This is a genomic window from Staphylococcus sp. EG-SA-10 (genome assembly GCF_017151945.1).
GTDB lineage: Bacteria > Bacillota > Bacilli > Staphylococcales > Staphylococcaceae > Staphylococcus > Staphylococcus aureus.
Genome location: NZ_JACVZJ010000008.1, coordinates 1 through 57671 on the forward strand (window position 1 = coordinate 1; position 57671 = coordinate 57671).

Here is a 57671-nt window from a genome sequence, read left to right on the forward strand (position 1 = left end):
TACAAAGGAGAAAAAAAGAAGACAACCAAGCCCAATAATGGACTGGCCGCCTAATAATAAAAACTCTAAAAGTTGTAATTTAAAATAGTTCTTTAAATTATATACCCACCACATTTGGTGGAGAACCCATATATTGACTCGGCCTTTATATGAAGCGTTTTTATTACAAACATTCCTCTATTGTATCTTGTCATTTGAACATCATTTAATTGATGTCACATATGACTTTATTTCTATATCTATTTATCATACTTCAAACGTTATGTACACGAGTCATTAAATCGTGCCCATATGATTACAACTTATTCTTCACTTTCAGTAGATTCTTGACCTTCAGTTTCTACTGTATAAGTGCTGATCGCATGTTTGTAAATCAAGTGTTGTTTGCCTTGAGAATTTAAGCTTACGACATACTTGTCGTATTCTTCAATAACACCTTTCATTTGGAAACCGTTTAGAAAGAATACAGTTACTTCAGTTTGGTTTGCTTTAAAATTCTCTAGTGCTTTGTCTTGGATGTTTTCGTTTGCAATCATCTGTCGGACTCCTTTTACTTAATCTGGGTTGTAATCTCATCTAACATCATTTGAAGTGACATATTTTCTTTATCTAACCAATGAACACTCATTTTATTCTTGAACCATGTCATTTGTCGTTTTGCATATTGGCGTGAATGTTGCTTTAAATCATTGACAGCATCTTCATAAATCATTTGTCCGTTAATCACAGGTATTAATTCTTTATATCCAATAGCTTGCATACTTTGGCAAGATTCATAGCCTTGTTCAACAAGTTGTTGCACTTCTCTAAATAATCCGTGATCCAACATAATATCAACACGTTTATTTATTCTTGAATATAATGTTTTACGCGACATTTCAATCCCTATTAATAATGTATCATAATTTTCAGTAAATTGTTGCACTTTCTTACGATTACTTAAAAGTTTTTTTGTTTTAAAATAGTATTCGATAGCGCGCAACACTCTCTGTCGATTGTTTGGATGAATATTTTTGGCAGAAGCCTCGTCAAATTGAGCTAAATATTCGTGTAGTTGCTGATTATCTAAATGTTCTAATGCAGATAACTTTTGTTTAACTACGGATAATTGTGCAGGTGTAACTGTTTCATCTTCTAATTCATAATTATATATTAATGATTGAATATATAAGCCTGTTCCACCTGCTATGATTGGAACTTTACCTCTATTCGTTATATCAGTAATTAAATCTTCTGCTAATCGCTTGAATTCATATGCTGAAAATGTATCATCAGGATTCAAGATATCAATTAAATGATGTGGAATACCATCCATTTCTTCAGGTGTTACTTTTGCAGTTCCAATATTCATATGTTTGTAGACTTGCATAGAGTCACCGCTTATGATTTCACCATTGATACGCTTCGCGAGTTCGATGCTAAGCTCTGTTTTACCTGAAGCAGTTGGCCCCACAATTACTACAATAAAAGGCTTATTTTTATTCATATTTAATTCCACTTTCTTTATTTTTTATAAAATTGATTCAACCATTTAAACAAGTCTTCCCAAATTTTGTCATGTTCTTTTTCAAATAACACTTCATGACGTTTATGATGATAAAGATTAACTTTAACATTTTTAATGCCGGCTTTTCTATATATATTCGCCAATTTTAAAATCCCTTTACCATAATCACCTAAAGGATCGTCATATCCTGAAACTAATAATATAGGCATGGCATGATTTAACATTTTTATATTTTTTAATTGTGATGTATGTAGCATATAATAGGCTGTTTGATATAATAATTGATTTGACACATTAAATCCACTATATGGATCTTTAATAAAGTTGTCTACTTCAGTTGGATTACTAGAAATCCAATCACTTTGTGTACGTAATGGACGTATTTTTTTATTAAAACTATTTGATACTAACTGGTTAACCCATTCAACCCGTTTCTCAGCACCATAAATTTTTGTAATAAGTTGTAACACCTTAACGGTTGGTAATCCTTTCCATAATGGATACATACCAGTACCACTTAAAATTAGACCATCAACATATTGCGGATATGTTTCTACAAACAATCTAGCTATAACGGATCCCATTGAATGTCCGATTATAATGTATGGTTTATCAACATTGCCTCTCACTGTTTGCGCTACTTCAAAGGCATCACCGATAACTCGTTTCATATCATCGTAATGCCCTCTTGTTGATTCATCAATATTAATACCATGTCCTCGATGATTATGACGTATCACATCGAAGCCATGCTTTGAAAGTGCATGTGCTAATTTATCGTAACGTTCCATATGTTCAGCCATACCATGAAATATATGAATAATTCCTTTTGAATCTACATTTGTAAAATTCACTTTAACTTCAATATTCGTGTTATCTTGTACAGTTAATTTAAATTGTTTTTCAGTCATCATCTCACACCTTTAATAACAACGTTTTTATATTCGCTTTTATTATTATCATACATTTAGTGATGCATAGTTTCAATTGACTAATGTATCTCATATAAAAAAACTGATGCCCCTAAAACAGGACACCAGTTTATGATTGTACAAATTAATTATTCTTTAACTGCTGGTTGATTATTTCCATGTTGCGCTTCTTTAATTGCTTGCTCAACTTCTTCAGTATAAGCCTCAATTTGAGCTGGTGAGTAGTCTAACATATCAGCCATAATATCGATGATACTATCTTTATAATCTAATACATCTTTAATATTGAAGTACATTTTACCAGAACGACGAACTAAGAAATCGTTAGGTTTGTATACCATTTCTTGTTGAATACTATAAACAAGTTCTACATAAATTTCTAATGGTAACTTGCTATCATGGTATTGAGATGTTTGCGCAATGTTGAACAATTCATCAACATTTGAACCATATTTAGATGCTAAACGTCTTGCAACATCTTCATCAATGCCGAATCCTTTAGCTACATCTACTTTTTGCTCTACAAACGCATCAAAGTTCTTACTACCACCTACATCGCCACCTGAAATTGCCAGACCTTTTGTATTACATGGACTAAATGTTAAACCGTAGTCTTTTTTCAAGCGTTTAGATACTAAATCAACAATGTCTTGAGCCATGTGACGATAGCCTGTTAATTTACCACCTGCAATAGTTAATAAACCTGATTTACCTTCCCAAATTTCATCCTTACGAGAGATTTCAGAAGGGTCTTTGCCTTCTTCGTAAATTAATGGTCTAATTCCTGCCCATGTTGATTCAATATCTTCATCTGTAACATTAACACTAGGGAACATGTAATTAATAGCATCGATTAAATAGTCTCTGTCTTCTTGTGTAGTTAATGGTGAAGATTTGATATTGTCATAGAATGTATCTGTAGTACCTACATACGCTTTTCCTTCACGCGGGATTGCAAAAATCATTCTTCCATCTTTTTCAGTATCAAAGTATACTGCTTGACCTAATGGGAATTTTGATTGATCAATAACAACATGTACACCTTTAGTTAAACGTAATTTTTTATTATTGCGTGCATAATCACCACTTCTAACATCATCAACCCATGGACCTGCTGCATTAACCACTTTTTTAGCCTTAATTGTATAATTTTCATTAGTTAATTTATCTATAACTTTAACACCATTTACTTGTTGATTTTTATCATAAGTGAAGTGTTCTGACTTAGTATAGTTGATAATTTCTGCGCCTTTTTCAGCAGCACGCTTCATAACTTCAATAGTTAAACGCGCATCGTCAGTACGATATTCAACATAGTAACCGCCGCCTTTTAGACCTTCTTTTTTAACTAATGGTTCTTTAGCTAAAGTTTCTTTTTTAGATAACATTTTTTTACGTTCAGACTTTTTAACACCTGCTAAACGATCATACATTCCTAAACCAATTGATGTTGAGAATTTACCAAATGTTCCACCTTTATGCATTGGTAAAAGCATCCACTCTGGAGTCGTAACATGAGGCCCATTTTCATAAACAATCGCACGTTCTTTACCAGTTTCGGCAACTACTCCAATTTGGAATTGTTTTAAGTAACGTAAACCACCATGGACTAATTTTGTAGATCTTGAGCTTGTTCCTTGTGCAAAGTCTTGCATTTCAACTAATGCAACTTTCATTCCTCTTTCACTCGCGTCTAGTGCAATACCTGCACCTGTAATACCGCCACCAATAATTACTAAATCATATTCATCATTTCTTAAATTCTTTTTAATATGTTCTCTCTTAAAAGTAGACAATGCCATTCCAAAACGCCTCCTAAAAAATGTAAAAACGAGAGACTTGTCCCACATAAACAATCCTTCAATTGTACATGTTCGAACAAATCTCTCGTTTCTCGATTCAAATATTAACTTAAATTGATTGTATCACAATGTTTATACAAAAGTCTAATCTACAAGTTTATTCTGTTTTAAAAACTTGTGTTGCTTCAACAGCTTTTTTCCAACCTCTATATAATTTTTCTCTTTCGCCTTCATCCATTTTCGGATCGAATTTTTCTTCTAATTTCCAGTTTTTAGCGATATCATCTTTACTCTCCCAGAATCCAACTGCTAAACCTGCTAAATATGCAGCACCTAAAGCTGTAGTTTCTTGAATTTCAGGTCTTTCAACAGAAGTATTAACAATGTCTGCTTGGAACTGCATAATAAAGTTATTCTTAACTGCACCACCATCGACACGTAAACTTTGGACATCGATACCAGAGTCTTTTGACATTGCTTCCATAACGTCACGAGTTTGGTAACATAATGATTCTAATGTTGCACGGATAAAGTGCTCTTTTTCAGTTCCGCGTGTTAAACCGAAAATCGCACCACGTGCTTCAGAATCCCAATATGGTGTTCCTAAACCTACAAAAGCTGGAACAACATAAACACCCTCAGTAGAGTCAACTCGTGTCGCATAACTTTCTGATTGTGGTGCTGAATTAATCATTCTTAATCCATCACGTAACCATTGGATTGCTGAACCCGAAACAAAGATTGAACCTTCAAGCGCATAATTTACTTTTCCGTCAATACCATAAGCAATTGTTGTTAATAAACCACTTTCAGATTTAACCGCTTTGTCACCTGTATTCATTAACATGAAACCACCAGTTCCATATGTGTTTTTCACGTCACCACGTTCGAAGCAAGCTTGTCCAAATAATGCTGCTTGTTGATCACCAGCTACACCAGCAATTGGTACTTCTTGACCATAGAAGTGGTAATCAATTGTCTTACCATATACTTCACTTGAAGGTTTAACTTCTGGCAACATATTTTTAGGTACTGTAAGTAGTTCTAATAACTCATCGTCCCATTCTAAATCATGGATATTAAACATTAATGTACGACTCGCATTTGAATAATCAGTAATATGCGCAGCTTTTCCTGATAATTTCCATACTAACCAAGTATCAATCGTTCCAAATAATAAATCGCCATTTTCTGCTTTTTCTCGTGCACCTTCAACATTGTCTAGAATCCATTTAACTTTTGTACCTGCAAAATACGGATCTAAAAGTAATCCTGTCTTATCTCTAAATGTTTGTTCATATCCTTGTTGTTTTAATTCTGAACAAATTGATTGTGTTTGACGTGATTGCCAAACAATTGCGTGATAAATTGGGCGGCCAGTATGTTTGTCCCAAACAACCGTTGTTTCACGTTGGTTTGTAATACCGATACCTGCAATTTGATCAGCTCTAACATCATTTTCATTAATTACTTCCGTCATTACAGCTAAAACAGATGTCCAAATTTCATTTGCATCATGTTCAACCCAACCTGATTGTGGAAAATATTGCTTAAACTCACGTTGTGCTACCCCTGCAATTTCCCCTTTTTGATTGAATAAAATCGCTCTTGAGCTTGTTGTTCCTTGGTCTATAGATAAAATATATTTTTCCATTAGTAGTATCTCCTTTATTAAAAAATAATCGCTAACCCATTGTACAAAATCTGTTAAATTTTGGCGAAAAAATAGCATAATCCATGAATCAAACATGTTAAATTATGCTATTTACGTTTCTTTTTATTTTAGTAAATTGATTCGATATCACCTTTTTTTGATGATTTATTTAAAATGTAACCTAAAATCAAAGTAATAATAACTACAACAATTGCAATTGCACAACCAATATTAAATGTATGTTTATAAAATACAGCGTATACTACCGCGCCTAATAAACCACCGGCAATTGGTCCTAAGATAGGAACGATTGCATATGACCAATTTGAACCACCTTTACCAGCTATTGGTAAAATCGCATGTGCAATTCTCGGACCTAAATCACGTGCTGGGTTGATTGCATAACCAGTAGCACCGCCTAAACTTAATCCGATTGCAACAATTAATGCTCCGACAATTAAAGGATTTAAACCATCGGCAATTTTGTTTACACCGATAAATAAAATACCTAAAGTTAATGCCATTGTTCCGATAATCTCACTTAAAAAGTTGGCAAAGTAATTCTTAATAGCCGGTGCTGTAGAGAAAACACCTAATTTCGCGCCAGCTTCTTCTGTCGCTTTCCAATGTGGCAAGTACATTAACCATACAATTGTTGCTCCGACAATTGCACCTAACATTTGAGCAACAATATAACCAGGAACTAATGACCAATCAAAACTTCCGTCTAATGCAAGAGCTAAAGACACCGCTGGGTTTAAATGTGCACCTGAGAATTGACCGACAGCATACACACCCATTGTAACCGCTAATCCCCATCCAGCTGTGATGACAATCCAATCAGCACCATTCGCAGCACTTCTCTTTAAATTGACATTGGCACAAACGCCACCACCAAAAAGGATTAAGATTGCAGTTCCTAGGAATTCTGCTAAATATACATTCATATTAAATGTCCTCCCAAAAAGACAAAGAGATTCCTACACTAGCAGTTTGGCTCGTAGAAATCTCCCGTCTCTATTCTATGTATTAACTTTTATTATATTTGTTATAATACTATCGACATGAAAGCGTTGTCAATGGTTTTTGTAAAAATTTTGTCAAATTTAATTTTTCAAGTCTTTATAAAAGTAGTTTAATTTGAAAACTAGAAATATCAATCCGTACTAAATAGTCTATGTCGTTCAGTTGCTTAAATGACATTCTTCAGCCATATTTTTTATGACTAGTTGCATTTTTTACAAATAAACACCTCTATAACTTTAATGATTTTAATCGTTTTAGAGGTGCTAATTATTTTATTTAATTATTCTTTGTATGATACCTTAAATTCCTTATTACATATCCCATATGAAAACGGCTTTTTTAATATGTTATATGACTAAATCTAGTGAAAAATCTAATTTTTGCAGCCTTATGATTCACCAGAGTTTATCATAACTAGTTGTTACATATTTCGCTCCATTTTTAACAGCTTCATTAACTTCATCTATTGTATTAATTAGGCCACCTGCAATGACTTGTGTATTTGTTTCTTTCTGAATATGATGAATCGCTTTACTCGCAACACCTGGAAGTACTTCAACAAAATCAGGTTCAACTTTTTTTATCAAATCTATACTGCGTTTCAATGCTTGACTATCAATAATAAACACTCTAAAAATCGTTAAAGTATTTAATGATTTCGCTTTTTTTATTACTTTAGATTTAGTCGATACAATACCTTTTGGCTTGTATTGCTGAATAATAAATTCACTTGCAAATTCATCGTGGCTTAAACCTTTTATCAAATCTATATGAATAAAACACTCTATATGATTTTGCTTCAGCAATTCCATAATACTTTTAATATGTCCTATATGCATATCTAGAAGCACACACATTTTATAATCTGTTTTAATCAGTTTCTCTAAATCTTTAATGTTTCTTATGGCAGGCAATATGTTGTTATTCACTTGATTCATCCTCTCTACATCACACGCTTAAATAATTTTTCTAATTCGTATTTTGAAAAATTAATGATAATTGGACGACCATGTGGACATGTAAATGGATCTTCCGCTTCTCTTAATTGATCAATTAAATCAGACATTTCATGTTTTTGTAAATAATGATTCGCTTTAATAGATTTTTTACATGACATCATGATTGCTACATCTTCACGTAATTTTTTGATATCTACTTTTTTCTCTTCCAAAATTAGCTCAATCATATCTTTAATAATTTCTTCTACTTCATCTTTAGGGAACCAAACTGGATAGCTACTTACAATATAATCATGACCACCAAAATGTTCTAGCATGATACCTACTTGTTGAAGCTCATTTTTATATTGATCAATGACTAATTGTTCATCTTTTGAAAAATGAAATGTTAACGGGATTAATAAATCTTGTACTTCATTGGTAACTTCACCTATTTTATCTCGAAAATATTCATATTTTATTCTTTCTTGAGCTGCATGCTGGTCAATCATGTACATGCCAAATTCATTTTGAGCAATAATATACGTTCCATGTACTTGGCCAACAATTTCCATATATGGAATTCTTCGTTTAGGGTCTTTACTTTTTGTTCCTTTAATATCGTTTACATCATAATAATCATCGGATGCTTTATTCTCATAATTTTGCACAGATGTATCGTCATTTGAATCAAATGTTTGATCCATTTCTTGTAAAATTTCTTGTTGTTTTTTGAAGTAGTCTTCATCTTTTTCACGTGTATTATTATAACCGGAAGATTCATCATCAGCTATTAAACTTTCAGACGTTTTCGTTACGAATGGATTATATGAATCTTCTTTTATAACTATCTCATCGTTTTGATTTTCTGCCATAAATGGCTTACTGTTACTTTCTTCAGATGAAAACGTCTTCTCTTGGTTATTCTCTGTGTTTTGTCTTTGTTCAAATTCGATTTTTTGTTGTTCGAATGAATGTAACACTTTATTTTTTTTCGGCACATAATCCAAGTTATTTTTAGGAATTAATATACGGTCTTTAAATGCTTCTTGTATTTTGCTCACTATCAATTGATATAGTTGCTCTTCTTTTGATAAACGCACTTCTAGTTTTGTTGGATGAACATTTACGTCTACTAAGATTGGATCCATTTCAATATTAATATAACAAATCGGGAACCTACCTATTGTTAAGAGTGTATGATAGCCTTCTAAAATCGCTTTATTTAACATAAAGTTTTTAATGTATCGTCCATTAATAAAAATAGAAATATAGTGCTTATTACTTCTAGAATGTTCAGGTTTTGCAACAAAACCTTCAATGTGATAATCACTTGTATCTCCAGATATATGTACTAAATCTCGTGCAACTTTCATCCCATAAATCTCTGCCATCACTTCATTAGTTCGTCCTGAACCATTTGTACTTAACATTGTTTTGCCATCTGAAATGAGTGCTATTCGAATGTCCGGATGGCTCATTGCCATTCTGTTGACAATATCTGTTATTTTACCTAGTTCAGTGTATAAACTTTTAATATATTTTAAACGTGCTGGTGTATTATAAAATAATGATTCTACAAGTATATCTGTTCCTTTTTTCGCTTTTGCAGGCTTATGATTTAATATTTCACCATTTTCTACATATATTTCATTTCCATTAGCATTATCCGTGCAAGTCTTCAATGTTACTTTAGCAACTGATGAAATACTGGCTAGTGCTTCACCACGGAATCCTAATGTCCTAATATGAAATAAATCTTCATCTTGATCTAATTTACTAGTCGCATGTCTATGAAATACTAATCCTAAGTCTTCCGCTTCAATTCCGCTTCCATTATCGACTACGCGAATAGATTGGACGCCAGATTCCTCTACTTCAATGCTTATTTCTGTAGCGCCTGCATCTATAGCATTTTCCAACAGTTCTTTCACAACAGAACTCGGTCTTTCAACTACTTCACCTGCTGCGATTTTATTTGCTAATGAGGTTTGGAGTTCTTTAATTTTCCCCATTCTGCAACACCTCTATTTTAATTGATTTTGTAATTCACTTAACTTCACCAATGCCTCAATTGGTGTCATATTAGATAAATTCAAATTTTTAATTTGTAGTTCAATCTCGCTTTCTTGATCATTTTCAAACAAATCAAATGATGCTTGTTCAAAGTCTTTTTGAGATAAAGTATCAGTTGTTTCTTCAACACTTAAGTTTGAATTTTCTTGATTAATTTCAGGTTCATTTTCGACCATTTTTAAATTTGATATCGATGATTTTTTATCAGCAGACGCTTCAAACTCGCTTAGGATCACTTGTGCTCTGCTAATAACTTTTTCAGGTAAATCAGCTAATTTCGCAACTTGAATACCATAACTATCGTCAACTGCACCATCTTTGACTTTATGCAAGAATATAAGTTCACCTTTATATTCATTAGCAGCGACGTGAACATTTTTTAGACTTGGTAATGCTTGATCTAATGTTGTCAATTCATGATAATGTGTTGAAAATAACGTTTTAGCATGTGATGTTTCAGCTACATACTCTATCATTGCCTGCGCTAAAGCTAAACCGTCATACGTTGAAGTACCACGTCCAATTTCATCGAAAATAATCAAACTATCCTCTGTTGCATAAGTTAATGCCTTTTGTGCTTCTAGCATTTCTACCATAAACGTACTCTTACCTGAAACCAAATCATCTGCCGCACCTATTCTAGTGAATATTTGATCAAATATAGGTAACACAGCCTCTTTACAAGGGACATAAGCTCCCATTTGGGCCATTATACTAATTATGGCAACTTGTCTCATATACGTCGATTTACCAGACATATTCGGACCTGTAATTAAATATATAAATGTTTCATTATCTAATCGACAATTATTAGGCACATAGTCATTATAATCCATTACTCTTTCCACTACTGGATGCCTAGATTCCACTAATTCTAATGTTTTATTTTCACTAAATGAAGGCCTAGTATAATTATATTTTTGAGCAATTTCTGCAAAGCTCTGTAAACAATCTAACTCTGAAATAATTTTAGCTTGTTGTTGTAAACGTTCAGTATATTTTTTAACTTCTTCACGTAGCTGAACAAATAATTGATATTCTAATTCAATAGCTTTGTCTTCCGCACCTAAAATGATATCTTCTTTTTCTTTAAGTTCATCAGTTATAAATCGTTCCGCATTCGATAACGTTTGCTTCCTCATATAACCAAATTCACTTGGTTCAAAATTTTGCAAGTTGGCACGTGTTATTTCTATAAAATAACCAAACACTTTATTAAAGCTTATTTTCAATGATTTTATTCCTGTACGTTGTCTTTCTTTGGCTTGTAGTTCTGCTAACCATGTTTTTCCGTTTTTTGAAGCTTCAAGATATTCATCTAATTGCATATTAAAACCAACTTTGAATAGTCCACCATCTTTAACTGAAATTGGTGGTTCTTCTACTAAACTCTGTTCTAATATATCAAGTAAATCATCAAGTGGTTCTAGTTGATTAACTTGTACAAGAGTATCCTGATTCATAGAATTTAGTAATGCTTTAATGTTCGGTATTTCAGAAATGGAATGTTTAAGTTGAATTAAATCTCTCGCATTAACATTTCCGTAACTAACACGCCCAACAAGACGTTCAATATCATACACTTGATTAAGATATGTTCTTAAGGTGTCTCTTTCTATGAAATGAGCACTAAATTCATCAACGATATCTAATCGTGCTTCAATTTGTTCTTTACTTATTAGTGGTCTATCTATCCATTGTTTTAATCGACGTGCTCCCATTGGTGTTTTCGTTTCGTCCATCAGCCAAAGTAGCGTTCCTTTTTTGGATTTTAATCGAATGCTTTCCGTTAACTCAAGGTTTCTCTTAGCATAAAAATCCATTTTCATATAATCTATAGCTGCATATTGAACAACATCCTCGATATGCGATAAATCACGTTTTTGTGTATGATGAATATAATCTAGCAATAATTGTGTCGCTTGATACATTAATTTATGTTCAGTTTGATTCACACTATAGATTTCAGGTGATAACGTTTCCCTGACTGTTATTGTTTCTGTCACCATATTAATTTGTCTTTTTAAATGATCGGAAATATTGTCATTGATAACAACTTCGTTAGGGTTTATCGTCGTAATTTCATTTAATAAAGTCGCTTCATCATTAAAATGTGTAACCTTTAATTCACCAGTAGAAACATCACAGTAACTAAGCGCAATTTCAGGTTGATTCATAACAAAACTTAAAATATAGTTATTTTGTTTATCATCTACACCACCTTGCTCCATCACAGTTCCTGGAGTCACAATTCTTACTACCTCACGTCTAACCATACCTTTCGTTTGTTTCGGATCTTCCATCTGTTCACAAATAGCTACTTTATATCCATTATTAACAAGTGTATCTATATAACTATCTGCAGAATGATACGGAACACCACACATCGGAATTGGATTTTCTTTTTTAGCATCTCTTTTAGTTAAAGTAATTTCAAGTACACGTGATGCCTCCTTGGCATCTTCATAAAACATTTCATAGAAATCACCTAGTCTAAAAAATAATAAGCAATCTTGGTATTCTGATTTTATTTTTAAATATTGCTGCATCATTGGTGTAACATTAGACATATTATTTCTTCACAACCCTTGTCTCTTTTTAAAATTTGTCTTTACAATATATTCGTTTGTAAGCTTTCTAATTATTAATTATTTAACTTATACATTTTAACATACTTACTTTTACAAACCTATTCATACCATATAATAACGAAGCATCTTAAATGTATAAGAAAACGCCTCAAACCTAATAAAATGTGTTAATAGCATGTTTAGAATTATATTAAAATTCTAACATTCAAGACATTTAATTAAGTAAGGGCGTTCAATATTAAAATGAACAATGACTCTGTTTGAAATCATATATCATAAAATTATTTTATAAACCTTTGAAGAATACCACGTTTTTTTAGAGTAATTAATAAGAAATAACTTATAATAGATCCGATAGCACTTGAGACTATGAACGTAATCATTAACGGTTTAATGAAGAAGTCTTGAAGCCCAAGGAAATATGCTAATGGTATACAAATTAAACTTCCGATGACACCAGTTCCAAGTACTTCACCGACCGCGGCCATGAATATATGTTTACGATATATGTAAAACATACTAGCCAATAAAACTCCAATCATACTACCCGGAAATGCAAAAGCTGTACCAGTTCCAAAAAGAACTCTTAAAATTGATGATATAAGCGCTTGAGCTAATCCATACCAAGGACCTACTATGACCGCACTTAATACATTTACAAAATGCTGTACTGGTGCTGCCTTAACTGGTCCTAGAGGAATGATGATAATACTGCTTAATACAACATTTATTGCAATTAAAAGTGCAGTTATAGCCAGTTTTCTTGATTTCATATGATTGTTCTCCTTTTTGTTTGTAATTAATCACTATGTTTGGCTTTATTATGGTCATTTAAACGTGTTTCCATTGTTGATACAAACATTTTCAATAATTGATTCGCTTCATATTGTGAAGTTTGAAACTGTTCAACTATGGGCAATGTATTTATTTCTGCTTCTATACTTTGAATGGTATGTTCCGACTGTTCTAGCGCATTTTGTTTCCCGTAATTTTGAAAGTTTACTGCTTGTTTTTGATGCTTTTTTAACATATCCATTTTAGTCTTTATCGTTTGGTTCTGATGAATCTGTGCTTCAATTTGTTGATATGTTTTGATAGTATCCAAATTTTTAATTTTATTTGCAATATTATCCGCTTGTTTCAACACGTCATCTTTATTATACATTTATTGAATCACCATTTCCGGCTCTACTTCCTTTACAAAACTGCCATTTAATGAATACTGTTTAGCTTCATCTATTCGTACTTCCACTAGTTTACCAATCATTTCTTTAGGCGCTTTGAAATTAACTAACTTATTTTTATCAGTGTAGCCAGCAAGAACCTGATCATCTTTTTTACTACTACCTTCACAAAGTACTGTTACAGTTTGTCCTTCGTACTTACTCATAGCTATTTGTGAATAATGACCAACTTTTTTATTCAAACGTTGCAATCGTTCCTTTTTGACATCTAAAGGTACATTATCTTTCATTTTAGCAGCAGGCGTACCATCACGTTGTGAATACAAATACGTATATGCATGTTCAAAACCAACTTCATCATACAAAGTTAAAGTTTCTTCAAATTGTTCCTCTGATTCATTTGGATAGCCTACAATAATATCTGTAGTTAATGCTACATTTGGAATTCTATCTTTGATTCGTTTTACTAAATCCAAATAACTTTCTCGTGTATATTTTCTACCCATTATTTTTAATACTGCATTATTTCCAGATTGAACTGGCAAGTGGATATGAGGAACGATATTACCGCCCTCTGAAATAACATCAATCATGTGATCTGTGAAGTCCCAAGGATGACTTGTTGTGAAACGAACTCTTGGAATCGCTATTTTAGAAATTGCTTGTAAAAGATCTCCTAAGTCATATTCTATATCCTGTAAATCTTTACCATATGAATTTACATTTTGACCTAAAAGCGTTATTTCTTTGTAACCTTCACGAGCAAGCTCACGTACTTCATCTATAATATCTTCAGGTCTACGGCTTCGTTCTTTACCTCTTGTAAATGGAACAATGCAATATGTACAAAACTTATCACAACCATACATAATATTGACCCATGCTTTAATGTTGCCTTCACGGACTTTTGGAAGATTTTCAATAACGTCTCCTTCTTTAGACCATACTTCAACAACCATTGCTTTAGATAAGTATGCTTCTTCTAAAATTTCTGGTAAATGATGAATATTATGTGTACCAAAAATCATATCTACATTTTGATACGATTTTAAAATTTTATTCACTACTGACTCTTCTTGTGACATACAACCACAAACTCCGATTAAAATATCAGGTCGTTCTTTCTTCAAATGCTTCAAATTACCAATTTCACTAAACACTTTGTTCTCGGCATTTTCTCTAATCGCACATGTATTAATTAAAATAACATCTGCAGTGTTAATATCAGTCGTTGCTTGATAGCCTAATGCTTCAAGTATACCAGCAATGACCTCAGTGTCATGTGCATTCATTTGACATCCATATGTTTTAATTAAAAATGTACGCTCGTTCCCCATACCGCGATATTTTTCATCAATTTGGAAATCTCTATTATAACGAACTTCTTGTTTACCTCTTTTTTTCGCTTCTTTTAAATTAGGCGGTTGATAAACATGTTCAAAATATTTACTATAATCTTTTTCTGCTTTCTTATCTCTCTCAGCTAAAACATCTACAGAACTTGCTTTTCTTTGTTCTTCGTTCACTTTACAAAATCCTTTCTATTTGCCCGTATCATTTAATAATTATATTAAATTTAACTATAAAGTGCAAAAGCAGTTAAAGTTATACGTCATCTCTAACAAGCCAATTCAAATCCAGTTTACTTCACTTTTAACGTTATTCATCATATTTTTCAGTTAAAGTTTCAATAGTGATGCCATCTGGCACATGATAAAACTTAACTTGGCTAATAATACTTGGACATTCCAGTTCCACCATTCGTTCATTTAATGATTGTATTAAAATTAAACATTCATTCATATTTCCTTGTACTGTCGTTTCTAACGGACCTACTCTAAAATGCAAACCAGATTCGTCAATTATTTTAATCGCCTCGTCTACGTAAGGTATAACATTGTCATTGTTTGGTGTTTTAGGAATTATTTGTATACTCATTAATGTGTCTTTCATTTTTAAAAACTCCTTTATTTTTTGTAATAGTAAAAAACTGAGTAGCATAAATGGATCTGTTATAAATACATTTATACGACTCAGTTTTAATTATTAAATAAATTGTTCAGTTAATGCATTGAACGTGTCTTCAGTAATTTTGATATCTCTTTTAGCAAGTGGTGTATCATCTAACTCTTTAATTTGAGATTCATATGATGGTGTTTCTTTATCTTGATAAACAATACCAGTTACTAAAGATTCATGTTCAATAACAGTTTTAGTCGCTAATTGTTTATCTGTAGAATCATAATTTTCAATGTCATCAACACTTGTTAAATGTTCTTTAAACCAATCGTATGTGTTAATTTTATTATAAGTCACACATGGTGAAAAGACATTAACGAATGAAAATCCATCATGATTAATTGCATCTTCAATTAGTTTTGTTAATCCTTTAATATCACTTGAAAAACCTTGGGCTACAAATGTGGCACCAGATGATAATGCTAATTCTAAAGGCGCAACATTTTTTTCTATATTACCTTTTGGCGTTGTTTTAGTAACAAATCCTACTGCTGATGACGGCGATGTTTGACCCTTTGTCAAACCATAAATTTGATTATCCATGACTATATACGTCATGTTCATATTTCTTCTTAAAGCATGGATTGTATGCCCCATACCTATAGCATAACCATCACCATCTCCTCCAGATGCAATAACAGTTAAATCTTTATTCGCCATTTTTACACCTTGAGCTAAAGGTAATGCACGTCCGTGAATAGAATGAACGCCATAAGAATTAATATATCCTGAAAGACGGCCAGAACATCCTATACCGGTGATGATAGCTACTTCTTCAGGTTCTAACCCTATATTTGCGGCTGCTTTTTGAATTGTAGCTTGTACTGAGAAATCGCCACATCCAGGGCACCAGTTAGGCTTAACATTATTTCTAAAATCTTTAAATGTCGCCATCTATACCATCTCCTTTATTTCAGTAGCAATTATTTTACCTTTTTCTTCGATTTCATGTGGTAGGAAAGGTGTCCCATCATACTTTGTATAATTTTCAATCTTATCATGAATATTGACATTCATTTTTATAATACTAGCCAATTGTCCTTGATAATTGTGTTCCACTACAACGACTTTCTTCGCTTTATTAACTGCATCTTGAATAACGCTTGTTGGGAATGGATGCAATTGTCTAATTTGTATAGTGTTAACTTTTATGCCTTGTTGATTCAAACGGTTACTACCTTCTTGAATTGCACCTTTTGTAGAAATAAATCCGATATAAAGAATATCTGCATCCTCATGTTGTAAGTTAGCTTCTACTGGCGATTCAATTAGTAACTGCTCAATTTTACGCATTCGTTTTTCCATTTGTTGTTGTCTATTTGACGCAGATTCACTAGGTTTACCTTCTTCATTGTGTTCCACACCAGTTATATGATGAATACCTCCTTTAACACCGGGGATAGGTCTAGGAGAAACACCGTTGGATGTTAACGCATAACGCTTGAAATAACCTTTATCATCTTCTTCACGTTCAATATCAGATTGAATGATTTCACCACGTTTAATTTCAATACGATTATAATCTAATTTTTCAACAGTTTGTTTACCTAAAGATAATTGCAAATCACTTAAAACTATAACAGGGCATTGATATTGTTCTGCTAAATTAAAGGCTTCCATAGTTAAATAAAATGCATCTTCTGCATCAGTTGGTGCTACAACAATTTTTGGAATATCACCATGTGTACCATAAATCATTTGCATTAAATCTGACTGTTCTTGTTTCGTAGGTAATCCAGTAGAAGGTCCACCTCGTTGGGTATTAATAATGACTAATGGCGTTTCAGTCATACCAGATAATCCAATTGCTTCCATCATTAAAGATAAACCTGGACCAGCACTAGCCGTAAACGCTCTGACTCCACCATAATTTGCACCAATAGCCATAGTTACAGCAGCAATTTCATCTTCTGTTTGAATAACCGCTCCGTTTACTTTAGATATATTGGCAATCATATATTCCATAACTTCAGACGCAGGTGTAATAGGATATGCCGCCATAAATTGTGAACCTGCAGCAATTGCACCTAATCCAATGGCATCGTTACCAATCATATATAGATGTGGTAGTGCATCTGTTGACTCTAATTCAAAGTCCCCGTAGATTTCAGGTAAGCGGGATTGCATTAATTGATAACCTTCGTTTAATGCTTGGATATTGACTTCAACTACCTTGTCACCTTTTTTAGAAAACATATTAGTAATAAGTTCTTCAAATGTATTTGTATTCAAATTCATCAATGCGCTAGTAGCACCTATTGCAACCATGTTTTTCATTAATGCTGTACCTAATTCTTTAGCGGTTGCTGTAAAAGGTAATTCAATAAGCTGTGCATGACATCCTTCTGGTTTCACAGGTTTAGCCTTGGCATCAGCTAAAATAATACTGTCTTCTCTCATTTCATGATGGTTAACATCAATTGTTTCTTGGTCAAATGCAATCAAAATATCTAAATCATCACTAATTGCATGAACAGGCGTCGTAGAAACTCTAATTTTATTATTCGTATGTCCACCTTTGATACGACTTGAAAAATGTCTATATCCATATAAATAATATCCTTTTCTATTCATAGCCGTAGCGAAGATTTCCCCAGTTGATTCAATACCTTCGCCTTGTTGACCGCCAACTTTCCACGATAATTGTGGTTTCATAGTTATATGCCTCCTATGGATATATTTCATATTAAATGATAACAAAAAGAACCACCGATTTACTATGTAAACAGTGGTACTATATTAAATTCATACTAATGGACGATAGTGCTCAATTCGAATGTTTACTTACGTAATTTTAAAATGTTGAAAATGGATGGTCATCATTTATCAATATACGTTCGATGTGCTTTGTTTTACCTTCTTTGTCCAAATCAATAACAACACCAGATAATACACTTCTACCTTCATTTGGAACAACATGTCTTTGTGGCAAACTAGTGATAAAACGCTCAATTACCTCTGTTTTATTTATTCCTAAAATGCCGTCATAAAAGCCTGTCATACCAACATCCGTTATATACCCTGTCCCCTTTGGTAAAATACGTTCATCTGCTGTTTGAATGTGTGTATGCGTTCCAACAACAGCGCTAGCTCTACCATCTAAATGCCATCCCATTGCATACTTTTCAGAAGTTGTTTCTGCATGAAAATCAACAAATATAAACGGAGTTTGTTCTTGTGCTTCCTTGACTAATTGATCTGCCTTTTTAAAAGGATCATCAATATCTGGCATAAACGCTCTTCCTTGCAGATTAATAACTGCAAGTTTAATATCATTAATTTGTATAAATCTCATACCAATTCCCGGCGCTTCATCCGGAAAATTCGCTGGTCTTACTAGTCGTTTTGCTTCATCTATAAAATCATAAATTTCACGTTGACCATATGTGTGATTACCCATAGTCATGAAATCTACACCATTTCTTAGTAATTGTTTATATATTTTTTCAGTCAAACCTTTACCATGTGCTGCATTTTCAGCATTTACAATTGTAACTGTTGGTTTATATTTTTGCTTCAGTTGAGGTATGTACGTTTCAATTGCGTCTCGTCCAATTTTACCTACGATATCCCCTATAAACATTATTCTCATGTTTTGTTCATCCTCTCATAAATACTAGTTTAATTCATACGTTCTAATATTTAAAGTAAATATTAAATTCTTTGAATTATTTTTCTTCAATTATAAAGAGACATTACTTTGTCTGAAAACTTCAATATGTTAGTATTAAGACATCAAAATAAATAGGAGTTGTAAATAAATACATGTCTATTAATATTGATCCAGAAAAATTTGCAGAATTAGTGGTTATGTCTAACCCATCAAAATTCGAAGATGCAGAGGATATAGCTAAAGAAAGTTTAAAGCTTTACATTAATGCATATCGTTTAGCAGAGAGATATTCAACAATTGCAACAAATTGTTATGATACTGCAGAAGTTATAAAAGAATTAAAGAAAACAGATTTACAATTAAAATAACTCAACTTAGAAATAAATCCTAATTAATATTACAGAAGAGAAGATGTGTTACATCTTCTCTTCTTTTTTATTGGATAGAAAAGCAATCACCTTTTTAGGTTTACATAATATAAATATAGTAATTACGAAGCCTAAAACATTTTTATTAAAAGCAATAACTTCTTATTTAATATAAGGTCCGTCTTACTTTCAAATAACTACTGTTTAATATAGTTATTACCAATAAAGTGCTGTCTAACTAGATTGAGACTACAACTTAAAAAAGCTCCCTCACTAATTTGTGAGGGAGACAAAAATTATTTCGCATATTCTACTGCTCTAGTCTCTCGAACAACTGTCACCTTGATATGACCAGGATATTGTAATTCATCTTCAATCTGATTTTTAATATCTCTAGCCAATCGATAAGATTTTAAATCATCAATTTCTTCAGGAGATACAATCACTCGGATTTCTCTACCTGCCTGAATCGCAAATGCTTTTTCTACACCATCATAACTTTCTGATAACGTTTCTAAACGTTCTAATCGACGAATATAATTCTCTAATGTTTCTTTTCTTGCACCTGGACGAGCCGCAGACAATGCATCTGCAGCAGCAACAAGGATAGATATAATAGATGTAGGTTCAACATCACCATGGTGAGAATGGATTGCATTAATAACTGTTTCATTTTCACCATATTTTTTCGCTAATTCTACACCGATTTCAACATGACTACCTTCTACTTCATGATCAATTGCTTTACCAACATCATGTAAAAGTCCAGCTCGTTTCGCTAATGTCTCATCTTCGCCTAGCTCAGCAGCTAACATACTAGCAAGATGCGCAACTTCAATTGAATGTTTAAGTACATTTTGACCGTAACTTGTACGATAGTTTAAACGCCCTACAATTTTTACTAAGTCAGGATGCATATTATGTGCGTTCACTTCAAATGTAGCTTGTTCACCTGCTTCTCTAATAATATCGTCTACTTCTTTTCTAGCTTTTTCGACCATATCTTCAATTCTACCTGGATGAATACGTCCATCAGATACTAAGTTAACAAGTGCTGTTCTAGCAATTTCTCTTCTTATTGGATCAAAACCAGATAATATAACTGCTTCTGGTGTGTCATCAATAATTAAATCAATGCCAGTTAAAGTTTCAAGTGTGCGGATGTTTCGTCCTTCTCGTCCAATGATTCGACCTTTCATCTCATCATTAGGTAAGTTAACTACTGATACCGTTGATTCACTTGTGTGATCTGCTGCTAATCTTTGTACTGCTGTAGCTAATAATTCTTTTGCTGTTTTATCAACTTTTTCTTTAGCTTCTTTTTCTTTTTCTTTAACAAGTACTGCAATATCTTGTGACAGTTCTTCCTCTACTCTTTGAAGTTGCTCATTAATAGCTTCTTCTTGAGTGAGACCGGAGATGCGTTCTAATTCTTGTTCATGCTTCATTATTAACGTTTGAACACTACTCTCTTTTGCATCTACTTGTTGTTGTTTTTCTTCAATTTTTGATTCTTTTTGCTCTAAAATCTCATCTTTTTTATCTAATAGATCAGATTTACGCTCTAAGTTTTCTTCTTTTTGAAGAAGTCGGGTTTCTTGTCTTTGAAGTTCGCTACGTCTTTCACGTAGTTCTGCTTCAGTTTGTTCTCTTAGGATTTGGTTTTCTTCTTTTGCCTCAAGTAATTTCTCTTTTTTGATATTGTCAGCTTCTTTATGTGCTTGATTTACAATATCTTCGGCAGTTTGTCTAGCTTGTGATTGCTTTTGAAGCAACAAATTTCGGGCAACAACATACCCTCCAACAACTCCTAGAATGATCCCCAGCAAAATGAGTAGGAGGCTTAATAAATTCACACAAACACCTCCTTTTCTAGGGTTTGCTCTTTATATGAAATTCAATATGACTTTATGAAATTATATATAAATCATACAAATTAATTGTACGGTTTATAGGAGATAAGTGTCAAGTTATCAATTTGCACTTTTGCACTATATTGAATGCTATTTCTACTATTTTCTAAAGTTTTGAAGCTCGATTATAAAACTATTGATAATGTAATAATAAATAAAATAAAAAACCTTATAGTCTCGATTTGAAGTGCATCCCATAAAGTTAGATATTATTCCAGCTTTATGAGATGAATATCACTTTCAATCAATCCTATAAGGAAATTTGCTAAGTTTAACTATAGATATAAATTTGTGTACTATTCTTCGTCAAATAATGACTTTGGTGCATCTTCTGTTTCTTCAACATCACCATCAGATATACCTAATTTTTCTCTCAATTTACGATCAATTTCTTCTTTAATTTGTGGGTTTTCTTTCAAGTACATTTTAACATTTTCCTTACCTTGACCCATTCGTTCGCCATTGTAAGAATACCATGCTCCTGATTTATCAACGATGTCGTTTTCAACACCTAAATCAATAAGTTCACCCTCTTTAGAAATACCTTGTCCATACATAATATCAACTTCAGCTACTCTAAATGGTGGTGCCACTTTATTTTTAACGACTTTAATTTTAGTTCTATTACCTACAATTTCTTGTCCTTGTTTAAGCTGTTCTGCACGACGTACTTCTAGTCTTACTGAACTATAGAATTTTAATGCACGTCCACCTGGTGTAGTCTCTGGATTACCGAACATAACACCAACTTTTTCACGAATTTGGTTGATGAAAATAGCTGTTGTATTTGATTTAGAAATAGCACCTGAAAGTTTACGTAACGCTTGTGACATTAAACGAGCTTGTAAACCAACGTGAGTGTCTCCCATTTCTCCTTCAATTTCAGCTTTAGGTGTTAAAGCAGCAACTGAGTCTACAACTACAATATCAACTGCACCACTTCTAACAAATGCTTCGGCGATTTCAAGACCTTGTTCACCATGATCCGGTTGCGATAAATATAAATTATCGATATCTACGCCTAATGCTTGAGCATATTCTGGATCTAAAGCATGTTCAGCATCGATAAATGCTGCCACCCCGCCATTACTTTGTACTTCAGCAATAGCGTGAAGCGCTACTGTTGTCTTACCAGAACTTTCAGGACCATAAATTTCAATAATTCGTCCTTTAGGATATCCACCTACACCTAGCGCATTATCTAATGTAACTGAACCAGTTGATGTAGTTGAAACTCGGCGACCTATATTGTCACCCAACTTCATTACGGCACCTTTACCGAAAGATTTCTCCATATTTTTAATTACTGTATCTAAAGCTTTTTGACGATCGTTATCCAAAGCGAGACCTCCTAATTGAAATTGCTATCTTTTAATTATCTTACCAATACTATACAAGGATTCAAAATAAAATACAAGTGTTTTGCGAATATTTGTTCGTATAAAGTCTTGAAATCAAAACGCAAAAACGAACAAACGTGCTTATATTTTTATCGATAATACAATTAATTTGTTGTTCTAAGCCAATTTAATAATCTTATAAGCGCATAATTTTGACTTCTGTTCTTTAATGAATTTCTAGATTTAGACATTTTAAATTGCTCAGTTTTAAATTCTAAGTTATTATCATAGCCTATATGGACTACACCATCATACTCTAATAGAATAATTGCTGATGACACATTAAATAATTTATTAACAAATTGCACTGCATCTTTTAATTGCTGCTCAATAGGTTTATTAATATCAACAAAGTTTTCATTGTGATTAATCATACCCTTTAGAACATCGTTTAAATCCACTTCTTTCAATCGATGATATAAAGCACCATTAGTAATACCATCATATATTACAAAAGGTTCATTAATTTTCTTTATTACAGCTTGCTCAATTAATGTGTCATCTGAACCATAATAATATTCTCCAATACGATCAAGAATTTCTTGCTTAACGGGTTGAATCAATGATTGTGCTTGTTCTTTTGAGTCGGCATTTGCAGTCAATCTAATATATACTTCATGACTTCCTGCCAAAGGCGCAATCGTAGGATTAGTCTGTTTATCGATAAGATCTATTAATACTGTTTCTACTTTAGATTCACCTATTCCCGCAAATCTTAATAGTTCTGAGTGTATAATTCGATTATGGTTTATAAAATGTGACAACAATTCATTTTTTACCATTGGTTGCATTTCTTTCGGTGGACCTGGTAATAAAATAATTTGTTTGTTTTCAAAATTCACCATCATTCCTGGAGCCATGCCATGATGATTTGCTAATACAGTTGAACCTTCAATTACTAAAGCCTGTTGTTTATTATTAGGTGTCATTTCTTGTCCTTGTTCCTCAAAATAGCTTTCAATATATTTTAAAGAAGGCTCATCAATAACTAAATCTTTACCAACAATCTGGGCCACTGTATGCTTCGTTAAGTCATCTTTCGTAGGACCTAAGCCACCTGTTAAAATAACAGTATCATATTTTTCTAACGCATGACGTACACTTGATTCTAAACGTTTTTTATTATCTCCAATAACTTTATGTTCTAATACATTTTGTCCAATTTCATTAAATACTTTAGATAGAAATTGTCCATTGGTATTAGCGATTTGACCTAGCAATAGTTCTGAGCCTACAGCAATAATGGCAATTGACATTTATATCCCCCTTGTATCGTTTAATTCATTTTTTTCATGTATTCCATTTAAAAATTCACATCAATTTTAAATTCAATGTATCAGATGCTACAACACATTTTCCTAAAAAATGAACAAATATTGTTTTACAATATATCATTATAAACAATTGCGTGGCTAATTTCTAAAATTGGGATTAAAAAAACTAGATTCCATATGAAAATGAAATCTAGTATAAACAAATATTTATTTTTGTTTAAAAACATCTCTACCTTTATAAAAGTATTCAATACCAGATAAGATAGTAAAAATAACGCCAATGTATAATAAAATTTGTCCTAATGACAAACCAATCAATGTTGCCAATGGATCACCTAATAACAACCAAGTAATTGCTACCATAGTAACTGCTGTTTTAATTTTACCTAATTGACCAGCTGCACTTACGAATCCTTGTTCAATTTGTAGTAAACGTAAACCAGTTACGGCAAATTCTCTGGCAATAATAATGATTGCTACTACAGAATTTGTTAGTCCTAGTTGTACAAGTACAATTAAAGCACTTGCAACTAATAATTTATCCGCTAATGGATCCAAAAATTTCCCCATATTTGTAACTAAATTCCATTTTCTAGCTAAATAACCATCAACAAAATCGCTAAGGGAAGCCAATATAAAAATAAAACCACTGATTAATAACTCAATTCTTATTTCATATCCTCCCAGAAATGACACATTGCCAAATCCAAAATCAACTAACGCAAACAATATAAAAACTGGTATTAACACTACTCTAAAAACCGTAATCTGGTTCGGAATATTCATTATACATCCTCATTTCTCACTAATTTATTTCTGTTAAAATATTAAAACTAACATGATCCATAACAATAAAGTTATTAAAACTGTAATACCCATGATTACTAATAATTGTATTGGCTCTTTTGATTTACTCTTATAATCTAAGTCTTTATTATTATTGAAAACTGTAATTACTTCGTCCCATTCGGCTTGGTTTGATGGAATTTCATCTTGATGAGCTTGAATTAATTGGTTAGGTTCAATATTTACTACGCTTGCATATTTTCTAATAAATCCTTCGCTGTAATTTTTATTCGGTAGTTGATCGAATTCATTATTTTCAATATGCACTAGCATTTCACGTTTAATTCCAGTACGTTGCTCTAATTCTGTTAAAGTCATTCCTAACCTTTCACGTCTACCTTTTAGCGCTTCACCGACCGTTTTCAATTCATAGCCTCCTTACACTTACTCGAAGAAACCAAAACCACCACCAAATGGATCTCCAAAATCTAAATTATTCTTACTTTGGACTGTCTGTTTCTTCATTTCTTCGTAATGTATTTCTTGATTTTCATTTTCTCTCAATTCGATAATATAGTCAAAATCTTCCATTATACAAGTACTTGTTTCAACAAATAAATCAGGATGTTCAACGACTTTGATTGATGGTAACGTCATAACTTCGTTAACAAGTTCTTGATGTTTTGGATTAGATTCTCTGGCAGTAACTGCACCATCAATAATATATACATGATTGGCATCATATTCCCCTTTAATTAGAGAGCTACGTACAGTTTGTTTTATTAAAGTAGAACTAATAAATAACCATCTCTTATGTGCACAAACACTTCCCGCAACAATTGATTCAGTTTTACCAACCCGTGGCATACCTCTAATGCCAATCAACTTATGACCTTCTTCTTTGAACAATTCAGCTAAAAAGTCTACTAACAAGCCTAAATCTTCACGCTCAAATCGAAAGGTTTTCTTATCTTTTGCATCTTGTTCAATATATCTACCATGTCTAACTGCAAGACGGTCTCTTAATTCTGGTTTTTTAAGCTTTGTTATTTCAATTTCATTTATACCACGAGCTATTTGCTCAAAACGTTCAACTTTTTCAAGATTGTCTGTTTTAATTAAAAGGCCTCGTTTACCTTGATCAACACCATTAATTGTAACAATACTTATACCTAACATACCTAATAAACTAGATACATCACCTAAAAGACCCGGTCTATTAATTTCAATTTCGTATTCTAGGTACCATTCTTTTTTCTCTGCAACTGTCATGGTGAACCTCACCCCTTGTTTAATTAACAAATTATGATTCATTGTAATATTCATATTATAACATCAATCATAAAAACATTTGCTCATAAAAATAGTTCTATATTTTAAATATACCAAGCACCATTAACTTTCTGTATAGTTCCAGTAACACTTCTAGCATTTGGGTGATATAAATAGGCGCATGTATGAGCAACCTCACTCGGTAGAACCAATCGCTGTTGTGGTAATTCAGTTATCATTGCTTGAAGTTCATCTTCTTGCCACTCATTTGCCATATTACCGGCTACAAATCCAGGTGCGATAGCATTTACTGTCACTGATGTTAGTGCAAGCTCTTGACTAAGTGCCTTAACGAAACCTAATTGTGCACTTTTCATCGCCGAATAAATAGTTTCCATACTAGCTCCTGTCTCACCCCAAATTGATGAAATTACAATAATTCTTCCATTGTCACTTTGACGTAAAACATCAACGAAATATCTACATAATCGAATTAATTGCAACACATTCAACTGATAACATGCATCAATATCATGGTCTTTCATATCTTGTAAAACACCATATAAAGACTGACCACTTGCATATATTAAACAGTCTAATGATTTAATGTCACCAAATGTTTTGTCAATATCAATTGTTTGAGATAAATCCGCTTGTATAAAATGAACTTTATCATCATTAAATTTGCTAGTTAATTCATTTATATCAGTGCGATAATATTGCACATAAACTTCAAATCCATCAGTTAATAATTGTTTGACTATCTCAGAACCAATTGAACCAGAACCACCTAATACTAATGCTCTCATTACTTTTTAATCTCCAAACGACTATCGACTTGCTGATCTAAATTTAAATATAACGATGACGTTTCGTTAATACTATCTAACGTGATGTTTTCAACAATGTCTAACATGTCAAACACACTAACACCTTCAAAATACAATTTAGTATATTGATTAGCAATATATTCAGGTGAGTTTAAACTTGATATGAACTCACCTATAAATTGCTTTTTCAAAAGTTCAAATGCTTCTGCATCTTGGAAATTGCCTTTTTTATCACGCAACTCATCTAATAATAATTTTTTTAATTTATCTGGTTCTTCAGTAGCGCTTGTCACGATTGAAAAACTATACGTCGGCTCTAGTACAAATTGATAACCAAATGTATCATCGATAAGTCCTTCGTTTAATAAATTCTGATAAAAGTCTGTTTCTTCCCCAAAAATTAACTCAAAGAATAATGACATTTCTAAATCACATTGTACATATTTTTGAGGCGCTTCTTGTAATGGTTTATTTTTAAAACCAAGCATTAGTCTTGGTGATTGAATTTTCATAGATTCAGTAACAAATGCTTCTTTAACATCCTCCGGTTCATCAACAAGTCCTCGTTCGATTTTGGGTTGGTTAACTTTATTACGAGCATCCTCGTGTTGTTTTACTATTCGACATATTGCTTCAGGATCCACATCGCCAACAACAAATAAAACCATATTTGATGGATGATAAAACGTTTCATAACATTGATACAAATCATCTTTTGTAATATCGTATATACTTTCTACACTACCGGCAATATCAACACGTATTGGATGTTGTTGATACATTGCACGCAATGTATTAAACATTAATTTATATCCAGGTTGTTCTTGATACATTTTTATTTCTTCTGCAATAATACCTTTTTCTTTATCAACAGTTTCTTTTGTAAAATAAGGCGTTTCAACCATTGTAAGTAAACGTTTAATGTTGTTTTCAATATTATCAGTTGCACTGAACAAGTAGCTTGTACGATCAAAGCTTGTAAACGCATTTGCTTGTGCATTATCTTCAGCAAACGCAGTAAATAAGTCTTCTTCTTCTTTTTCAAATAATTTATGTTCTAAAAAGTGAGCAACTCCATCAGGTACAGTAACAAATTGGTCTTGTCCAAGGGGTTTAAATTGATTATCTAATGAACCAAATTGCGTAGTGTACGTGACAAATGTCTTTTGAAAACCTGGTTTGGGGATAATAAATAATCGTAAACCATTTTCTAATTCTTGTTCGAATACTCTTTCGTCTATTAATTCATAATAACGCTCTTTCATTATTTATCCCCTCCTTTTGTCAACACATAGATTGTATCTAAAAATGCTTTTTCAGCAACAGAAACAATATCTTCGCGACTTACCTTCTGTATATCTTTTATAAATGTTTCTTTGCTTTGTGGTTGCTCTAATAATATTTGGTTATGCATAATCTCTATAATACTTTTCGGACGATCTTCAGATTCATATCGATGAGAAATGATTACTTTTTTAGCTAACTCTAATTTTTCTTCAGTGAAATCTCCTGCTTTTATTTTTTCAAATTCACTTATAATAGTGTCTTTTGCAGTTTCGTACTTATCACTTGAAACCCCACTCAAAACAAATAAATAGCCATTTTTGCCATCAATTTGTGAATGTATAGAGTACGCTAAACTTTGCTTTTCTCGCACTTCATTAAATAAAACAGATGAAGGATCTCCTCCAAACATCATGTTAAATACAACAAAGGCAGCATATCCACTTTGTCCATATTGTGTTGGAAAACGGTATCCCATATTTAATTTAGCTTGATCCACGTCATCATATTCAACAATATAATCAACTTCTTCATCGTGTAAATGATGAGTAGAATGTTGGAATTGATGTTTATCGAATGGTTTAAGTGCAAATTTTTCACGTATTTGTTTCTCAACACTTTCAGGTTCTACATTGCCGACAACATAAACAGAACATTGATCATTATTAATCATTGATTGATATGTATGATATAGTGTTTCAGCAGTAATATGTGGGATTTGTTCTAGTTGTCCTGTAGATAAGTATTTGTATGCTTCATTTTCAAACATATGGTCGAGTAATTTTAAAAACGAATATTGTGCTTTGTTATCTACCATTGCTTCTATTTTTTTGGCTAATAATGTTTTCTCTTGGTTAACAAAATTATCATTGAATGCTTTATTTTCAATTAATGGATTCCAAATGATTTCTTGTAATAAATCTAATCCTTGATTAAATAATGATTCACCGTTTCTTAAATAACGTTCATTAACAATTTCTAATGAAAATGTAATGACATGCTGATCTTTGAATTTTGAAATTGTACTATTCACATACGCACCATATAAATCGGCTAAGTGATTATTAAACGACTTATCAGTTGGCCATTTCTTAGTTGCTCGAACTAATAATTTGCTTAATAATGATCTAGCTGTTATTGTGTCATATTCTAAAGGTGCCATAAATTTAAAAACTATAGTAGTTGTTTTAAATTTAGTTGTTGGTGAAACTTTGATATGTATATTTGGTTGAGATTGTCTACTCAAATATATAGCCTCCTCTATATCTTCTTAAATCTATATTTTTCTAGTGATTTTAAATTGAACTAAGCTATTTTTCATATAATTTAATGAATACAAAATAGGTTCATCTAATTCATTGTAGTGCGTAATTTTTAATAAAATCAAACCTTCGTGTGGCGAAGCATTAAGTACTTCGGATATTCGAGGTTCATAATTTACCGCTTCAATTTCTGTATCAGCATAACAAATATTATGATTACTTTGTTCTTTTATCGCACTTAGTATCGATCCATTGCTCATTTGATACTCTGTACATGTTAATTCTTTTTTAGCAATTTTATCTAAACAATAGACGACCGGTTCTCCATCGGCAGTTCGTAATCGTTCTATAATGGTTACTGGATATCCTTCTTCAACACTCAACAAATTTGCATCTAACATAGTTGCTGGTTGCTCATCAAAATTTAAGTATTCAGTTCCGCATTCAAATCCTGCATTTTTAATCATTTGCCCAATACTTATAAGTTCATTCAATGGATAAAAGAAAGGGGGCAGTGACTTAACACTTGTGCCCTCTTCAAAATTATCTTTAATGACTTGTTCAGTAATCAATGCCTGAATTGCTTCATAAACATCGTCGGTTTTTACATTTAATTCTCTGGCAATTGATAAATTACTTGGAAGTTGGTCACCATATTCCAATTTATTTTGCTTAATCAAATTTAAAATGTATTGTTTAACGTTATATACCGCATTCATTTCTGACATTTTTTTACACCTCGTCATTATTAAGATCTATTAAAACTTGTCTAGGCTTGCTTCCTTTTTGTGGACCGATTACCTGATTGCGTTCTAAATCATCCATCAACCTAGATGCTCTATTATAACCAATTCTAAATTGGCGTTGTAACAATGATGTACTTGCCTTTTGTTGTTCAACAACAAACAAATACGCTTCATCATATAAAGCATCTTCACTTTTCATTTCCGATTTATCCACTGGTGCATCTGGTTCCATTTCTTTTACATAATTTGCCTGTTGTTGTTCTACTACATAATTTACAACATCTTGCACCTCTTGGTCACTTAAAAACGCCCCTTGAATACGTGTTTGTGATGAGTCACCATTTCCAACGTATAACATGTCACCTTTACCAAGTAACTTTTCTGCGCCACCAGTACCAATAATAGTTCTTGAATCTGTTTGAGAACTCACCGCAAAAGCAATTCTAGATGGAATATTATTTTTAATGATACCTGTAATTACATCCACAGAAGGTCTTTGTGTCGCTACAATCAAATGTATACCTGCTGCACGTGCCATTTGTGTGATACGTTGAATCGCATTTTCAACTTCTTTACCAGCTACCATCATTAAATCTGCAAGCTCATCTACAATAACAACGATATAAGGTAATTCTGGTTGCTTCTCATCTAATTCTTGATTTTGCTTACGGATTAATTCGTTATAACCTTTAATGTTTCTAGTTGATGAATGTTGGAATAAATCATAACGCCTTTCCATCTCAGCTACAATTTTTTCTAAAGCTTGAGCAGCTTTATGAGGATTTGTAACAACCGGAATTAATAAATGTGGAATTCCGTTATAAACATTTAGTTCAACCATTTTCGGATCGATTAACATAAGTTTAACTTCATGCGGCTTAGCATTTAATAAAATACTTGTAATAATACCATTTATACAAACAGATTTACCACTACCCGTCGATCCTGCCACCAATAAGTGTGGCATTTCATTTAGTGGAACAGTAATTGGATTACCTGATATATCTCTTCCTAATCCAACTTCTAGTTTATTATTAGACGGGAATTTTTCATCTAAAACTTCTTTTAGTGAAACTAATGAAATTTTCTCATTTGGCACTTCAATACCTACTGCAGAGCGACCAGGTATTGGCGCTTCGATTCTAACATCTTTTGCTGCTAAAGCTAATGCAATATCATTATGCAAGTTTACAATTTTACTCACTTTAACCCCTTGAGCTGGTTGAATTTCATATTGAGTTACTGCAGGACCAATTTTAATTTGTGTCACTTTTGCATTTACCCCAAAATCTTTTAATGTATTCTCTAGTACTTGTCCTTTACGTTGTACTTCAGCTTTAGATGTTGCTTTTTGTTTTGCAGGTTGATTAAGTAAAGTTAACGGTGGAACAACATACGATACATTCGTAACTTCACCAGCTTCTTCAATAGTGTTTTCACTTTCAACACTGTTATGAGTTTGTTCTGTTAATTGCTCTTGCTGATCTGCTTGATGATGATTTACGATGTTATTCGAACTATTCTCTGCATCAAACACTCGTTTTTTTCGACTTGGTTGACTCTGGCTTTTACTTTCATTTTCAGTATGCCCATAAATTGGAATATCTCTTTCTTGAGGCACTTCCGTAAAATCACTCACATCTTTTATTTGTGGCTGTTCATTTTGACGTGCCTTTTGTTCTTCTTTAAGTCTCGCTTTTTCTTCACGCTTCAACTGTTTTTCTTGGTTTCTTTCCGACATTTTTTCATTAAATGAACCAAACCAAGCTTTTATATTTTCCAGTGCAACTTTTGCAACATCACGATGTTGATGGTTTGTTAATAAAATAACACTTGAGCATAATAATAAAATAGTAATAATACATACACCAAATAGTGAAATTAAAGGTACGCTTAACTCTAATAAATAAAAGCCTAATACACCGCCACCAAAATTTGGAAAATGACTGTGTTGGTATGACTGATACACATAAGAAAGTACAGGTTCTCTTTCAGCTTTGATACCACTATTAAAATGAAAAACTAACTGTGATACAAATAGCAATGCAATTTGCAATACAATCGAACCAGCCGTTCGTCTAGTTTTAGGAATACGTTTAGAGTATGTAATAAAACCAGTTGCTAAGAGTACTAAAATATATGTTAAATATCTACTGTACCCAAATAAATAATTAAAGAAGCTGTCAATTAGACGACCTATTATTCCTAATTGGAAAACACCCAACACCATTAATACAACTACTAAAATAGCTATGACATAACGTATCGGATTATCATTCTTCTTTTTCCTCGAATTTGTTCTTTTTTTTGATGTTGTTTTTTTCTTAGCTGTCGATTTCTTTTTTGCTTGTGCCAATTGACGCACCTCCTTATGTTACCTTAGTTAAAACGACATTATTATATATAATTTCCTATTTGATGTTTAGAATATGTAGTCCAAACAGACGATGAAAGAGGTTAGAACAATATCATCTATGTATCAATTTACTTAAGATAACAGATTAATCGTTACCCCTTTCAATTGACCATCATAAAATATAAGTAAATTGTCCATGACAACCATTATATTTCGGTGACTTGTTCTGACCTCTTTTATGTTAATGACTTTTTGATTAAATTTCAGAAATTACTGGAATAATCATAGGACGACGTTTTGTACTTTCGAATAAAAGTTTACTAATTTGATCACGCATATTTTGCTTAATTTCAGACCATTCTATGCGTTTTTCTTGTAAACCAGCTTCTACTATTTCACGTACTTTCTCTTCTGCTTCACGTAATAAGTCTTCACTTTCACGTACATATACAAACCCACGAGATTGAATTTCAGGTCCCGCAGCTATACGTCTATTTTTAGGATCTAACGTTACTACAGCAATAAAGATACCATCTTCTGCTAAAAGATGACGGTCTCTCAACACGATATTTCCTACATCCCCAATACCAATACCATCTATTAAAATATTTCCTGAATTTACCTTTTCATTTAATATCATATCTTTACCGTTGTAATTAATGACATCTCCTTTTTCCACAAGGAAAATCTTTTCTGGTGCAACACCTGCTTCAGCTGCTAGCTTCGCATGTGCTATCTGCATTTTAAATTCACCTTGTACAGGAATAAAGTATTCAGGTTTCATAATATTAATCATCATTTTTAATTCTTCCATGCAACCATGACTTGAAGCATGAATCTTCTTGTTATTTGGAATAATATGTGCGCCAGCACGTACAAGCTCATTTAATGTATTCGCAATGATAACTTCCATATTAGCAGAAGCCGTAATTGCTAAAAATACAGAATCGCCTTCTTCGATATTCATAATTTTATGCTTATGTTGCGCCATTTGACTTAAGGCTTCTACAGGTTCTCCTTGCATACCAGTAGCTATAATTATCACTTCATTTTTAGGATAATTATCAACTTCTGTTATAGGAATTAGCAAATCTTTAGGAATGTCGAAATACCCCATTTTACGAGCAATATTAAATGAACTTTCAAGTGATCTTCCTAAAAATGACACTTTACGATTTAGCTTGTTAGCAATATTTAAAACTTGCTGAATACGTATAAAGTTCGAAGCATAACATGAAACAATCAAGCGACCTCGCACTTTTGCAAAAGCATCATACATATGATGTTCAATCACATTTTCCGGAGTATTATATCCAGGTTTCTCTGCCTCAGTAGAATCACTGATTAAGACAAATACGCCTTCTTCACCAATCTCTGCCATACGTTTAATATCTGGTGCATAATGTCCATGTAAACTTTGGTCAAACTTAAATTCACCTGTATACACAATGGCACCATATGAAGTGTGAATACAAACACCTAAACTATCAGGAATACTGTGTGTCGTATTAAAGAAACTAATATTCACGTTTTTGAATCTCATAATTGAATCATTATTAACTGTGTAGTAGCGAACTTTTTTATCAATATTACGGGCTTTCATATTTTCTTTAATTAACGCTATTGTCAATTTAGATCCATATACTGGTGCATCTAATTGTTCTAAAACATAACTCACTGCACCAATCGCGTGCTCATGTCCGTGTGTAAGGAATATCCCCTTCAATTTATCTTTATTTTCAAGTACGTATGAAATGTCTGGTATAACAATATCAATACCTAGCATTTCGTCTTCTGGAAACATAAGTCCAGCATCTAACATAAACATTTCATCGTCTACTTCAACGATATACATATTTTTAGCAATTTCGCCAACACCGCCTAATGGTATAATGCGAATATCTTTATTCTTTTTCTTTATTAAACTCAAAATCTTACCTCCTAAATTTGTTACCCGTCCATATATAAACTCACTATTCATTATAAGTTAAAAAACACTTGATGTACACTATTAATCACTATACATACAGGATAATTAACAGTTGCACACAAAATAATAAAGCGTTTTAAAATGTTCAATACAACAAATTCAAAATGGGTCACTTCGTAAAAAATGGCATAAAAAAATCACATGACGATACATTGTCGTCATATGACTTTAAATATTATTCTTCTAATGCTCTGTGTGATGCATTTACTCGACCTTGTTTATCAATTTCAGTAATCTTAACTTCAATTGTGTCACCGATTTTTAATACATCTTCCACTTTTTCAATTCTATTTTTTGAAATTTGTGAAATGTGAAGCAACGCATCTTTACCCGGGAATAGGCCTACAAACGCACCGTATTTTTCAATACGTTTAACAGTGGCTTGATAAGTTTGACCTACTTCCGCTTCACGTGTAATTTCCTCAATGATTTCACGAGCACGATTTATCATAGCTTGATCAACGGCACCAATAAAGATAGTACCATCTTGTTCAATATCTAATTTAACGCCTGTTTCATCAATAATTTCGTTGATTTTTTTACCACCAGGTCCGATAACATCTCTAATCTTATCTGGTTTAATTGTCATAGTTACAACTTTTGGCGCGTAAGCACTTAATTCAGTACGTGGTTGATCAATTGTTTGTAACATATGATTCATTATTTCTAAACGACCACGTCTCGCTTGTTCTAGAGCCTCTTCGATAATTTCACGTGTTAAACCGTCAATTTTAATATCCATTTGGATTGCTGTAATACCTTCTTTAGTACCAGCGACTTTAAAGTCCATATCACCTAATGCATCTTCCATACCTTGGATATCAGTTAAAATCGTATAGCTATCTTCACGTGTAACAAGGCCCATAGCAATACCAGCAACTGGTGCTTTAATCGGTACGCCCGCATCCATTAAAGCTAATGTTGATCCACAAATTGACGCTTGAGATGATGAACCGTTTGATTCAAGTACCTCACTTACAATACGAATTGTATATGGGAAATCAGCAGTATCAGGAATAATATATTTTAATGCTCTTTCACCTAACGCACCATGTCCAATTTCACGACGACCTGGCGCACGTACTGGACCAGTTTCACCTACTGAAAAATTCGGGAAGTTATAATGATGCATGAATCTTTTTTCTTCTTCAGGTCCTAAACCATCAATTAATTGATAATCGCCTAAAGCACCTAACGTTAAAACTGAAAGTGCTTGAGTCTGACCACGTGTAAATAGACCTGAACCATGCGTTCTAGGTAAAATACCAACTTCAGAATCTAATGGACGGATTTCATCAGGTTTACGGCCGTCTGGTCTTATTTTTTCATCTGCAATTAAACGTCGAACTTCTTCTTTCACTAATTCATTTAAAATTGCATAAACTTCTTTAATAAGTAATTCATTCTCTGGATCTTCTTCATCGATAAATTCATTGACGATTTCTTCTTTTAAGTTATCAAGATTTTCATCTCGTTGTTGTTTATCAAATGTTAAAACTGTCTCTTTAAGTCCTTTTTCTTCGGTTAAAGATTTTACACGTTCAACTAGCGCTTCATCACGCTCTGCTGGAATAAATTCTTGTTTAACAGGTTGAATGTGGTCGACGATTTGTTGTTGGAAATCAACTAAACGTTGAATCTCTTCATGACCAAAGAAAATCGCCTCTAACATTTCTTGTTCAGTAATCTCACTAGCGCCTGCCTCTACCATGTTTACTGCATCTTTATGACCAGCTACTTCAAGGTCTAAACGAGAAACTTCTTTTTCTTCTACTGTTGGGTTAATGATATATTTACCGTCAATATAACCCACATTTACACCGGCGATTGGCCCTTGGAATGGAATATCCGACACACTAAGCGCCATAGATGAACCAATCATTGCAGCCATTTGTGGTGAACAATCAGGATCTGCACTTAATACCATGTTCATAATTTGAACATCATGTTTATATCCTTTAGGGAATAAAGGTCTAATTGGTCTATCAATTAATCGCGCAGTTAATGTTGCATCGTCACCAGGACGTCCTTCTCTCTTTTTAAATCCACCAGGAATTTTACCCGCAGCGTACATTTTTTCTTCATAGTTCACTGTTAATGGGAAGAAATCTCCATCACGAGGTTCTTTTGATGCAGTTGCCGTCGATAACACGACTGTATCTCCATAACGAACCAATACAGCGCCATTTGCTTGTTTAGCTAATTGCCCTGTTTCAATCGTTAAAGATCTTCCTGCCCATTCAGTTTTAAAAACTTTCTTTTCTTGAGACATTATAAATCTCCTCTCTTGAATCTAATAGTTATATCATATCATTTATTATCGTATTTTAATATTAGTTATAAAATATTGAATTGGAAAAAAAGAGAGCGGGATATCCATCTATTATTTACAAAATAGACTTATCGTCCCACCCTTATCAGTATAAATATAAGTTATATTTTTTTAAAAAACATACTTTATTTTTAATATCTTGATTATTACTCTAGGTGTACTTATATCATCTTTATCTCATTGTAACCTTATTATTCACTCAATATTAGCTTAACATATAATAAATGTTAATATTTGTAAAAAGCTTTTTTAATATAAATTAAGGTTGGAACATAAATATGCCCCAACCTCAAAGACGTTATATTAAGATTAACGACGGATACCAAGTGATTTAATTAATTCACGGTAACGTTGAATATCTTTACTACGTAAGTAGTTTAATAAATGTCTACGACGACCTACCATTTTTAATAATCCACGACGTGAATGGTGGTCTTTTTTGTGTGTACGTAAGTGTTCGTTTACTGCGTTGATTTCTGCAGTAAGTACAGCGATTTGTACTTCTGGTGAACCAGTATCAGTTTCGTGTACACGGTATTCTTTAATGATTTCGTTTTTACGTTCTTGTGAAATTGCCATAATCAATTTCCTCCTTAAAATGTTTGAATACTCCTTAATCCGAGTTAGGCGTTGGAGATTCGACCTACTAAGAAAAAGGTGTGGTATAGATTGTTTATACAACTATACGCAACTCTAAATATTATAAGCTACTTCATCACCAAAATCAACTGCTAATAAATACTTAGCACGCGATTTATCATCGTTCATTTGTTTAACTAATGGGTCGATACCATCAAATTTAATCTCAGGACGTAAGAAATGATGCCAATTCACGTTCACTCGTTCACCATAAATATTATCCTCAAAGTCAAAGATATTCACTTCGATGACAACTTCTGCTTTGTTAGGATCATGAAATGTTGGCTTTACACCTATGTTAGCTACCCCTCGATATAATTTATTTTCAGTGCCGATTTCAATACTAACGGCATAAACACCTTTACGAGGTAACAAATAATCATCACTAGGTTGAATGTTAGCTGTTGGGAAGCCAATAGTTCTTCCCCTTTTTTCACCTTGCACTACAGTGCCTTTAATAGAATAAATATAGCCTAAAGCATCATTCGCTTTTTGCAACTCACCATTGATTAAATCTTGACGAATAGAAGTTGTAGAAATTTTTTCATTTTCAATTTCTTGTTTACTCACAATTGTCGTATTAAACGCATCATATTCTTGAAGAACAGTCATATTACCTTTTCCAAATTTACCAAAAGTAAAATCAAAACCAGCAATGACTTCTTTTACATTATTTTTAATTATATAATTTTCAACAAAATCTTCAACGCTCACATTAGCAAACCTAGATGAAAAATTAACCACTATACAATAATCAATATCATGTTGGCTAATTTTTTCGATTTTATCTGAAAGTGGTGTTAAATACGTTGTTCGTTTTCTTTTAGGATTCAACACGACAGACGGATGCGGATCAAATGTCATCACCGCTTTTTTTAAACTGCGTGCCTCAGCTATTTCGTTTAATATATCAAAGACTTTGTCATGACCTTTATGCATGCCATCGAAAAATCCGAATGCCATTGCAACATCCTCTGTAATATACTGTTTAGATTGTATAGGATGTGTCACTTCTATGACTTTCATAAATTCTATCTCCTTTAATTAAAGACTTTTTTAGGTTTAATTTCTGATTCTTTTGTAGGGTGTACCATATAAATTGCTAATACTTTTTCTGAATCATCATCAATAAATACAATTTGGTCTTTAATTTTGTTATCAAATTCATTTTTATTAAATTTCTGCCCATTTAAAATACGTTTTTTTATGTGCGAATCTTTAATTTTAATGCTTGGCAAACCCTTTAATCCATATTCTAAAGGAAACAATTTATTTTGCAATGAATCCTGCTCATGAAGTTCTTTTATTTGTTCTAATGTAAGGCTATCTTTCAACACAAATCCACCAGACTCGATTCGCGTTAATTTCGACATATGTGCCGGAAAGCCTAATTTCACACCGATATCAGTCGCTAACGTTCTAATATATGTACCTTTGCCACAGATGACACGTATTTTAAAGTGACACTCATTTTCTTTAAAATCTAATTCAGATATACGCCCAATGTCTTTAATATTAACTTTACGCTTTGGTCTTTCAACTGTTTCATTATTACGCGCATATTCATATAATTTTTTACCATTCACCTTGACTGATGAATACATTGGCGGAATTTGTTCAATAACACCTTTAAAATTTTCTAACAAGCGGTCAATATCGTCATTGTTGAAATCAGCTGAATGTACATCCTTCATTTCCAATGTATCACCCGTTTGATCTTCAGTCGTTGTGCTTCTTCCTATCGATACAGTTGCTTCATAAGCTTTGCCCATATCCATAACATAATCACTAACTCTCGTTGCATTACCTATACATACCGGTAACACGCCTGCAACTTCAGGATCAAGCGTACCAGTGTGCCCTATTTTTTTAGTCTTTAAAATTTTACGCAATTTGAATACGACGTCATGACTTGTTAAACCACGTTCTTTATATACTGGTAATATACCGTTATACATGTTGTCACCTTCTTTTTTAAAAATATATTTTAATAGCGTATTAACTGAATTTATTCATAAAAAAACTGGAAAATGTTAACTATTTCTACACATCTATGTATTAACTGTTTAATGTTAATATACCGATATTAAGAAATTATCAAACATTTTCCAGATACCTAACACTAAATTATCTATCTTGTTTGTGTAAATCTTGAATCATTCGTTCAATTTTATTACCATATTCGATTGATTGATCATATTCATACATTAATTCCGGCATAATACGTAATCGCATTCTAGAACCTAATTCAGACTTAATGAAGCCTTTTGCTTTATCAAGTGCTTTAAATGTATTTTCTACTTCTTTATCGTTACCTAATACAGTTAAAAATACTTTAGCCTGCGATAAATCATTTGTTAAAACAACATCTGTAATTGTAATAAAACCAACTCGAGGATCTTTGACTTTATTGTTGATGATATCCATTAATTCCTTCTTCATTTGTTCACCAACACGTTCTGCTCTCATACTGCTCATTCTTGTCACCTCTTTATCTTTAAGTTCAATTGTTATTTGCATTTTTAGTGTAACAATGCTTAAACAATTATTTTAGCTCACACGTTATTTTAATAAATTAAGCCTATAAAATCAAATAAAGTTTGCCGTAAGATAGGCATTTCAACAGAAAATTTTCCAATAATAGTCGACATTATATTTTGTCATTAAAAAGCATTCTAGGTCACCACAAAATTTTATACAAAAATCATGTCTATATAACGTAACTTTTAATAGGTAATCTATTCTAATAAAAATCCAAAAGCTAGTATCAAATATGCTCCCTATAAAGTAGACACTTAAAAAGTGCAATATTTATAGGGAGCATATCAATCTTAACTATACTTTTAGCTTGTAATTTATTTAATTAACGCTTAATTTCAACCATTTCAAATGCTTCGATAACATCGCCTTCTTTAAGGTCATTGTAGTTTTCAATTGTAATACCACATTCATAACCTTTTGCAACTTCCTTAGCATCATCTTTGAAACGTTTAAGTGTATCTAATTCGCCTTCATATTGAACAATACCATCACGAATAATACGTACACCAGCATTTCGCGTAATTTTACCTTCAGTAACATAACATCCAGCAATAGTACCAACTTTAGAAACTTTGAATGTTTGACGAACTTCAGCTTGTCCGATAACTTGTTCTTCAAATTCTGGATCAAGTAAACCTTTCATCGCTGATTCAATTTCTTCGATAACATTATAAATAACTCTGTGTAAACGCATATCAACATTTTCAGCTTCTGCAGCACGTTTTGCACCACTGTCTGGACGAACATTGAAACCAATGATAATACCATTTGAGGCATTAGCAAGTGTCACGTCTGACTCATTAATCGCACCAACCGCTGTATGAATGATACGAACATTTACGCCTTCAACATCAATTTTCATTAATGATGCAGCTAAAGCTTCAACAGAACCTTGAACATCACCTTTAATAATAACGTTTAAGTCTTTCATTTCACCTTGTTTCATTTGTTCAAACAGGTTATCTAATGAAACATTTTTACTTTCTTGACGTTGTTGTACAATGCTAGCTTCGTGTCTTGATTCACCAATACGACGAGCTTGTTTTTCATCACTAAATACAACAAAGCGATCCCCAGCTTGTGGCACATCATTAATACCTGTAATTTCAACAGGCGTTGATGGGCCAGCCGTTTTGATTCTTTGACCTAAGTCATTAACCATTGCACGGATACGGCCGTAAGTATTACCAACTACAATCGCATCACCAACATTTAATGTACCGTTTTGTACTAATAATGATGCAGAAGGACCTCGTGATTTATCTAATTCAGCTTCGATAACTGTACCAACAGCACGGTTTTTAGGATTTGCTTTAAGTTCTTGAACTTCTGCAACTAATCCTATCATTTCTAATAAATCGTCGATACCATCACCACTTAATGCAGAAAGTGGAACGAAAATTGTTTCGCCGCCCCAATCTTCAGGAATTAAACCATATTCAGTTAATTCTTGCATAACTCGATCAGGATTTGAAGTTGGTTTATCAATTTTATTTACTGCAACAATAATTGGTACTTCTGCTTCTTTAGCATGGTTAATTGCTTCAATTGTTTGTGGCATAACACCATCGTCAGCTGCTACTACTAAAATTGTAATATCTGTTACTTGTGCACCACGCGCACGCATCGTTGTAAATGCAGCATGTCCCGGTGTATCTAAGAAAGTGATTTTTTTGCCATCGTTTTCAATTTGATATGCACCAATATGTTGAGTGATTCCGCCTGCTTCACCTGCTGTAACTTTTGTATGACGAATTGAATCTAATAAAGTAGTTTTACCATGGTCAACATGTCCCATAATTGTTACAACTGCTGGTCTCTCAATTGCTTCTGGATCATCTTTTTCGTCTTCGAAGTAGATTGATAAATCTTCTTCATTAATCACAACTTCTTCTTCAACCTCAACGCCATAATCATCGGCAATTAATTCGATTGTTTCTTGATTTAATGATTGATTGATATTAGCAACAATACCAAGTAAGAATAATTTTTTGATAATTTCTGATGATTCAACATTTAATTTATCCGCAAATTCGCCTACTGTAATACCTTCTTGATATGTCACTTTTGATGGTATTTCTTTTGGAGCAGCTGGTTGATTTTGTGGTTTATTATTCTTGTTATTTTTCTTATTATTTCTATTATTCTTTTTATTGCCTTTGTTGCCTTTATTATTTTGTTGTTGATTCTTTTTGTTATCTTTTTGTTGCCCTTTATTTTGGTTTTGATTGTTTGATTTTTGGTGATTATTTTGAGTACTTTGTTTATTGTCGTTCTTTTGTTCTTTTTTGAACTTTTTATCTAATGCTTTAATTTGGTCATCTTCCAAAGCTTGCATATGATTTGAAACCTCAATATTCATGCTTTTTAACTCATCTATAATCTCTTTACTCTTTAGATTTAATTCTTTCGCATATTCGTAAATTCTTTGTTTACTCATATAATCACTCCTTATGATATTCATCTATCATTGATAGCAACTTTTTAGCAAAGCCTGGGTCAGTAATCCCTACATTAACACGCTCACCTTTTCCAAGTGCTATTCCCAATTCATTTCGATTTCCAAACTTTCTGAATGGAACTTTGTAACTCTTACATTTATCTGTAATTAATTTAGCTGTATTATCAGACGCATCATTTGCAACAATAACGAGCTTCAAATTTCCTTTTTTAATCTCATTAACAATGACTGATTCACCTGTTTTTACTTTACCAGCTCTCATTGCTAATCCTAAAAAGTTTAATATTTGATCTATACTCATTTTGGGATCTCTTCTCTGTAAATTAATCTAATAATTTCTTTGTAAACAGGATCCAATTGCTCTTTAGATGCTTTAAAATATTTTTCTAAAATTTCTTTTTGTTGTGCTTTTTCAACCATAGCAACATCTTTAGAAACATATGCGCCACGGCCTTGTTTCTTTCCAGTAACATCCGCAAAGATTTCGCCTTCTTTATTAACAACAACACGAATCATATCTTTTTTGGGATGCATTTCATTTGAAAGAATACATTTTCGCATCGGAATTTTTTTCTTTTTCATAGATACTTCACTCCAACCTATTATTCAGATTCTTTCTCTACATTTGTTTCAACTGAAACATCAGTTACCTCTTCGGTTGATTCTGTTGTGTCAGCATCTTCTAAAGCAACATCTTCTTCAGTTACTTTTTCAGCTTCAACTACTGGATAGATACCCGCTTCACGCGCATCTGTTTCTGATTTAATATCAATTTTCCAGCCGGTTAATTTAGCAGCTAGACGTGCGTTTTGTCCTCTTTTACCAATCGCTAATGACAATTGATAATCTGGAACAACAACTACCGTAGATTGATTTGTTTCATCAACAATAACTTCTAAAACTTGAGAAGGGCTTAAAGCATTTTTTACAAATACTTTTGGATCTTCATTCCATTGAACGATGTCGATTTTTTCGCCACCTAGCTCTTCAACAACAGCTTCAACACGCGCGCCTTTGGCACCAACACATGCACCAACAGCATCTATATCATTGTTTTCAGAGAAGACACTAATTTTAGAGCGATCACCAGCTTCACGTGCTACTGATTTAACAATTACAGTACCATCGTAAATTTCTGGAACTTCTTGTTCAAATAAACGTTTTAATAAACCTGGATGGCTACGAGAAACATAGATTTGAGGACCTTTTGTCGTTTGTTCCACTTTGTTAACATATACTTTGATACGTTCGTTAGGAATATATTTTTCGTTAGGACTTCTTTCTGCTTCAGATAAAACAGCTTCGATACGACCTAAATTCACATATACATAACGATGGTCAACACGGTCAATAATTCCAGTAAGTATGTCTTCTTCTTTGTCTATAAATTCTTCAAATAAAATTTCACGTTCAGCATCACGAAGACGTTGCATTACTGCTTGTTTCGCTGCTTGAGCACCTACACGACCAAAATCTTTAGGTGTTACATCTTCTTCGTATATATCACCAATTTCATATGCAGGGTTTTTAACAAGCGCTGTACTTAAATCCACTTCATCTCTGTCGTCAAATACTTCTTCAACAACATCTTTACGAGCGATAACTTTGAAAGTACCTTGATCCATATTTAATTCCACACGGACATTTCTTGCACTATCATAATTCTTTTTGTATGCAGTAATTAAAGCTGCTTCAATAGCATCAATTAATACTGCTCTAGGAATCTTCTTTTCTTTTTCTAAATACTCAGTAGCTAATAATAATTCATTACTTGACACGTTTTTTCCTCCTCATCACGTTAAATCATAACTGCGTGACGTGCTTTTGCTATTTTGTCTCTCGGTATCTCTATATCTTTCGTTCTTGCTTTGATTTTAACTTGTACTACAATTGTTTCATTATTGACTTCTTGTAAAATGCCTAACCATTCCTTTTCACCTTCAATTGGTACATATAAAGAAACAAATACAGGTTTAGTTATTGCATTTTGGAAATCTTGTTCTTTTTTAATTGGACGTTCTGCACCAGGTGACGCTACGTCTAAATAATACATTTCAGGAATAGGATCATTTGCATCCATAGCTTCACTTATTTTTTCAGAAGCTAGCGTACAATCATTTAAATCTACGCCACCTTCTTTATCAATAGAGATTCTAAGAAAATGATCTCTACCCTCTTTGACATATTCAACGTCTACAAGTTCAAAATTCAAGTCTTCCATAATTGGTTTAACAATCACTTCTACTTGTTCTGTAATTTTACTCATACAGGCCTCCCTTTTTGGCAAATAGAAAAGAGCGGGAATCTCCCACTCTTCTGCCTGAGTTCACTAATTTTTAAGCAACTTAATTATAGCATAAGTTTATGCTTGAAACAAATGACTTCACTATTAATCAGAGATTCTTGTAAAAGTTTGTTCATTTACTTCACCTTTACATTCGAATAGACTCGTAAGACGTTAAAAAGAAATACAGGCATAATTTTGTGTCCAGCAACAATTTTGTATTTCTTTAACTACGCCATACGCATTAAATAAATACCTTGATTATTTCATTTTACATATCGAATATCGAAAGTTGAGCTTTATCTGGTAAATTCGGTAATGAGCCTAACTCATCTAAATACTCAATAATTTTCTGAGATAATCCAGCTTTTTTGTTTAAATCTTCTTTTGATAAAAATGGTCCATCGTCACGAGCTTCAACAATTCGTTTCGCAACGTTTTCGCCAAGCCCAGGCACTGATATGAACGGCGGAATAAGTGTATCGCCTTCAATGATAAATTCGAACGCTTGACTCTTTTCTAAACTAATCGGTTGCATTCGATAACCTCGATGTGCCATTTCATTCATAATTTCCAAAACTGTTAATACGTCTTTTTCTTTTTTACCTAGATCCATATAGCGAGAATACATGTCTTTTACAGTATTTCGTATGCTTGTTTTATCTTTAATCATCGTGATTAAATCAAAATCTGACGCACGAATTGTAAAGTAAGATGCATAGTAATAAAGTGGATGATGTACTTTGAAATATGCGATACGTACTGCCATTAAAACGTATGCTGCTGCATGGGCTTTAGGGAACATGTACTTAATTTTAAGACATGAATCTAAATACCAATCCGGCACTTCATTTTCTTTCATCGTTTCAATCATTTCTTCAGTTAAACCTTTACCTTTACGTACTGACTCCATTATTTTAAAAGCCATTGATGGTTCTAGACCAGCATACATTAAATAAACCATGATATCGTCACGACAACCAATTACACTTGATAAATCACATATACCTGTTTTAATTAATTCTTGAGCATTACCTAACCACACATCTGTCCCATGAGATAATCCTGAGATTTGAACTAATTCAGAAAATGTTGTTGGCTTTGTATCTTCTAACATTTGACGCACGAATCCTGTACCGAATTCTGGTACCCCAAATGTACCTGTTTTACATAAAATTTCATCTTCAGTAACACCCAAACTTTCAGGTGTACTAAAAATCTGCATAACTTCTTTATCATCTACAGGTATTGTTTTTGGATCAATTCCTGATAAATCTTGAAGCATACGAATCATTGTTGGATCATCGTGTCCAAGTATATCAAGTTTTAATACATTATCATGAATAGAATGGAAATCAAAATGTGTCGTCATCCATGCTGAATTTTGATCATCGGCAGGATATTGTATCGGCGTAAAATCATAAATATCCATGTAATCAGGTACTACAATAATACCCCCTGGATGCTGTCCAGTTGTACGTTTAACACCTGTACATCCTTTAACGAGTCGATCTATTTCAGCGCCTCTTTTGTGGATGCCTTGATCATTCAAATAGCCTTTAACATAACCAAAAGCAGTCTTTTCAGCAACAGTACCAATTGTACCTGCACGGAATACTTTATCCTCACCAAATAATACTTTTGTGTAGTTATGGGCATTCGGTTGATATTCACCACTAAAGTTTAAGTCGATATCAGGAACTTTATCTCCTTTAAATCCTAAAAATGTTTCAAACGGAATATCTTGTCCTTCTTTAATAAGTGGCGCTCCACAAGTTTCGCACGTCTTATCAGGTAAATCGAATCCTGATCCTACTGAACCATCATTGAAAAATTCACTCGTTTTACAGTTCGGACATATATAGTGTGGCGGTAACGGGTTTACTTCAGTAATCTCAGTCATTGTTGCTACAAAACTAGAACCTACTGAACCACGGGAACCAACTAAGTATCCATCATCTAATGATTTTTTAACTAAACGTTGCGAAATTAAGTAAATTACCGCAAATCCATTACCGATAATACTTTTTAATTCTTTTTCTAATCTATCAATTACGATTTGAGGCAGGTCTTCACCATACAGTTTACGCGCATTTGCATAACTTAGTTCTCTAATTTCTTCGTTAGCACCTTCCATACGCGGTGTGTATAATTCATCTTTAATAGGAACAACACGTTCAATTCGATCTGCTAATTCGTTTGTATTTTTCACAACAATTTCATGCGCTTTTTCTTCACCTAAAAAATGAAACTCGTTTAACATTTCATCTGTAGTTCTAAAATGTGCTTCCGGTAAAGTTGAGCGATTAAGTGGATTGCCGGGTTGTGATGCTATTAAAATTTTACGTGCGATACCATCATGTTCAAACAAATAGTGTGCATTTCCTGTCGCAATAACAGGAATACCCGCTGTGTCACCTGCATGTATTAAACGTTGATAAATTTCATGTAATGTTTCAGTATCTCTAATAAGCTCTCTATCAATTAAATCTTGATAAAGTGCCGGTGGTTGAATTTCAATGAAATCATAATATTTGGCAATTTTTTCAACTTGGCTCTGGTCCTTCTGCATAACTGCCGTAAATAATTCACCTTCATCACACGCTGTACCTACCAATAATCCCTCACGATATTCATCTAACAATGAACGTGGAATTCGAGGCGTACGGTAGAAATACTTCACCAATGATGCACTTACAATTTTAAATAGATTTTTAAGACCTTGTTGGTTTTGTACAATTAATGTGACATGACTAGGTCTTGCACGTTTATATGCATCTTCATTACTGAGTTTTTTGTTGATTTCGTTATGATTTAATACGTCTAATTCTTTCATTTGTTGAACCATTTTTATGAAAATGTAAGCTGTTGCCTCTGTATCATAAATGGCACGGTGATGTTGCGTTAATTCTACACCGTATTTTTTAGCTAAGAAATTTAAACCATGTTTACCATATTCAGTATTAATCGTACGAGATAATTCTAATGTATCGATAACACCATTCGTAGATGGTCCAAATCCAAGACGTTCATATCCCGTGTCGATGAAGCCCATATCAAACGAAGCATTATGTGCTACGAATATCGCATCGCCAACCCATTCTTTAAATTCTGTAAGTACTTCTTCAATCTCAGGGGCATCTACTAACATATCATCAGTAATATGCGTCAAATTGATAATCGTTTCCGATAATCGTTCATGCGGATTACTGAACCTTTCAAACTTATCGATGATTTCGCCGTTATGAACTTTCACAGCTGCAAGCTCGATGATTTTATCATACTGATTTGATAAACCAGTTGTCTCAACGTCGAATACAACATAAGTAGCATCTTTTAATACGACATCTTGTGGTTTGTATGCAATCGGAACACCATCATCAACTAACATACCTTCCATACCGTATATCATTTTAATACCATGTTTTTCCGCTGCTGCGTGAGCATCTGGAAATGCTTGCACAACATTATGGTCTGTAACCGCAATGGCTGGATGTCCCCAGTCTGCTGCCTGTTTAACATATGCACCAATATTTGGTATACCATCCATTTGACTCATTGCAGTATGCAAGTGGAATTCTACACGCTTTTCTTCAGCCTTATCTTTTTTTGTCGCTTTTTTAATCTCTTCAATATCAGACATCATCATAACTAAATCTCTAATAAATGTATCTTCTTCAATACGACCTTGAGCCCTAACCCATTTACCAACACTTAGCGCTTTAAAATGTTCTAAATCATCTTTGTTTTTACGAGTAAACATTTTTAAAACTAAAGAGTCCGTATAGTCAGTCACTTTAATTTCTACGATATGACGACCACTTTTAAGTTCTTTTAAGTTAATATCAAAAATGACACCCTCTATTGCAACTTTAAACTCTTCCTCAATAATAGATTCAATTGGTTTAATATTTTCAATTTGAATCGGCTTACCAATTTGACACTTATCGACAGCACTTTCGTTGTTATCTTGTTGTTTCGCTTTTTCAGCTTTCATTTTTTCAAGTTTCTCTGTTGCCAATCGTGCACTTTGTTCGTCTTCTTCTTGAATATGTGCTTCTAAAGAAGCTAAGTTTTGTTCTTGATCATTATCATTTGTTTCGAATATGATTTTATCGATATCAAAGCCACAATTTCTAAACGCTTTGATAAGACTTCCATTGCAAGCCTTGTCAAAATGATTACGTTCAATGTCATTTGATACCATTACTTTTAATACTTTTCCAGACATAATAAGCTTTTTCTGTTTCAATTGACCTTTAACTTTTGGAGATAAAGCTGTTTGGTCAATACAGTGCCCAAAGTATTTAATTGCATGTTCATCTTGATTCGTGCCATTTGTTACCGTAAAACGACATGTAACGTTGGCGATATCTTTAAACTCTTGCTCTATTGCATGTATAAATAATAAATAATCTTCATGAGCTAAGAATTGTGGTAATGTAATATGAAATTCCCATGTTCTGTTTTTGTTAGAAACATCTATACGTGTCAGTTCACCTGAATTTAAAACTTCAGCATCTAATTGATTTGAAATTTTAATTTGATCAGCAAGCACTTTAAATTTTTGTTGCTCTGTCATTGCCAAGACAATTACCACCTTAAATAGAAATTACTTTTACGTGTTCGAACAATATTTAGATTATGTGAGCATAGTAATGATAGAAAATTAAATGCTTTATATTTGGCTAATCATAATATTGTTAAAACAAATTTATCTTTAATTATACTATGTCTTCAGTCATTTTTCATCGAATAATCATTATATCAAAAATAATAAGAGCAGGACATAAGCATCAGATTTCTTTCAGCTTTTTCCTACTCTTATAATTCATTCGATATTAATTATTTTAAGTTATCATATTTATTTGTAATGACAGTCATTAAGTCATCAATGTGGACTTCTTCGCTGTCACCTGTTAAACGTTCTTTAACTTCTACAATACCTTCCGATGCACGTTTACCAACAACAATTCGCAGTGGTAAACCAATTAAATCGGCATCATTAAATTTGACACCTGCACGTTCCTGACGATCATCGTACAACACATCAAATTTAGTATTAAATTCAGCATATAGTGCATCTGCTAGTTCTCGTTGATCATCTTTCTTAGGATTAATAGAAATTAAATGTAAATCAAACGGAGTAACTGATTTAGGCCAAACAATTCCATTATCATCGTGATTTTGTTCAACAATCGCACTTAGCGTTCTAGAAATTCCAATTCCGTAACAACCCATAATTAACGGTTGGGCTTTTCCTTGGTTATCTAAGAATGTAGCATTCATTGATTCTGAATACTTAGTACCCAATTTGAATACTTGACCAACTTCAATACCTTCAGCAAAATGTGCAACGCCTGAACCATCACTTAACTTTTCGCCTTCTAAAATAAAACGGAAATCGCCATATTCATCAACGTTGAAGTCTCTACCTACATTTACATTAATTAAGTGATAACCATCTTCGTTAGCACCGACAACTAAATTATTTAAGTCTTGCACAAAATTATCTGCATAAATTTTGATTTCTTTATCAATTACAGGACCTAGTGAACCAGGATTTGCACCAACTAAATTAACAATTTCGTCTTGTGTTGCTAATTCAATATTATCTGTGCCGAAATAAGATTTTAATTTAATGTCATTAATTTCATGATGTCCACGCACTAAAACCATAATATATTCGCCATCAACTTTGAAAATCATCGTTTTAACGATTTCATCTACTGGTCTACCTAAGAAGTCTGCCAATTCTTGCGCAGTCTTAACATTTGGTGTTTCAATTTTTTCTAAAGGTTGCACAGTAGTATGCTTATGATTTGGTTCGTAAACGACTTCTGCTTTTTCGATATTAGCAGCATAGTCACTTTCTTTACTGTAAACGATTGTATCCTCACCGATAGCACTTAATGCCATAAATTCATGTGTATGGCTACCGCCTATAGCACCTGAATCTGCAACTACTGGTCTTGCGTTAATGCCAACTCTCTCAAAAATACGGCTATACGCTTGATACATATCTTGATACGTTTGATCTAATGATGCCTCGTCAGCATGGAATGAATACGCATCTTTCATAATAAATTCACGACCACGAAGTAAACCAAAACGTGGTCTCTTTTCATCACGGAATTTAGATTGAATTTGGAATAATGTCATCGGTAATTGTTTGTATGATTTCAATTCATTTCTTACTATTGATGTAACTAATTCTTCATGTGTTGGACCTAATGCAAATTGTCTTCCATGTCTATCTTGTAAACGCATTAATTCTGGACCATATGCACCCCAACGTCCTGATTCTTCCCATAATTCAGCTTGTTGTAACGCTGGCATTAAAATTTCAACAGAATCGATACGTTCCATTTCTTGTCGCACAATTGCAGTAATATTATTTAACACACGTGTTGCTAGCGGTAAATAACTATAAATCCCACTTGTACTTTGTTTTATCAAACCCGATTTCAATAATAAACGATGACTTTGTGCTTCTGCTTCTGATGGCACGTCACGCATCGTTGGTATAAAAACTTTGGATTGCTTCATAATTATTTATCCTCCTAAATTATAAGAAATATCGTCGAATATCATTCCACGTTACTAATATCATAATAACGACCATGAAAATGGCACCAATAGCAATAATCGTTGTTTCCGCTTTTTTATTAACTGGTTTTCTGAAAATCGCTTCATATATAACAAATAAAATACGACCACCGTCTAGTGCAGGAATAGGAATTAAATTCATAATCCCTAAGTTTACACTTAATAACGCAGTGTATCCAATTAAGCTAATGATACCCGCTTTAACAACTGAGTCGACGTTATGATAAATACCAACCGGACCATTTAACATATCAAATGAGAATCCGCCCGTAAATATACTAGCCAACATACCTACTACAGCTGTAAAAATTAGTGTACTACCTTTCAAAAAGCTTTCAAATCCATATACAATTGGTTTGAAGAGCGTACGTTCACTCGCTGGTTGGAATCCGAGAACATACTTCGTCTCTGAACTTACTTTAGTCAGTTTTCTTTCAGTCTTTTTAGGTGTTAATTCAACTGACTTTGTTTTACCATCACGTTCAAATTTAACAGTCGTCTTATTATCTTTAACTTTATCTAACGCCTTATCAACATCATCAAATTCAGATATTTTATATTTGCCAATTTGGACAATTTTATCGCCTTTTTGTAAGCCTGCTTGTTGAGCTGGATACTTATCTGCGACTTGTTCTACAGTAGAAGTAGGTGTACCTTGATAATATGCAAGACCAATAAATAGGACTAAAGCTAATATAAAGTTAAATAACGGTCCCGCAAATAATGTTAAAAATTTCGGCCATGGCTTTTTATGTGCAAATTGTCTGTCTCTCGGAGCAATTTGAACTAAGCTACCATTTTCAACAAAGAAAGACTTTCTAGCAATTTTAAAATGATGTCTTTCGTTATCATAAGCAGTGATACCTTCTATGAATAAGTCATCTTTAAAATCACATTTTTTAACTTCGATCGCTTCAATTTGTTGAAACTTATGATGATCATCTAATATGATATGTGTTATTTCATTTTCTTCATTCAGTTTAATTTTAACGTTCATACCAGGCTCGACTGGTGGCTCTTCTAAGCCATCTCCTGCCATACGAACATATCCACCAACAGGCAATAACCTAATAGTGTAAAGTGTTTCATTTTTTCTAAAACTAAAAATTTTTGGCCCCATACCGATTGCAAATTCTGGACACATAATGCCTGCTCTTTTCGCAAAAAACATATGGCCATATTCATGAACAGTTACTAGTACACCAAAAACAATAATAAATGCAATTATTGTAACTAAATAGCTCACTCGCTACACCTCGATTGTTTATAAATTTCTTTTATTTTAAAAATGATTGCTGTATACGTAACATAAGTCATTATAATATGATACTGACAAATCACAAAATATAACGTCTAATTTTCAAAGTTAATATTGCGTATAATTTTCAAAAGGAGTTCTGAGATTCATTAAATTATCTCAGGAACTCCTCTTTACGTTTATTGATTTGTTCTCAGCATTAAGATTGTATTAATAAAATATTTAATAATGGTAACACAAACATAAAGCTGTCAAATCGGTCTAAAATACCACCGTGTCCAGGTAGTATTCGACCTGAGTCTTTAACGCCGAAATGACGCTTAAATCCTGATTCCACTAAATCACCTAATTGACCAAATAAACTTAAAATCAATGTCACTCCAAGTAATATCCATACATTCATATTGAAATCTACAAAATATAACATTGCAAGAGGCACTATCAAACTACAGAACAAGCCACCTATGAATCCTTCGATTGTTTTATTCGGGCTTATTACTGGCCAAAGCTTATGTTTACCCATCATTTTACCAAATAAGTAAGCCCCTGTATCTGTAAGCCAAACAATTAAAAAGGCATATAATATGTAATGTAATCCTTCTGATCTCGTTTCATAAAAGAACATAAAACCAATGCCTACATAAGCCACAGACATTAAGCAAAATGCAGCATCCATAAAACTAAATCTGTTTTTAGATAAGACAGTATAACTTAATACAATAAAGCTCATTGCAATTAAACTTTTTAATTGAATTACTTGTACCCATGGCCCTGCATGTTGTGGCAACATAATGATGATAAGACCAACTGCACTAATTAAACCAGGAACTGAAACAAATTTAATCATATTCATATTCAACAATTCTTTTAATGCAATCAATGCTAATATATTAGCAAATATCATTAACACAAGGCCGCCTTTTAACAAGATAGGCAAGAATACGATTAAGGCAATAATAGCTGTCAGCGTTCTAACTTTCATACTATACTACTCCTCACTCAATCCGCCAAAGCGTCTTTGACGTGACTGATAAATTTTAATACATTTAATTAATTCATCTTCGTCAAAGTCAGGCCATAATTTTTGATTAAAGATAAATTCACTATACGAAACTTGCCAAATCAAGAAATTACTTATTCTTTGTTCTCCTGAAGTACGAATTAACAACTCTGGATCAGGATAGTCTTTTGTCATTAAATGATTGTTTATATATGTTTCATCTATGATATCACTATTCAAACCTTGTTGATGAAGCTCGTCATACATATTTTTAATACTATGAACAAGTTCTGCTCTGCCACCATAATTAATTGCAAATATTAATTTTAAGCCGGTATTATTAGCTGTCTTTTCTTTAGCATTATTTATTGCTTCTATCGTTGATTTTGGCAACTTATCAGTAAATCCAATTGTTTCAACTTTGACATTTTTTTCAATTAGTTCCGGTAAAAATGTCTTTAAGAAATTGACAGGCAAATTCATAATATAATTTACTTCACTTTCAGGTCTTGACCAATTTTCAGTGGAAAAGGCATATAAAGTTAAGTACTTAACACCAATATCACTAGCTACCCTAGTAATTTTTTTTATTGTTTGCATACCTTCGTAATGACCTTTAATTCTAGGCATTTTTCGCTTCTTAGCCCATCGCCCATTACCATCCATAATAATAGCGATATGTTCAGGTATATTAGACGAGTCTAATTCTTCATTATAATTATTTATAGTGTTCTTTTTATTTATTAGCTTTTTAAACATGGTCTTTCCTCCGAGCCTGATCATCTCTGTCATATAGTATAAGTTACTAAACAATCATTATCATTTTATCATACTCATTTAATGCATTGAATAAGCAAATAAAAAAACTGTACCAAAGTCTGACTCGGTACAGTTTACACCAGAAATGTGACATACATACTGAGGTTAAAAATTACATAACTTTATTATAGCAATATACCTGATGCCTATTATTTATAAAGTATATGTTTAATTAACTTGTTTAAACACCATTTTTATGCTCATTGTGAATTTAAATTATCACATGCATCTTTGATTTAATTAAACATGCCCATTTTAAATGTTACATTATCGTTTAATACTGGCATTTTAATATGTCATTGTATATTAGTTTTATACTGACATAATATCTTTTTCTTTATCAGCAATCATTTGATCAATTTCTTTTATTGAATTGTCTGTTGCTTTCTGAACATCTTCAGTACCACTTCTCAACTCATCTTCAGTAATGTCGCCATTTTTTTCATCTTTTTTCAACTGATCATTCATATCACGACGAATATTTCGAACAGATACTTTAGCTTCTTCACCAATTTTCTTAACATCTTTAACGCGCTCTTTTCTACGTTCTTCTGTTAAGGCAGGTACTGCAATACGTATCACTTCACCATCACTTGTTGGGTTGACACCTAAGTTAGCTGCTATTATCGCTTTTTCGATGTCAGCTACAGAAGTTTTGTCGTATGGAGAAATAACAAGTAAACGTGCTTCTGGAACATTGATGCTTGCTAATTGTTGTACAGGTGTTGGTGCACCATAGTAATCAACTGTTACGCCGTTTAATAAATTTGAATTAGCTCTTCCTGCACTGATGTTAGCTAATTCACGTGATAAGCTTTCGATTGATTTTTGCATTCTTGATTTAGTTTCATTAATAATGTCACTCATTATTTTACACCTCTAAATTTATTTTGTAATTAACGTACCTATCTTTTCACCCATAACAGCACGTTTAATATTTCCTTCTTCCATAATAGAGAAAACAGTTAACGGAATGTTATTATCCATACAGAATGAGGATGCTGTTGAATCCATTACTTGTAAACCTTCTTGAAGCATTTGAATATGCGTTAAATGTTCATATTTTACCGCATCTTTGTTTACTTTAGGATCTGCAGAATATACACCATCTACATTATTTTTGCCCATTAAAATAACATCTGCTTCAACTTCTGCAGCACGTAATGCCGCTGTAGTATCTGTAGAAAAGTATGGGTTTCCAATACCTGCAGCAAAAATAACTACACGTTTCTTTTCTAAGTGTCTAATTGCACGACGACGAATATAAGGTTCAGCCACTTGCTTCATTTCAATAGATGTTAATACTCGTGTATCACAATCCAATTGTTCTAAACTATCTTGTAATGCTAAGGCATTCATTACAGTTGCAAGCATACCCATGTAATCAGCAGTTCCACGGTCCATACCTAAGTCACTACCTGTTTTACCTCTCCAAATGTTTCCGCCACCAACGATTACTGCGATTTCACAGTCCATTTTAGCAACTTCAGCCACTTGCTCAGCAACACTTTTAATAATTACTGGATTTATACCAAATCCTTTTTCTCCAGCTAACGCTTCACCACTTAGTTTCAAAACTACACGTTTATATTTAGAAATTTGAGCCATTTTCTTATCCTCTCTATCGTGAATATATGTAACATATACAAGTAAAGAAGACACAGTTGTCGTTTTATTAGAATGATTTACATTTTAATAAAGCAACATTAAAGGTGTCTTCTTCCTTGTTTTACTTTATGACAGATTATTTCATTTGTCCTTTAACTTCATCCGCAAAGTTTTCTTCGCGTTTTTCCATACCTTCGCCTACTTCATAGCGTACGAAGTCAACAAGTTTTCCACCTTTTGTTTTTAAGAAAGCTTCAACTGTTACATCAGGGTTTTTAACGAAGTCTTGATCTACAGCACAAATTTCTTGTAAGTATTTACGTAAACGTCCTTCCACCATTTTTTCAACGATGTTTTCTGGTTTACCTTCATTTAATGCTTGTTGTTTTAAAACTTCTCTTTCGTGGTTGATTTCTTCTTCGCTAACTTGTTCAGAAGAAACATATTTAGGGTTGATTGCAGCGATATGCATAGCAACGTCTCTTGCTGCTTCTTCGTCAGTTGAACCTTCAACAACTGTTAATACACCAATGCGTCCACCCATGTGTAAGTAAGCGCCGAAAGCATCGTTATCAGTTTTAGTTCTGATAGCAAAACGACGAACACTTAATTTTTCACCGATTGTTGAAATTGCTTCTTTAATTCTTTCATCAACTGATTTACCATTTGGTAAAGTTGTTTCCATTAAAGCTTCAACAGTTTCAGCTTTTGTATCTAATACTTGATTAGCGATTTCTTTAACTAACTCTTGGAAACCTTCGTTACGAGCAACAAAGTCTGTTTCAGAGTTGATTTCAACGATAACTGCGTCGTTACCTTTAGTTTCTACATGTACTAAACCTTCAGCCGCAATACGGTCTGCTTTTTTAGCTGCTTTAGCAATACCTTTTTCACGTAGGTAATCAATCGCTTTATCGATGTCACCATCAGTTTCAGTTAGCGCTTTTTTACAATCCATCATACCCGCGCCAGTTTTTTCACGTAATTCTTTAACAAGTTTTGCTGAAATAGTTGCCATTCATTATTCCTCCAATAAGTTATCATTTTATATATTATGATTTTAGCATTATTATAGGCAAGATTGCCAATACTCTAATTGAATATTTGTAATTTGCCTCGATTTTCTTTTTAAAAAAGGTGATAAGCATTAATATCTTATCACCCATTTAAACTATATCTAAGTCAGATTCAACAGTTGATTATTCTTCAGTTGCTTCTGTTTCTTCTGATTTTTCTTTTTCATCTAAATCGATGTTTTGTTCTGCAGCTACTTCTTCATTAGAAACGCCTTGTTGAC

Annotated in this window: 49 protein-coding genes (1 of these 49 running past the window's edge); 1 reads left to right on the top strand and 48 read right to left on the bottom strand. The window is 32.8% G+C overall.

Annotation, left to right across the window (positions count from 1 at the left end):
* Positions 1 to 302: 302 nt before the first annotated feature.
* From hfq to IDG45_RS07960, 16 genes are all read right to left on the bottom strand, one after another.
* Positions 303 to 536: an RNA chaperone Hfq gene (gene hfq / locus IDG45_RS07885; protein WP_000561359.1), complete on the bottom strand. Its 234-nt coding sequence runs from the start codon at positions 534 to 536 to the stop codon at positions 303 to 305.
* A 14-nt stretch (positions 537 to 550) separates the two neighbouring features.
* Positions 551 to 1486, bottom strand: coding sequence for a tRNA (adenosine(37)-N6)-dimethylallyltransferase MiaA (gene miaA, locus IDG45_RS07890; protein WP_001798536.1), 936 nt, complete (start codon positions 1484 to 1486; stop codon positions 551 to 553).
* Between the two features lie 17 nt (positions 1487 to 1503).
* Positions 1504 to 2418: an alpha/beta fold hydrolase gene (locus IDG45_RS07895; protein ID WP_000136955.1), complete on the bottom strand. Its 915-nt coding sequence runs from the start codon at positions 2416 to 2418 to the stop codon at positions 1504 to 1506.
* 149 nt (positions 2419 to 2567) lie between these two features.
* Entirely contained in the window at positions 2568 to 4241 is a 1674-nt protein-coding gene (locus IDG45_RS07900) for a glycerol-3-phosphate dehydrogenase/oxidase (protein ID WP_001218598.1), read from the bottom strand.
* Positions 4242 to 4398: 157 nt separating this feature from the next.
* Entirely contained in the window at positions 4399 to 5895 is a 1497-nt protein-coding gene (gene glpK, locus IDG45_RS07905; RefSeq protein ID WP_000417379.1) for a glycerol kinase GlpK, read from the bottom strand.
* 128 nt (positions 5896 to 6023) lie between these two features.
* A complete protein-coding gene (locus IDG45_RS07910; protein WP_001103747.1) occupies positions 6024 to 6842 on the bottom strand; it encodes an MIP/aquaporin family protein in 819 nt (272 codons plus the stop codon).
* Between the two features lie 474 nt (positions 6843 to 7316).
* Entirely contained in the window at positions 7317 to 7859 is a 543-nt protein-coding gene (locus tag IDG45_RS07915) for a glycerol-3-phosphate responsive antiterminator (RefSeq protein WP_001077635.1), read from the bottom strand.
* 5 nt (positions 7860 to 7864) lie between these two features.
* Positions 7865 to 9874, bottom strand: a complete 2010-nt coding sequence (gene mutL / locus IDG45_RS07920; RefSeq protein WP_000516257.1) for a DNA mismatch repair endonuclease MutL — start codon at positions 9872 to 9874, stop codon at positions 7865 to 7867.
* A 12-nt stretch (positions 9875 to 9886) separates the two neighbouring features.
* Positions 9887 to 12505, bottom strand: coding sequence for a DNA mismatch repair protein MutS (gene mutS, locus IDG45_RS07925; protein WP_000073332.1), 2619 nt, complete (start codon positions 12503 to 12505; stop codon positions 9887 to 9889).
* 302 nt (positions 12506 to 12807) lie between these two features.
* Entirely contained in the window at positions 12808 to 13299 is a 492-nt protein-coding gene (thiW, locus tag IDG45_RS07930) for an energy coupling factor transporter S component ThiW (protein WP_000842277.1), read from the bottom strand.
* Positions 13300 to 13325: 26 nt separating this feature from the next.
* A complete protein-coding gene (locus tag IDG45_RS07935) occupies positions 13326 to 13691 on the bottom strand; it encodes a YlbF/YmcA family competence regulator (protein WP_000282386.1) in 366 nt (121 codons plus the stop codon).
* Complete coding sequence (gene miaB / locus IDG45_RS07940; RefSeq protein ID WP_001001521.1) at positions 13692 to 15236, bottom strand: tRNA (N6-isopentenyl adenosine(37)-C2)-methylthiotransferase MiaB; 1545 nt, start codon at positions 15234 to 15236, stop codon at positions 13692 to 13694. It lies immediately after the preceding gene.
* Positions 15237 to 15369: 133 nt separating this feature from the next.
* Positions 15370 to 15663, bottom strand: a complete 294-nt coding sequence (locus IDG45_RS07945; RefSeq protein ID WP_000655666.1) for a thiamine-binding protein — start codon at positions 15661 to 15663, stop codon at positions 15370 to 15372.
* Between the two features lie 93 nt (positions 15664 to 15756).
* The gene (locus tag IDG45_RS07950; RefSeq protein ID WP_182062600.1) at positions 15757 to 16623 is read right to left on the bottom strand and encodes a 2-oxoacid:ferredoxin oxidoreductase subunit beta; all 867 of its coding nucleotides are present in this window, start codon (positions 16621 to 16623) and stop codon (positions 15757 to 15759) included.
* Positions 16624 to 18384, bottom strand: a complete 1761-nt coding sequence (locus IDG45_RS07955) for a 2-oxoacid:acceptor oxidoreductase subunit alpha (protein WP_000804332.1) — start codon at positions 18382 to 18384, stop codon at positions 16624 to 16626.
* A gap of 139 nt (positions 18385 to 18523) precedes the next feature.
* Positions 18524 to 19321, bottom strand: a complete 798-nt coding sequence (locus IDG45_RS07960; protein ID WP_001222105.1) for a TIGR00282 family metallophosphoesterase — start codon at positions 19319 to 19321, stop codon at positions 18524 to 18526.
* A gap of 173 nt (positions 19322 to 19494) precedes the next feature.
* On the opposite strand from IDG45_RS07960, the gene IDG45_RS07965 reads away from it, so the two are divergent.
* On the top strand, positions 19495 to 19710 hold the full coding sequence (locus IDG45_RS07965; RefSeq protein WP_000026308.1) for a hypothetical protein: 216 nt from the start codon (positions 19495 to 19497) through the stop codon (positions 19708 to 19710).
* Between the two features lie 296 nt (positions 19711 to 20006).
* Here the strand turns inward: IDG45_RS07965 and rny are convergent, their stop codons facing one another.
* From rny to rpsB, 32 genes are all read right to left on the bottom strand, one after another.
* On the bottom strand, positions 20007 to 21566 hold the full coding sequence (gene rny / locus IDG45_RS07970; RefSeq protein ID WP_001050913.1) for a ribonuclease Y: 1560 nt from the start codon (positions 21564 to 21566) through the stop codon (positions 20007 to 20009).
* A gap of 353 nt (positions 21567 to 21919) precedes the next feature.
* Entirely contained in the window at positions 21920 to 22963 is a 1044-nt protein-coding gene (gene recA, locus IDG45_RS07975; RefSeq protein ID WP_000368166.1) for a recombinase RecA, read from the bottom strand.
* A 164-nt stretch (positions 22964 to 23127) separates the two neighbouring features.
* Positions 23128 to 24279: a CinA family nicotinamide mononucleotide deamidase-related protein gene (locus IDG45_RS07980; protein WP_000020357.1), complete on the bottom strand. Its 1152-nt coding sequence runs from the start codon at positions 24277 to 24279 to the stop codon at positions 23128 to 23130.
* 225 nt (positions 24280 to 24504) lie between these two features.
* Positions 24505 to 25083 carry a CDP-diacylglycerol--glycerol-3-phosphate 3-phosphatidyltransferase gene (pgsA, locus tag IDG45_RS07985; RefSeq protein ID WP_001025093.1) on the bottom strand — a complete coding sequence of 193 codons (579 nt, stop codon included), beginning with the start codon at positions 25081 to 25083 and terminating at the stop codon, positions 24505 to 24507.
* Positions 25084 to 25116: 33 nt separating this feature from the next.
* On the bottom strand, positions 25117 to 25509 hold the full coding sequence (locus IDG45_RS07990; RefSeq protein WP_000859443.1) for a helix-turn-helix domain-containing protein: 393 nt from the start codon (positions 25507 to 25509) through the stop codon (positions 25117 to 25119).
* Between the two features lie 18 nt (positions 25510 to 25527).
* Positions 25528 to 26355, bottom strand: a complete 828-nt coding sequence (locus tag IDG45_RS07995; RefSeq protein ID WP_000214888.1) for a YmfK family protein — start codon at positions 26353 to 26355, stop codon at positions 25528 to 25530.
* 104 nt (positions 26356 to 26459) lie between these two features.
* Positions 26460 to 27164 (bottom strand): elongation factor P 5-aminopentanone reductase, encoded by a 705-nt coding sequence (gene ymfI, locus IDG45_RS08000; protein WP_001202420.1) that lies wholly within the window; start codon positions 27162 to 27164, stop codon positions 26460 to 26462.
* On the bottom strand, positions 27164 to 28450 hold the full coding sequence (gene yfmH, locus IDG45_RS08005; RefSeq protein ID WP_000664772.1) for an EF-P 5-aminopentanol modification-associated protein YfmH: 1287 nt from the start codon (positions 28448 to 28450) through the stop codon (positions 27164 to 27166). The genes ymfI and yfmH overlap by 1 nt, the downstream gene beginning before the upstream one ends.
* The gene (gene yfmF / locus IDG45_RS08010; protein ID WP_000089939.1) at positions 28450 to 29715 is read right to left on the bottom strand and encodes an EF-P 5-aminopentanol modification-associated protein YfmF; all 1266 of its coding nucleotides are present in this window, start codon (positions 29713 to 29715) and stop codon (positions 28450 to 28452) included. The genes yfmH and yfmF overlap by 1 nt, the downstream gene beginning before the upstream one ends.
* Positions 29716 to 29745: 30 nt before the next feature.
* Positions 29746 to 30459 carry a GntR family transcriptional regulator gene (locus IDG45_RS08015; protein ID WP_001293306.1) on the bottom strand — a complete coding sequence of 238 codons (714 nt, stop codon included), beginning with the start codon at positions 30457 to 30459 and terminating at the stop codon, positions 29746 to 29748.
* A 4-nt stretch (positions 30460 to 30463) separates the two neighbouring features.
* Positions 30464 to 32833 (bottom strand): FtsK/SpoIIIE family DNA translocase, encoded by a 2370-nt coding sequence (locus tag IDG45_RS08020; protein WP_047213398.1) that lies wholly within the window; start codon positions 32831 to 32833, stop codon positions 30464 to 30466.
* A gap of 256 nt (positions 32834 to 33089) precedes the next feature.
* A complete protein-coding gene (rnjB, locus tag IDG45_RS08025) occupies positions 33090 to 34763 on the bottom strand; it encodes a ribonuclease J2 (protein ID WP_000052586.1) in 1674 nt (557 codons plus the stop codon).
* A gap of 235 nt (positions 34764 to 34998) precedes the next feature.
* Positions 34999 to 37095, bottom strand: coding sequence for a polyribonucleotide nucleotidyltransferase (gene pnp / locus IDG45_RS08030; protein WP_000076690.1), 2097 nt, complete (start codon positions 37093 to 37095; stop codon positions 34999 to 35001).
* Between the two features lie 369 nt (positions 37096 to 37464).
* Positions 37465 to 37734, bottom strand: a complete 270-nt coding sequence (rpsO, locus tag IDG45_RS08035) for a 30S ribosomal protein S15 (RefSeq protein WP_001018328.1) — start codon at positions 37732 to 37734, stop codon at positions 37465 to 37467.
* Positions 37735 to 37848: 114 nt separating this feature from the next.
* A complete protein-coding gene (gene ribF / locus IDG45_RS08040; RefSeq protein ID WP_000864184.1) occupies positions 37849 to 38820 on the bottom strand; it encodes a riboflavin biosynthesis protein RibF in 972 nt (323 codons plus the stop codon).
* 14 nt (positions 38821 to 38834) lie between these two features.
* A complete protein-coding gene (gene truB, locus IDG45_RS08045) occupies positions 38835 to 39752 on the bottom strand; it encodes a tRNA pseudouridine(55) synthase TruB (protein WP_000282294.1) in 918 nt (305 codons plus the stop codon).
* 169 nt (positions 39753 to 39921) lie between these two features.
* Complete coding sequence (rbfA, locus tag IDG45_RS08050; protein ID WP_000097322.1) at positions 39922 to 40272, bottom strand: 30S ribosome-binding factor RbfA; 351 nt, start codon at positions 40270 to 40272, stop codon at positions 39922 to 39924.
* Between the two features lie 385 nt (positions 40273 to 40657).
* Complete coding sequence (gene infB, locus IDG45_RS08055) at positions 40658 to 42775, bottom strand: translation initiation factor IF-2 (protein ID WP_000043635.1); 2118 nt, start codon at positions 42773 to 42775, stop codon at positions 40658 to 40660.
* A 4-nt stretch (positions 42776 to 42779) separates the two neighbouring features.
* Positions 42780 to 43097, bottom strand: a complete 318-nt coding sequence (locus tag IDG45_RS08060) for a YlxQ family RNA-binding protein (protein ID WP_000020853.1) — start codon at positions 43095 to 43097, stop codon at positions 42780 to 42782.
* On the bottom strand, positions 43094 to 43378 hold the full coding sequence (gene rnpM, locus IDG45_RS08065) for an RNase P modulator RnpM (RefSeq protein ID WP_000727423.1): 285 nt from the start codon (positions 43376 to 43378) through the stop codon (positions 43094 to 43096). The genes IDG45_RS08060 and rnpM overlap by 4 nt, the downstream gene beginning before the upstream one ends.
* 20 nt (positions 43379 to 43398) lie before the next feature.
* Complete coding sequence (gene nusA / locus IDG45_RS08070) at positions 43399 to 44574, bottom strand: transcription termination factor NusA (protein WP_000097463.1); 1176 nt, start codon at positions 44572 to 44574, stop codon at positions 43399 to 43401.
* Positions 44575 to 44594: 20 nt separating this feature from the next.
* Positions 44595 to 45062, bottom strand: a complete 468-nt coding sequence (gene rimP, locus IDG45_RS08075; RefSeq protein WP_000036631.1) for a ribosome maturation factor RimP — start codon at positions 45060 to 45062, stop codon at positions 44595 to 44597.
* 289 nt (positions 45063 to 45351) lie between these two features.
* The gene (locus IDG45_RS08080) at positions 45352 to 49662 is read right to left on the bottom strand and encodes a PolC-type DNA polymerase III (RefSeq protein ID WP_077453212.1); all 4311 of its coding nucleotides are present in this window, start codon (positions 49660 to 49662) and stop codon (positions 45352 to 45354) included.
* Positions 49663 to 49925: 263 nt separating this feature from the next.
* Positions 49926 to 51629 carry a proline--tRNA ligase gene (locus IDG45_RS08085; protein WP_000814102.1) on the bottom strand — a complete coding sequence of 568 codons (1704 nt, stop codon included), beginning with the start codon at positions 51627 to 51629 and terminating at the stop codon, positions 49926 to 49928.
* 19 nt (positions 51630 to 51648) lie between these two features.
* Positions 51649 to 52935 carry an RIP metalloprotease RseP gene (rseP, locus tag IDG45_RS08090; protein WP_000121122.1) on the bottom strand — a complete coding sequence of 429 codons (1287 nt, stop codon included), beginning with the start codon at positions 52933 to 52935 and terminating at the stop codon, positions 51649 to 51651.
* Between the two features lie 211 nt (positions 52936 to 53146).
* Positions 53147 to 53929, bottom strand: a complete 783-nt coding sequence (locus IDG45_RS08095) for a phosphatidate cytidylyltransferase (RefSeq protein ID WP_000868413.1) — start codon at positions 53927 to 53929, stop codon at positions 53147 to 53149.
* Positions 53930 to 53935: 6 nt separating this feature from the next.
* Complete coding sequence (gene uppS / locus IDG45_RS08100) at positions 53936 to 54706, bottom strand: undecaprenyl pyrophosphate synthase (protein WP_000473706.1); 771 nt, start codon at positions 54704 to 54706, stop codon at positions 53936 to 53938.
* Positions 54707 to 55078: 372 nt separating this feature from the next.
* Positions 55079 to 55633 (bottom strand): ribosome recycling factor, encoded by a 555-nt coding sequence (gene frr / locus IDG45_RS08105; protein ID WP_001280006.1) that lies wholly within the window; start codon positions 55631 to 55633, stop codon positions 55079 to 55081.
* Between the two features lie 18 nt (positions 55634 to 55651).
* Positions 55652 to 56374: a UMP kinase gene (gene pyrH / locus IDG45_RS08110; protein WP_000057330.1), complete on the bottom strand. Its 723-nt coding sequence runs from the start codon at positions 56372 to 56374 to the stop codon at positions 55652 to 55654.
* Positions 56375 to 56510: 136 nt separating this feature from the next.
* Complete coding sequence (tsf, locus tag IDG45_RS08115; RefSeq protein ID WP_000201387.1) at positions 56511 to 57392, bottom strand: translation elongation factor Ts; 882 nt, start codon at positions 57390 to 57392, stop codon at positions 56511 to 56513.
* Between the two features lie 34 nt (positions 57393 to 57426).
* Positions 57427 to 57540 carry a hypothetical protein gene (locus tag IDG45_RS08120; protein ID WP_001789890.1) on the bottom strand — a complete coding sequence of 38 codons (114 nt, stop codon included), beginning with the start codon at positions 57538 to 57540 and terminating at the stop codon, positions 57427 to 57429.
* Between the two features lie 33 nt (positions 57541 to 57573).
* On the bottom strand, positions 57574 to 57671 hold the 3' portion of the coding sequence (rpsB, locus tag IDG45_RS08125; protein ID WP_000268484.1) for a 30S ribosomal protein S2. It continues 670 nt past the right edge of the window; 98 of the gene's 768 nt are visible here — the last part of the coding sequence; its start codon lies beyond the right edge, outside the window; the stop codon is at positions 57574 to 57576.

What these genes read in the sequence shown, in the direction of transcription:
- IDG45_RS08085 (WP_000814102.1), bottom strand. Translation starts at nt 51,629, where the DNA reads ATGAAGCAATCCAAAGTTTTTATACCAACGATGCGTGACGTGCCATCA.
- rpsO (WP_001018328.1), bottom strand. Translation starts at nt 37,734, where the DNA reads ATGGCAATTTCACAAGAACGTAAAAACGAAATCATTAAAGAATACCGT.
- infB (WP_000043635.1), bottom strand. Translation starts at nt 42,775, where the DNA reads ATGAGTAAACAAAGAATTTACGAATATGCGAAAGAATTAAATCTAAAG.
- IDG45_RS07935 (WP_000282386.1), bottom strand. Translation starts at nt 13,691, where the DNA reads ATGTATAATAAAGATGACGTGTTGAAACAAGCGGATAATATTGCAAAT.
- truB (WP_000282294.1), bottom strand. Translation starts at nt 39,752, where the DNA reads ATGTATAACGGTATATTACCAGTATATAAAGAACGTGGTTTAACAAGT.
- IDG45_RS08095 (WP_000868413.1), bottom strand. Translation starts at nt 53,929, where the DNA reads ATGAAAGTTAGAACGCTGACAGCTATTATTGCCTTAATCGTATTCTTG.
- mutS (WP_000073332.1), bottom strand. Translation starts at nt 12,505, where the DNA reads ATGTCTAATGTTACACCAATGATGCAGCAATATTTAAAAATAAAATCA.
- IDG45_RS07980 (WP_000020357.1), bottom strand. Translation starts at nt 24,279, where the DNA reads ATGTCAATTGCCATTATTGCTGTAGGCTCAGAACTATTGCTAGGTCAA.
- IDG45_RS07895 (WP_000136955.1), bottom strand. Translation starts at nt 2,418, where the DNA reads ATGACTGAAAAACAATTTAAATTAACTGTACAAGATAACACGAATATT.
- IDG45_RS07900 (WP_001218598.1), bottom strand. Translation starts at nt 4,241, where the DNA reads ATGGCATTGTCTACTTTTAAGAGAGAACATATTAAAAAGAATTTAAGA.
- IDG45_RS07960 (WP_001222105.1), bottom strand. Translation starts at nt 19,321, where the DNA reads ATGAGAATAATGTTTATAGGGGATATCGTAGGTAAAATTGGACGAGAC.
- IDG45_RS08015 (WP_001293306.1), bottom strand. Translation starts at nt 30,459, where the DNA reads ATGTCAGAAATGAATGCGGTATATAACGTTAAACAATACATTTTAAAT.
- IDG45_RS08120 (WP_001789890.1), bottom strand. Translation starts at nt 57,540, where the DNA reads ATGGGTGATAAGATATTAATGCTTATCACCTTTTTTAAAAAGAAAATC.
- IDG45_RS07950 (WP_182062600.1), bottom strand. Translation starts at nt 16,623, where the DNA reads ATGGCGACATTTAAAGATTTTAGAAATAATGTTAAGCCTAACTGGTGC.
- ribF (WP_000864184.1), bottom strand. Translation starts at nt 38,820, where the DNA reads ATGAAAGTCATAGAAGTGACACATCCTATACAATCTAAACAGTATATT.
- pyrH (WP_000057330.1), bottom strand. Translation starts at nt 56,374, where the DNA reads ATGGCTCAAATTTCTAAATATAAACGTGTAGTTTTGAAACTAAGTGGT.
- rnpM (WP_000727423.1), bottom strand. Translation starts at nt 43,378, where the DNA reads ATGAAAAAGAAAAAAATTCCGATGCGAAAATGTATTCTTTCAAATGAA.
- yfmH (WP_000664772.1), bottom strand. Translation starts at nt 28,450, where the DNA reads ATGAAAGAGCGTTATTATGAATTAATAGACGAAAGAGTATTCGAACAA.
- tsf (WP_000201387.1), bottom strand. Translation starts at nt 57,392, where the DNA reads ATGGCAACTATTTCAGCAAAACTTGTTAAAGAATTACGTGAAAAAACT.
- pgsA (WP_001025093.1), bottom strand. Translation starts at nt 25,083, where the DNA reads ATGAATATTCCGAACCAGATTACGGTTTTTAGAGTAGTGTTAATACCA.
- IDG45_RS07965 (WP_000026308.1), top strand. Translation starts at nt 19,495, where the DNA reads ATGTCTATTAATATTGATCCAGAAAAATTTGCAGAATTAGTGGTTATG.
- IDG45_RS07955 (WP_000804332.1), bottom strand. Translation starts at nt 18,384, where the DNA reads ATGAAACCACAATTATCGTGGAAAGTTGGCGGTCAACAAGGCGAAGGT.
- ymfI (WP_001202420.1), bottom strand. Translation starts at nt 27,164, where the DNA reads ATGAGAGCATTAGTATTAGGTGGTTCTGGTTCAATTGGTTCTGAGATA.
- miaA (WP_001798536.1), bottom strand. Translation starts at nt 1,486, where the DNA reads ATGAATAAAAATAAGCCTTTTATTGTAGTAATTGTGGGGCCAACTGCT.
- IDG45_RS07910 (WP_001103747.1), bottom strand. Translation starts at nt 6,842, where the DNA reads ATGAATGTATATTTAGCAGAATTCCTAGGAACTGCAATCTTAATCCTT.
- IDG45_RS08080 (WP_077453212.1), bottom strand. Translation starts at nt 49,662, where the DNA reads ATGACAGAGCAACAAAAATTTAAAGTGCTTGCTGATCAAATTAAAATT.
- IDG45_RS07945 (WP_000655666.1), bottom strand. Translation starts at nt 15,663, where the DNA reads ATGAAAGACACATTAATGAGTATACAAATAATTCCTAAAACACCAAAC.
- mutL (WP_000516257.1), bottom strand. Translation starts at nt 9,874, where the DNA reads ATGGGGAAAATTAAAGAACTCCAAACCTCATTAGCAAATAAAATCGCA.
- uppS (WP_000473706.1), bottom strand. Translation starts at nt 54,706, where the DNA reads ATGTTTAAAAAGCTAATAAATAAAAAGAACACTATAAATAATTATAAT.
- thiW (WP_000842277.1), bottom strand. Translation starts at nt 13,299, where the DNA reads ATGAAATCAAGAAAACTGGCTATAACTGCACTTTTAATTGCAATAAAT.
- glpK (WP_000417379.1), bottom strand. Translation starts at nt 5,895, where the DNA reads ATGGAAAAATATATTTTATCTATAGACCAAGGAACAACAAGCTCAAGA.
- rbfA (WP_000097322.1), bottom strand. Translation starts at nt 40,272, where the DNA reads ATGAGCAGTATGAGAGCAGAACGTGTTGGTGAACAAATGAAGAAGGAA.
- IDG45_RS07915 (WP_001077635.1), bottom strand. Translation starts at nt 7,859, where the DNA reads ATGAATCAAGTGAATAACAACATATTGCCTGCCATAAGAAACATTAAA.
- hfq (WP_000561359.1), bottom strand. Translation starts at nt 536, where the DNA reads ATGATTGCAAACGAAAACATCCAAGACAAAGCACTAGAGAATTTTAAA.
- frr (WP_001280006.1), bottom strand. Translation starts at nt 55,633, where the DNA reads ATGAGTGACATTATTAATGAAACTAAATCAAGAATGCAAAAATCAATC.
- IDG45_RS07995 (WP_000214888.1), bottom strand. Translation starts at nt 26,355, where the DNA reads ATGACAGTTGCAGAGAAAAAAGAATGGTACCTAGAATACGAAATTGAA.
- rimP (WP_000036631.1), bottom strand. Translation starts at nt 45,062, where the DNA reads ATGAGTAAAATTACAGAACAAGTAGAAGTGATTGTTAAACCAATTATG.
- pnp (WP_000076690.1), bottom strand. Translation starts at nt 37,095, where the DNA reads ATGTCTCAAGAAAAGAAAGTTTTTAAAACTGAATGGGCAGGAAGATCT.
- IDG45_RS08060 (WP_000020853.1), bottom strand. Translation starts at nt 43,097, where the DNA reads ATGAGTATAGATCAAATATTAAACTTTTTAGGATTAGCAATGAGAGCT.